The 57,374-nt window shown below is 70.7% G+C and carries 46 protein-coding genes and 1 pseudogene (1 of these 47 running past the window's edge); 8 read left to right on the top strand and 39 right to left on the bottom strand.

The genetic code is table 11. From position 1 onward, the window contains the following. Positions 1–1,292, top strand: the 3' portion of a protein-coding gene (locus Q4C85_RS04160; protein ID WP_303139982.1) for a TrkH family potassium uptake protein. The gene continues 49 nt to the left of window position 1, outside the view; only the last 1,292 of its 1,341 coding nucleotides appear in the window; the start codon falls outside the window, past its left edge; the stop codon is at positions 1,290–1,292. Between the two features lie 156 nt (positions 1,293–1,448). After that, on the top strand, positions 1,449–2,117 hold the full coding sequence (locus Q4C85_RS04155) for a TrkA family potassium uptake protein (protein ID WP_303139899.1): 669 nt from the start codon (positions 1,449–1,451) through the stop codon (positions 2,115–2,117). A 72-nt stretch (positions 2,118–2,189) separates the two neighbouring features. On the opposite strand, the gene Q4C85_RS04150 is transcribed toward Q4C85_RS04155, so the two are convergent. The 10 genes from Q4C85_RS04150 to Q4C85_RS04105 form a co-directional block, all read right to left on the bottom strand. After that, complete coding sequence (locus Q4C85_RS04150; RefSeq protein WP_303139896.1) at positions 2,190–5,225, bottom strand: glycoside hydrolase family 2 TIM barrel-domain containing protein; 3,036 nt, start codon at positions 5,223–5,225, stop codon at positions 2,190–2,192. Further along, positions 5,222–6,034, bottom strand: a complete 813-nt coding sequence (locus Q4C85_RS04145; RefSeq protein WP_303139893.1) for a carbohydrate ABC transporter permease — start codon at positions 6,032–6,034, stop codon at positions 5,222–5,224. The genes Q4C85_RS04150 and Q4C85_RS04145 overlap by 4 nt, the downstream gene beginning before the upstream one ends. Further along, on the bottom strand, positions 6,027–6,911 hold the full coding sequence (locus Q4C85_RS04140; RefSeq protein WP_303139890.1) for a sugar ABC transporter permease: 885 nt from the start codon (positions 6,909–6,911) through the stop codon (positions 6,027–6,029). The genes Q4C85_RS04145 and Q4C85_RS04140 overlap by 8 nt, the downstream gene beginning before the upstream one ends. 206 nt (positions 6,912–7,117) lie before the next feature. After that, positions 7,118–8,425, bottom strand: coding sequence for an ABC transporter substrate-binding protein (locus Q4C85_RS04135; RefSeq protein WP_303139887.1), 1,308 nt, complete (start codon positions 8,423–8,425; stop codon positions 7,118–7,120). Positions 8,426–9,211: 786 nt separating this feature from the next. Further along, entirely contained in the window at positions 9,212–10,189 is a 978-nt protein-coding gene (locus tag Q4C85_RS04130) for a LacI family DNA-binding transcriptional regulator (RefSeq protein WP_303139884.1), read from the bottom strand. Between the two features lie 48 nt (positions 10,190–10,237). Next, the gene (locus tag Q4C85_RS04125) at positions 10,238–11,200 is read right to left on the bottom strand and encodes an aldose 1-epimerase family protein (RefSeq protein ID WP_303139881.1); all 963 of its coding nucleotides are present in this window, start codon (positions 11,198–11,200) and stop codon (positions 10,238–10,240) included. Positions 11,201–11,365: 165 nt separating this feature from the next. Next, positions 11,366–12,289: a carbohydrate ABC transporter permease gene (locus tag Q4C85_RS04120; protein ID WP_303139878.1), complete on the bottom strand. Its 924-nt coding sequence runs from the start codon at positions 12,287–12,289 to the stop codon at positions 11,366–11,368. Beyond that, positions 12,279–13,202: a sugar ABC transporter permease gene (locus Q4C85_RS04115; RefSeq protein WP_303139875.1), complete on the bottom strand. Its 924-nt coding sequence runs from the start codon at positions 13,200–13,202 to the stop codon at positions 12,279–12,281. Before Q4C85_RS04115 ends, Q4C85_RS04120 begins: the two co-directional genes overlap by 11 nt. Before the next feature lie 19 nt (positions 13,203–13,221). Next, positions 13,222–14,562, bottom strand: a complete 1,341-nt coding sequence (locus Q4C85_RS04110; protein ID WP_303139872.1) for an extracellular solute-binding protein — start codon at positions 14,560–14,562, stop codon at positions 13,222–13,224. 184 nt (positions 14,563–14,746) lie between these two features. After that, positions 14,747–16,255 carry an alpha-N-arabinofuranosidase gene (locus Q4C85_RS04105; RefSeq protein WP_303139869.1) on the bottom strand — a complete coding sequence of 503 codons (1,509 nt, stop codon included), beginning with the start codon at positions 16,253–16,255 and terminating at the stop codon, positions 14,747–14,749. A 307-nt stretch (positions 16,256–16,562) separates the two neighbouring features. On the opposite strand from Q4C85_RS04105, the gene Q4C85_RS04100 reads away from it, so the two are divergent. Together Q4C85_RS04100 and Q4C85_RS04095 are read left to right on the top strand one after the other, a co-directional pair. Continuing rightward, complete coding sequence (locus tag Q4C85_RS04100) at positions 16,563–17,576, top strand: LacI family DNA-binding transcriptional regulator (RefSeq protein ID WP_303139866.1); 1,014 nt, start codon at positions 16,563–16,565, stop codon at positions 17,574–17,576. Next, on the top strand, positions 17,573–18,553 hold the full coding sequence (locus tag Q4C85_RS04095; RefSeq protein WP_303139864.1) for a LacI family DNA-binding transcriptional regulator: 981 nt from the start codon (positions 17,573–17,575) through the stop codon (positions 18,551–18,553). The genes Q4C85_RS04100 and Q4C85_RS04095 overlap by 4 nt, the downstream gene beginning before the upstream one ends. 270 nt (positions 18,554–18,823) lie before the next feature. Here Q4C85_RS04095 and araA read toward each other — a convergent pair whose 3' ends face one another. The 5 genes from araA to xylA all read right to left on the bottom strand — a co-directional run bounded on the left by araA (position 18,824) and on the right by xylA (position 25,767). Then, entirely contained in the window at positions 18,824–20,377 is a 1,554-nt protein-coding gene (gene araA, locus Q4C85_RS04090; RefSeq protein ID WP_303139861.1) for an L-arabinose isomerase, read from the bottom strand. Positions 20,378–20,449: 72 nt separating this feature from the next. Then, on the bottom strand, positions 20,450–21,205 hold the full coding sequence (locus Q4C85_RS04085) for an L-ribulose-5-phosphate 4-epimerase (protein ID WP_303139859.1): 756 nt from the start codon (positions 21,203–21,205) through the stop codon (positions 20,450–20,452). Between the two features lie 75 nt (positions 21,206–21,280). Further along, complete coding sequence (locus tag Q4C85_RS04080) at positions 21,281–22,849, bottom strand: xylulokinase (protein ID WP_303139857.1); 1,569 nt, start codon at positions 22,847–22,849, stop codon at positions 21,281–21,283. A gap of 187 nt (positions 22,850–23,036) precedes the next feature. Further along, complete coding sequence (locus Q4C85_RS04075; RefSeq protein WP_303139854.1) at positions 23,037–24,500, bottom strand: xylulokinase; 1,464 nt, start codon at positions 24,498–24,500, stop codon at positions 23,037–23,039. Between the two features lie 85 nt (positions 24,501–24,585). Next, complete coding sequence (gene xylA / locus Q4C85_RS04070; protein ID WP_303139851.1) at positions 24,586–25,767, bottom strand: xylose isomerase; 1,182 nt, start codon at positions 25,765–25,767, stop codon at positions 24,586–24,588. A 69-nt stretch (positions 25,768–25,836) separates the two neighbouring features. Between xylA and Q4C85_RS04065 the strand changes: the two genes are divergently transcribed. After that, positions 25,837–27,084 carry an ROK family transcriptional regulator gene (locus Q4C85_RS04065; protein ID WP_303139847.1) on the top strand — a complete coding sequence of 416 codons (1,248 nt, stop codon included), beginning with the start codon at positions 25,837–25,839 and terminating at the stop codon, positions 27,082–27,084. Between the two features lie 120 nt (positions 27,085–27,204). Here the strand turns inward: Q4C85_RS04065 and yicI are convergent, their stop codons facing one another. The 9 genes from yicI to Q4C85_RS04020 form a co-directional block, all read right to left on the bottom strand. Continuing rightward, the gene (yicI, locus tag Q4C85_RS04060) at positions 27,205–29,478 is read right to left on the bottom strand and encodes an alpha-xylosidase (RefSeq protein ID WP_303139845.1); all 2,274 of its coding nucleotides are present in this window, start codon (positions 29,476–29,478) and stop codon (positions 27,205–27,207) included. A gap of 43 nt (positions 29,479–29,521) precedes the next feature. After that, a complete protein-coding gene (locus tag Q4C85_RS04055; protein WP_303139843.1) occupies positions 29,522–30,382 on the bottom strand; it encodes a carbohydrate ABC transporter permease in 861 nt (286 codons plus the stop codon). Between the two features lies 1 nt (position 30,383). Then, positions 30,384–31,343 (bottom strand): sugar ABC transporter permease, encoded by a 960-nt coding sequence (locus Q4C85_RS04050; RefSeq protein WP_303139840.1) that lies wholly within the window; start codon positions 31,341–31,343, stop codon positions 30,384–30,386. Between the two features lie 96 nt (positions 31,344–31,439). Then, the gene (locus Q4C85_RS04045) at positions 31,440–32,732 is read right to left on the bottom strand and encodes an ABC transporter substrate-binding protein (protein ID WP_303139837.1); all 1,293 of its coding nucleotides are present in this window, start codon (positions 32,730–32,732) and stop codon (positions 31,440–31,442) included. 79 nt (positions 32,733–32,811) lie between these two features. Next, on the bottom strand, positions 32,812–33,843 hold the full coding sequence (locus Q4C85_RS04040) for a LacI family DNA-binding transcriptional regulator (RefSeq protein WP_303139835.1): 1,032 nt from the start codon (positions 33,841–33,843) through the stop codon (positions 32,812–32,814). Positions 33,844–34,392: 549 nt separating this feature from the next. Beyond that, the gene (locus tag Q4C85_RS04035) at positions 34,393–36,393 is read right to left on the bottom strand and encodes a TIM-barrel domain-containing protein (protein ID WP_303139833.1); all 2,001 of its coding nucleotides are present in this window, start codon (positions 36,391–36,393) and stop codon (positions 34,393–34,395) included. Positions 36,394–36,536: 143 nt separating this feature from the next. Continuing rightward, positions 36,537–37,361 carry a carbohydrate ABC transporter permease gene (locus tag Q4C85_RS04030; protein WP_303139830.1) on the bottom strand — a complete coding sequence of 275 codons (825 nt, stop codon included), beginning with the start codon at positions 37,359–37,361 and terminating at the stop codon, positions 36,537–36,539. 3 nt (positions 37,362–37,364) lie between these two features. Beyond that, the gene (locus Q4C85_RS04025) at positions 37,365–38,279 is read right to left on the bottom strand and encodes a sugar ABC transporter permease (protein WP_303139828.1); all 915 of its coding nucleotides are present in this window, start codon (positions 38,277–38,279) and stop codon (positions 37,365–37,367) included. Between the two features lie 70 nt (positions 38,280–38,349). Continuing rightward, the gene (locus tag Q4C85_RS04020) at positions 38,350–39,600 is read right to left on the bottom strand and encodes a sugar ABC transporter substrate-binding protein (protein ID WP_303139826.1); all 1,251 of its coding nucleotides are present in this window, start codon (positions 39,598–39,600) and stop codon (positions 38,350–38,352) included. Between the two features lie 207 nt (positions 39,601–39,807). Here Q4C85_RS04020 and Q4C85_RS04015 point away from each other — a divergent pair, with 207 nt between their 5' ends. Then, positions 39,808–40,824, top strand: a complete 1,017-nt coding sequence (locus Q4C85_RS04015) for a LacI family DNA-binding transcriptional regulator (RefSeq protein ID WP_303139823.1) — start codon at positions 39,808–39,810, stop codon at positions 40,822–40,824. Between the two features lie 61 nt (positions 40,825–40,885). On the opposite strand, the gene Q4C85_RS04010 is transcribed toward Q4C85_RS04015, so the two are convergent. The 11 genes and pseudogenes from Q4C85_RS04010 to Q4C85_RS03970 all read right to left on the bottom strand — a co-directional run bounded on the left by Q4C85_RS04010 (position 40,886) and on the right by Q4C85_RS03970 (position 49,773). Continuing rightward, positions 40,886–41,416, bottom strand: coding sequence for a dihydroxyacetone kinase subunit L (locus Q4C85_RS04010; protein ID WP_303139980.1), 531 nt, complete (start codon positions 41,414–41,416; stop codon positions 40,886–40,888). Further along, a complete protein-coding gene (locus Q4C85_RS11745; RefSeq protein ID WP_368501407.1) occupies positions 41,349–41,624 on the bottom strand; it encodes a class II aldolase/adducin family protein in 276 nt (91 codons plus the stop codon). Before Q4C85_RS11745 ends, Q4C85_RS04010 begins: the two co-directional genes overlap by 68 nt. Before the next feature lie 59 nt (positions 41,625–41,683). Continuing rightward, the gene (locus Q4C85_RS04005; RefSeq protein ID WP_303139821.1) at positions 41,684–41,989 is read right to left on the bottom strand and encodes a hypothetical protein; all 306 of its coding nucleotides are present in this window, start codon (positions 41,987–41,989) and stop codon (positions 41,684–41,686) included. Further along, positions 41,920–42,843, bottom strand: coding sequence for a PTS transporter subunit IIC (locus tag Q4C85_RS04000; protein ID WP_368501405.1), 924 nt, complete (start codon positions 42,841–42,843; stop codon positions 41,920–41,922). The genes Q4C85_RS04005 and Q4C85_RS04000 overlap by 70 nt, the downstream gene beginning before the upstream one ends. Before the next feature lie 85 nt (positions 42,844–42,928). After that, positions 42,929–43,084 (bottom strand): annotated as a pseudogene (locus Q4C85_RS11740) (hypothetical protein); the annotation flags it as partial. 295 nt (positions 43,085–43,379) lie between these two features. After that, entirely contained in the window at positions 43,380–44,030 is a 651-nt protein-coding gene (locus Q4C85_RS03995) for a DAK2 domain-containing protein (protein ID WP_303139820.1), read from the bottom strand. A gap of 5 nt (positions 44,031–44,035) precedes the next feature. Further along, on the bottom strand, positions 44,036–45,037 hold the full coding sequence (locus tag Q4C85_RS03990; RefSeq protein WP_303139817.1) for a dihydroxyacetone kinase subunit DhaK: 1,002 nt from the start codon (positions 45,035–45,037) through the stop codon (positions 44,036–44,038). Then, complete coding sequence (locus Q4C85_RS03985; protein WP_303139815.1) at positions 45,034–46,122, bottom strand: ABC transporter permease; 1,089 nt, start codon at positions 46,120–46,122, stop codon at positions 45,034–45,036. Before Q4C85_RS03985 ends, Q4C85_RS03990 begins: the two co-directional genes overlap by 4 nt. Then, entirely contained in the window at positions 46,119–47,168 is a 1,050-nt protein-coding gene (locus tag Q4C85_RS03980; RefSeq protein WP_303139813.1) for an ABC transporter permease, read from the bottom strand. The genes Q4C85_RS03985 and Q4C85_RS03980 overlap by 4 nt, the downstream gene beginning before the upstream one ends. Continuing rightward, positions 47,165–48,676, bottom strand: coding sequence for a sugar ABC transporter ATP-binding protein (locus Q4C85_RS03975; protein WP_303139811.1), 1,512 nt, complete (start codon positions 48,674–48,676; stop codon positions 47,165–47,167). The genes Q4C85_RS03980 and Q4C85_RS03975 overlap by 4 nt, the downstream gene beginning before the upstream one ends. Positions 48,677–48,738: 62 nt before the next feature. Further along, complete coding sequence (locus Q4C85_RS03970; RefSeq protein ID WP_303139809.1) at positions 48,739–49,773, bottom strand: substrate-binding domain-containing protein; 1,035 nt, start codon at positions 49,771–49,773, stop codon at positions 48,739–48,741. 412 nt (positions 49,774–50,185) lie between these two features. Here Q4C85_RS03970 and Q4C85_RS03965 point away from each other — a divergent pair, with 412 nt between their 5' ends. Together Q4C85_RS03965 and tkt are read left to right on the top strand one after the other, a co-directional pair. Further along, on the top strand, positions 50,186–50,929 hold the full coding sequence (locus Q4C85_RS03965; RefSeq protein ID WP_303139807.1) for a DeoR/GlpR family DNA-binding transcription regulator: 744 nt from the start codon (positions 50,186–50,188) through the stop codon (positions 50,927–50,929). A gap of 117 nt (positions 50,930–51,046) precedes the next feature. Beyond that, positions 51,047–53,146, top strand: coding sequence for a transketolase (gene tkt / locus Q4C85_RS03960; RefSeq protein ID WP_303139804.1), 2,100 nt, complete (start codon positions 51,047–51,049; stop codon positions 53,144–53,146). Positions 53,147–53,235: 89 nt separating this feature from the next. Here tkt and Q4C85_RS03955 read toward each other — a convergent pair whose 3' ends face one another. From Q4C85_RS03955 to Q4C85_RS03940, 4 genes are all read right to left on the bottom strand, one after another. Beyond that, positions 53,236–53,988, bottom strand: a complete 753-nt coding sequence (locus Q4C85_RS03955) for an ABC transporter ATP-binding protein (protein WP_303139801.1) — start codon at positions 53,986–53,988, stop codon at positions 53,236–53,238. Next, positions 53,985–55,004: an iron chelate uptake ABC transporter family permease subunit gene (locus Q4C85_RS03950; RefSeq protein WP_303139799.1), complete on the bottom strand. Its 1,020-nt coding sequence runs from the start codon at positions 55,002–55,004 to the stop codon at positions 53,985–53,987. Before Q4C85_RS03950 ends, Q4C85_RS03955 begins: the two co-directional genes overlap by 4 nt. Then, positions 55,001–56,005: an ABC transporter permease gene (locus Q4C85_RS03945; protein WP_303139796.1), complete on the bottom strand. Its 1,005-nt coding sequence runs from the start codon at positions 56,003–56,005 to the stop codon at positions 55,001–55,003. Before Q4C85_RS03945 ends, Q4C85_RS03950 begins: the two co-directional genes overlap by 4 nt. Before the next feature lie 70 nt (positions 56,006–56,075). After that, on the bottom strand, positions 56,076–57,107 hold the full coding sequence (locus Q4C85_RS03940) for a siderophore ABC transporter substrate-binding protein (RefSeq protein ID WP_303139795.1): 1,032 nt from the start codon (positions 57,105–57,107) through the stop codon (positions 56,076–56,078). Positions 57,108–57,374 lie beyond the last annotated feature (267 nt).

Genomic DNA, 57,374 nt, shown 5'->3' with positions numbered 1-57,374 from the left:
CGGTCGTCGTCTTCGCCGGCATCATCGTCGTCGTCTCGGGGCTCCTGTCCCTGCCGGTGTCCACGGCCCACGGGCGGGGCCCGGCGCTTGTCGACGCGGTGTTCACCGCCACGTCGGCGGTGTGCGTCACCGGCCTGACCACCGTCGACACGGCCACGTACTGGTCGCCCTTCGGCCAGCTGGTCATCATCCTGGGCGCCGCGGTCGGCGGCCTGGGCATCATGACGCTGGCCTCGCTGCTGTCCTTCGCCGTCTCCCGGCACCTGGGGCTGACCCAGCGGATGCTGGCCGCCACGGAGAACCAGTCCCGCCTGGGCGACGTCGCCTCCCTGCTGCGGGCGGTCGTCATCACGGCAGTGGGTGCCGAGGCGATCCTCATGGCGGCTTTGCTGCCCCGTTTCCTGGCCCTGGGCCTAGAGGTGGGCGAAGCGAGCTGGTACGCCTTCTTCATGGCGCTGTCGATCTTTAACAACGCCGGTTTCGTCATCATGCCCGAGGGCCTGGCGCCCTACGCCTCGGACTGGTGGATCGGCCTGCCGATCGTGCTGGGCACCTTCGTGGGAGCCGTCGGGTTCCCCGTCATCCACGACGTCATGCGGCACGGGCGCAAGGCGCGCCTGTGGTCCCTGCACACCAAGCTGACGCTGACGACCTACACGGCGATGACCGTCGCCTCCTCCCTGGCCATCGCCGCCTTCGAGTGGACCAACCCGAGCACCTACGGCCCGCTGCCGCTGGGGGGCAAGCTGCTGACGGCCCTCATCAACGGCGTCAACGCCCGCTCCTCGGGCCTGTCGACGATCACCCCCGAGCACATGCACGAGGCGACCTGGTTCCTCCAGGACGCGCTCATGTTCATCGGCGGAGGCTCGGCCTCGACCGCGGGAGGCATCAAGGTGAGCACCTTCGCCGTCCTCGTCCTGGCGATCGCGGCCGAGGCCCGGGGCGACCAGGACATTGAGGCCTTCGGGCGGCGCATCACCCTGTCGACGGTGCGCCTGAGCGTGGCGGTGGCCTTCATCGGCGCCACCATCGTCGGGGTCTCGACCCTCCTGCTCCTCCAGATCACACACCTGAGCCTGGACCGGGTGCTGTTCGAGGTGGTCAGCGCCTTCGCCACCGTGGGCCTGTCGACCGGCATCACCCCACTGCTGCCCGACAGCGCCAAGTACCTCATCGTCGTGCTCATGTTCGTCGGGCGCGTGGGCACCATGACGGCAGCCACCGCCCTGGCGATGCGGGAGCGGCGCCGGGTCATCCGCATGCCCGCCGAGCGTCCGCTCATCGGCTGACCCGGACCCTCCGGGCCGGGCCATCATTCCGACGGGCCCGCCGGGCGCGACGCTGCGTGCTAGGCGCGCGCACGACTACCCTCGACCTCGAGAGCACTGCCGGCCGGCGCGTCCATGCGCATGAGTGCCAGTGCCCGGAGAGCCCGAGGAGACCCCATGCCATCGCCCGCCGACCGCACCGACTCGACGCTCGTCATCGGGCTGGGCCGCTTCGGCTCGGCCGTCGCCGCCACCCTGGACCGTCTGGGCCGGGAGGTCCTGGCCGTTGAGTCCAGCCCGGCCCTCGTGCGCCAGTGGACCGGCCGGATCCCGCTGGTCGAGGCCGACGCCACCGACCCCGAGGCCCTCGAGCAGCTAGGGGCCACCGAGTTCGGCACCGCCGTCGTGGGGGTGGCCACCTCCCTCGAGGCCAGCGTGCTCATCACCGGCAACCTCGTCGACCTCGAGACGCCGCAGATCTGGGCCAAGGCCGTCTCTCGCGCCCACGGCAGGATCCTCCAGCGCATCGGCGCCCACCACGTCGTCTACCCCGAGTTCGACGCCGGCCAGCGGGCCGCCCACCTCGTGTCGGGGCGGATGCTCGACTACATCGAGATGGAGAAGGGCGGGTTCACGATCGTCAAGATGCGCTCCCCCGCCGAGCTGCACGGGTTCACCATCGGGGAGTCCAAGGTCCGCTCGCGCTACGGCGTGACCATCTTCGGCCTCATGAGTCCCGGGGAGCCCTTCGAGTACGCCACCTCCGAGACGCTCGTGTCGGCCAGCGACGTGCTCGTCGTCGGCGGGGACGCCGCCCTCCTCGAGCGCTTCGCCCTGCGCGGTTGACGCCGGGCCGACGTCACGGGTCCGGGCCCCGCGGCACACGCACCGCAGGGCCCGGACCCCGGAGGCGAGGACTCAGATGAGGCCGCGCATGGTGTAACGGAACTCCAGCCTGCCGGAGGGCAGCCGGTGCTCGGGGTGGGTACGTGCCCCCCACGAGTCATCCCCGCCCACGCCCCGGCGCATGAGTGCCGGACGCAGCACGGTCCGCCCCGAGGGCGGCAGCTCGAAGGCGTGACGCGCCTCCTCGACCTCGAAGGGCGACCAGGGCAGGGCCGACAGCTCCATGGGCCGGCCCGCCTCGCACTCCAGGCGCAGCCCCCGGCCGCGGGCGTCGGTGACCTGCGCCCACCGCACCCCCGTGCGCGAGCCCGATTCCTGGGGGGTGAGGTAACCCGGGAGCTGGTCGGCCACCCGCCCGTCGTACACGTCCAGCCTGGCCCCGGCGCGACGGTCGACGTAGCACTCCTCGGGCCCCTCGCCGTACCAGGTCAGCCGGTCGAGCTCGGCGGGGACCTCGAGGATCGAGCCGAACTCCGGCAGGTCCGGGGCGTCCTCGGGCCGGTCGAGCACCTGGGTGACCTCGATGGCGCCGTCGGCCGTCACCCGGTAGGACATCCGTGCCCGGGCCCCGGGCACGCCGGCCAGCTCGTAGTCGAAGGCGACCGTGACCGACTCGGCGTCCTGGGACACCCGCGGGTACTCCTGGCCGATGACCGCACGCTGGTAGCGGCTGGCCAGGGACCAGGCGCCCTCCTCGAATGGGCCGCCGTAGCCGCGCTCGTTGGCGGTGGGCGCGTGCCAGAAGCACGGCCGGACCGGCGCGCGGAGCAGCTCGCCCCCGCCGTCGGCCGTGCGGCCGTACCGGTAGGAGGACAGGGCTCCGGTGACGCGGGAGAAGAGCACCTCGAAGTGCCGGCCGCGCACCCCCACATTGTGCAGACCCATGACGAGCTCGGGCCGCGGCTCACCGGTCGGGGCCGCGAAGGCCGGGGCCGTGACCGGCGGGGCCTGAACGAGGACCACCCCCTGGTCACCGGCGACCTCGTGGCCGGCCGGCGCCCAGGACTCGTCCCGGCGCAGGCGGAAGGACACGGTCAGGGTGTACTCCCCCGGCGTGGTCGGCACGGACAGCGGCACCGGGTAGGTGGCCGTGGCCCCGGGGGCGACGTCGGTCTCGAGGCGGGCGGTGGCCAGCACCCGGCCCTCCCGGGCCAGGGTGAGGACGCAGTCGAGCTCGGCCGAGGAGGTGAACAGGAAGCGGTTGGTCACCTCCAGCTCCTTGGCCCCCACCCGGGTGAGCAGGGGACGGAAGAGGTGGCGGACCTCCTGGATCTTGGGCGAGGGGGTGTGGTCGGCGTAGAAGATGCCGTTGCCGCAGAAGTCGCCGTCGTGGGGCGACTCGCCGCAGTCACCGCCGTAGCCCCAGTACGGGGTGCCGTCAGGGGCCCGCAGCGCGATCGCCTGGTCGGCGAAGTCCCAGATGAAGCCGCCCTGGAACAGCGGCTCGCGCTCGGCCAGGTCCATGTAGCGGTCCACCGCCCCGAAGGAGTTGCCCATGGCGTGGGCGAACTCGCACAGGATGAAGGGCATCGTGCGGTCGGTGCGCAGGCGATCCTCGACCGCCGCCGCCGGGGTGTACATGCGGCTGACCACGTCCGAGCTCTCCGGGTGGCGGGGGTCCTCGCTGATGCCCTCGTAGTGGACCGGACGGGAGTCCAGGGAGCGGAACAGCTCGGCCATCGCCGCGATGTTGGCGCCGCCGAAGGACTCGTTGCCGCAGGACCACATGACGACGCAGGGGTGGTTCTTGTCCCGCTCATACAAGGAGCGGGCCCGGTCGAGCACCGCCTCGCGCCACTGGGGCCGGTCGCCGGGCAGTGCCCGGCTCAGGTCGCGGTCGGTGCGCACGATGTGGTCCCACACCCCGTGGGTCTCCAGGTTCGCCTCGTCGATGACGTACAAGCCGTAGGCGTCACACAACTCGTAGAAGAAGGAGTTGTTCGGGTAGTGGCTCGTGCGCACGGCGTTGATGTTGGCGCGCTTGAGGGCCACGAGGTCGGCCTCGGTGCGCTCGCGGGTCATCACCCGGCCGTCGGGCCCGAACTCGTGGCGGTTGACCCCCTTGAACACGAGGCGCTCGCCGTTGATCCGCAGCACGCCGTCCTCAATACCGAAACGGCGCAGGCCCACGCGCTGGGGGACCAGCTCGGTGCGCTCGCCTGCGGCGTCGAGGACCTCCAGGCTCAGGTTGTACAGGTGGGGGTCCTCCGCGCTCCACAGGTGGGGGTGGGCGACCGTGATGCTCAGGACGCCCTCGCCGTCCTCGACAAGGTCCCCCACGCCCTCCAGGCGGGCGCGCACGGTGCCCTGACCGGTCAGCCGGGTGCGCACCCTCACCGTCGCGCGGTCCAGGTCGGGGGCCACCTCGACGCCCACGCGCAGGTCCTCGAGGTGAACCGCCGGCACCCGGCGCAGGTAGACCGAGCGGAACAGGCCGGAGAAGCGGTAGAAGTCCTGGTCCTCCAGCCACGAGCCCGAGGACCACTTGTAGACCTGGAGCGCCAGGCGGTTGGGGCCCGCGCGCAGGTGCTCGGTCAGGTCGAACTCGCTGGGGGTGAAGGAGTCCAGGCAGTAGCCGACGTAGGCCCCGTTGACCCACACGACGACGGCGGACTCGGCACCCTCGAGCCGCAGCAGGACACGCTCGCCGTCGGCGGGATCCTGCTCCAGGTCGATGTCGCGCACGTAGGAGGCCACCGGGTTGTAGGCGGTGGGCACCTGACCGGGCTCGACCTGCTCCCGGCCGTCCCAGGGGTACTGGACGTTGGCGTATTGGGGCAGGTCGTAGCCCTGGAGCTGGATGTGGGCGGGCACGCGGATGTCGTCCCACTGGGAGACGTCGTGGCCGGGCTCCCAGAAGCCCTGCGGCGCCTGGGCCGGGTTCTTGGCGTAGAAGAACTTCCACACCCCGTCCAGGCTGACCTGGAAGGAGGACTCCCCCGCCTCTGCCTCCGCCTCGTCGGCGTACCACAGGTGGTCGGAGTGGGCCGGCAGGCGGTTGTCGGCGAAGAAGGTCGGGTCCGCCAGGCGGGACAGGTCGATCGTCATTTGATGGCCCCCATGATTCCGTTGGCGAAGGAGCGCTGGAGCGCGAGGAAGACGGCCATCGCCGGCAGCGAGGCCAGGAGCACCGCCAGCATGAGAACACCGTAGTTCGTCACATAACCACCGGCGAGGTTCGAGATGAGCATCGGCATCGTCTGGAACTTGAGGTCGACCAGGACGATCTTGGGCCACATGAAGTTGTTCCAGGCGGCCATGAAGGTGACGACCGCGGCCGCCGAGTAGGTCGACTTCATCGTCGGCATGTAGATGCGGAAGAAGATGGCGACCTCACTGAGCCCGTCAAGGCGGGCGGCCTCGAGGATCTCGTGGGGGAAGGAGCGCGAGGCCTGACGGAACAGCAGGATGAGGAAGGGGGTCGAGACCGTGGGCAGGATGACCGCCCAGATCGAGTTGACCAGGCCGAGCGTGCCGAACATGCGGAACAGCGGGATCATCGTGGCCGCGAAGGGGATCATCATGGCCAGCAGGAGGACCGCCATGACGAGGTCCTTGCCCTTGGAGTGGTAGATCTCGAAGCCGTAGCCGGCGATCGAGCACACGAGCAGGGCCAGCACCGTGGTCAGCAGGGCGATCGCCGCCGAGTAGCCCATGGCCGGCACGACGTCGGAGGCGGCCTCGAGGTCGCGCAGGTTCTGCAGGAGGTTCCCCCCGGGCAGGAGGCGTGAGGCCAGGACGTCCTTCGAGGTGTTCGTCGCCGAGACCACCATGAAGTACAGGGGGAAGAGCGACAGGGCCGAGGAGATCGACAGGAAGATGTAGCCGGGCAGCCGGCGCAGTGTGCGCTTACGCATCGCGCTTGTCACCAACCTTCATCTGAATGAGTGCCAGGACCGCGACCAGCATGAGGATCACGTAGGAGATGGCCGAGGCGTAGCCGAAGTTCGGGCTCTTGAGGAAGGAGAGCTCGTAGAGGTAGTGGGACATCGTCATCGAGGTGTAGGACGGTCCGCCCCGCGTCAGGTTCCAGGACTCGTCGAAGAGCTGAAGGGTGCCGTTGGTCGACATGATCGCGGTGAGCAGGATCATCGGCTTGAGCTGGGGGACGATGACGTACCAGAAGGTCTGCCAGGAACTGGCCCCGTCGATACGGGCCGCCTCGATGGTCGCGTGGTCGAGGTTCTGCAGTCCGGCCAGGTAGAACACCATGTTGTACCCGGTCCAGCGCCACAGCAGGCCCAGGATGATGACGAAGCGGGCGGTCCCCGTCTCGCTCAGCCAGTTGATCGGCGTATCGATGAGGTGGAGCCACATGAGCGCGTCGTTGACGAAGCCGTCGTTGGCGAACAGCGTGCGGAAGACCAGGGAGTAGGAGACCAGGGACACCGCGCAGGGCAGGAAGATCGAGGTGCGCCAGAACCCCTTGAACCGGAGCTTGGGATCGTTGAGCAGGACGGACAGGATGAGCGCCAGGACGAGCATGATCGGCACCTGGACGATGAGGTAGATGAACGTGTTCTTCATCGTGAGGATGAAGATCTCGTCATCGATGAGGCGCTGGTAGTTCATCCACAGCGGGTCGGCAAGCCTCAGTCGCGTCCCCCGTCCGGTTTTGAGGGACAGGAGGAAGGCCTGGAACATCGGGATGAAGCTCATCACCAGGATGAGTCCGGCGGCCGGCAGGAGGAAGGTCCAGCCGGTCAGGTTGCGCCGCCGCTCCGAGCGGGTCATCGGTTGCTTGGGGCGTTTGCCGGCCTTCGCCGTCCGAGTCGCCCCCGCGGTCACGCTGGCAGTCGTCATGGACGTGTCTTTCTGTCGTCGGGTCGTGCACCGCGCCCCGGACGCCGTCGTCGACGGATCGGGCACGGGGTCCCGGCGCGCCTGTGGGCGGCACGCCGGGACCCCAGGGCCTTGTCAGGGGCCGGACGGTGCGGCGGTCAGCTGGCCGCGAACTCGGTGGTCTTCTGGGCGTCAGCGAGGGCGGTGGCCGGGTCGGCACCGTCGATGATCTGGGTGAGCGCGGCAGCCACGGCGTCACGGCCCTCGTAGTAGTAGACGCCGGTGTTGACCGAGGGCACCTCCTCGGAGTAGCCCACGACGTCGGCGTAGACCGCCTGGCCGCCGTAGAACTCGACCGGCTCCTGGTAGACCTTGGACTCTCCGGCCGGGGTCCAGTTGGCGATGGCCCCCGAGGAGGGCAGGATCGTGTCGTAGAACTCCGTGGAGCCCGCGTAGGTGGACTTGAGGAAGTCGGTGGCCAGGTCGTAATTGGCCTCGGCGGTGACCACCCAGGAGGAGCCGCCGTTGGCGGTGTAGTTCGTGGCGCCCTCGATGCCGTCGAGGGAGGGCACGTTGGTGATGGCCCACTTGCCCGACTGCTCGGTGGCGGTCTGGATCGACCCGGAGATCCAGATGCCGTTGACGGTGGCGTTGACCTGGTCGTTGACCAGGGTGCCCACGTACTCGTCCCAGGAGTTGACCTCGATAAGGATCTTAGAGGTGACCATCTCCTTGTAGATCTCCGCGGCGCGAGTCAGGGCGGGGTTGTCGGCGATCGTCACATTGCCCTTGGCGTCGAAGAGGCTGGCGCCGGCGGACTGGATCATCATCATGATGAGGTCGGAGGCCCCGGCCTGTCCCGAGAGCATCGGGCGCCCGGTCTTGGCCAGGATGTCCTTGCCCAGCTCGATGAACCGGGTCCACGTGATGTCGGTGAAGTCAGCGACCGTGTAACCGGCCTGCTCGAGGATGTCGGTGCGCAGGGCCGTGACCGCGGTCCCGGAGTCGAAGGGGACCGCCCAGTTCGCTCCGTCGGCCGTCGAGTACTCGACCACCGAGTCCGGGAACTCGCTGAAGTCGATGCCCGAGTCGGTCAGGTCGGCGAAGACGTCGGGGTAGTTGATGATGTTCTTCTGGGCCGCCATGTTCTGGCACAGGAAGATGTCGGGCAGCTGGTCGAGGTCGCCCGACTGGGCCAGGGTGGTCACCTTCTGCTGGATGTCGTCCCAGACGATCTCGACGATGTCGAGCTTGAAGTCGGGGTGGTCCTTCTGGTAAATCTTCTCGGCCTCCTGCATCGCGTAGATGTTGAAGGCGGGGTCCCAGCACCACACCGTCAGGGTGTTGGAGTCGCCCGAGCCCGAGCCGGAGCCGGAGTCCGAGCCGCCGCACGCGGCCAGGGTGGCCGCGCCTGCCGCCACGAGGCTGCCGACGAGGACGGAACGACGGGTGAGAAGTCGCGACATGAGAATCTCCTCCTTGAGAAATTGCGTCAGCGGTGGGAAGCGGCCGTCGCGACGCTGCGGCGGCATGGGAACCGGGTGGGGCGCCCGTCAAGGCTCTCCTCCGATCGGACACGCAATCTACCACAAACGAGCACCCCGGATGTGCGACTTTGATCGTTACAGGTAGGTTTCGCTCGGTTCCCCCCAGTCGGGCCGGGCTCTGGGCGGGCTGTCCGGCGGGTGCGGCGGCCGACTCGGAGAGGGGTTGGCGGCGGGGTTTTTGTCAGGACATTAGATGGCCTTGCCGCCCGCGCTCCCCCGGCATCGCCCGCACCAGGGCGCCTTTTCGCCGACTCCGGCGCCCGCGAGCGCGAGGAGGCGGCCGTCCCGCCGGCGGGCGACGCCGACTCCCCCGCCCCCTCCTGGCCGAACGGCGCCGGCACGCTGCTGTGCCCCGAACTCGGGCCGGTGAGATCTTCCCCACTCGCATGTCACTTGCCAGGGGCCGGCACGCCGGGCCGGAGCCGGCGCGCGTCGTCGCGGTGCACAGAGAGATCGGGAGATATGGCACCTCGAGAGACGCAAGGTACGAACCCGGCCGGGAGCGCCTGGTGAGAAAGGCTCATTGATTCCAAGGGCAGGAGGCGTGAGTCCGGGGCCGGACTCGTGACGTCGGCACCGGAGCCACGCGCCCAGCCCGTGCCTCCCAGCCCACCCCCGGGAATCAATCATCGAGGCATGAACGCGGCGCGACGATCCGACAGCCGGCGCCGACAGGTCGCCGATCGGGTGGCGGCGGGTCCGGCCTCACCGGGCGCTGGAGCCCCGCACCCGCAGGCTCGGGGCGATGGAGTGGGCGGCCCCGCTCTCGCCGTCGATCGCACGCAGGAGCACCTCGAGGCACAAGAACCCCAACTCGTCGAAGGGCTGGCGCACCGTCGACAGGGACGGGCAGAAGTACTCGGCCCCGGCGATGTCGTCGTACCCGACGACCGCGACCTCCCCGGGCACCGCCACGCCCCGTTCCCGCAGGCCGGCCAGGGCTCCCAGGGCGATGAGATCGTTGGCGCAGAACAGGGCCCCGGGCAGGCGCCCCTCGGCCAGAACCGCCACCGCCTCGTAGCCGTGGCGGGGGTCCCACGGTCCGACGAGGCAGGCTCCGGTCTGCGCGCCCGCGTCCTCCAGGGCCCCGGCCCAGCCGGTCCGGCGGGCCACGGCGTCGTACCAGTCCTCCGGCCCCGCCACATGCGCGATCTCCTGGCGGCCGGTGGCCAGCAGGTGCCCCACCGCCATGCGTGCGCCGAGCTCCTGGTCCACCGAGACGACATGGATGCGGGGGCCGGGCTCCAGGCCGTCGGCGACGACGACCAGCGGCACCCGGCGCGCGGCCCGCTGGGCGGGGGTGGCGACCCAGGCCTGGGGGGCGACGGCGACGATCCCCTCGACGCCGCGGTCGACGAGGAAGTCGAGGGCCTCCTCGACGGCCCCGCGCTCCTCGGCGACCACCGGCGTGACGAGGCAGGCGTACCCCTCGGCTCGGGCGGCATCCTCGATGGCCGCCGTCGTCGAGGCCGGGCCGTGGAAATGGGAGCCCGTCGTCACCACCCCGATCGTGCGGGTCGAGTCGGTGACGAGGGCCCGTGCGGCCATGTTGGGCCGGTAACCCAAGTCTTCGATGGCGGCGCGCACGCGCTCCCGGGTCTGGGGCCGCACGGAGTCCGGGGCGTTGAGCACCCGGGAGACCGTCTGGTGGGACACGCCGGCCGCCCGGGCCACGTCCATCATGCCCGGACGCCGCGCGGGTGTCCGCTCCCGGCTCACCATGCCGCCCCCTCAGCCCTCCTCGCGCAGCGTGCAACGCAGGGTGTGGGAGGCTCCCTGCTCCAGCTCGACGAGGCCCTCCCCGGAGTTGAAGGCGTTGGGCGGGCAGGTCATGGGCTCGATGGCGACCCCGGCGCGCCCCAGGTGCTCCCCGCTGTAGGCCTGGACCCAGGGGGCGCTCGAGGTCATGACCACGCTGCGACCCGTGGGGCCGCCGGTCAGGCGCGCCTGCCAGGCTCCGGCGGGCAGGCCGGTGTAGGCGTTGTCCGTGCTCGTGGCACCCACGCGCCGCCCGGAGCGCCAGTCCCACTCGGTGCCCTCGACCGGCCGCAGGCCCGCGGGGGCCATGCGCTCATCGGTGTCGAGGACGCGCGAGGCGGGCAGTTCGAGCACGCACTCGTCCAGGGGCACCGACCTGGTCAGGTAGGGGTGGATGGACACGCCGTAGGGGGCGGGCGCGGCCGCGCCGTCGACCTGGGCGGCGCCGACGGCGTTGGCCCGGGCCGCCCGGGCCGCCCCCAGGTTGGTGGAGGTCACCTCGATGCTTAGGCCCTCCTCGGCGTCCAGGCAGAACCGCACCCGCACCGCCAGGCTCCACGGGTAGGCGTAGGAGCCGGGCAGGGTCAGCTCGAGGACGGCCTCGTCCCCAGGCTCCGCCCCAGGGCCGTCTCGGTCGACCGGGGCGGGCCTGAAGTCGGCCCAGCCCACCAGGCCGTGGAGCGCCGAGCCGGTCTCGGGCTCATTGCAGGGCACGAGGTAGTCGACCCCCCGGTGGGTGTAGCGGGCCCCGGCGATGCGGTTGGGCCAGGGCACGAGGGTCTTGCCCTGCCAGCCCAGGGGCAGCTCGCGGGCCGCGTCGAAGGGGACGACGAGGTCGCGTCCCTCGTGCCGCAGGTGGACCAGGGTGGCCCCCGAGGTCGCCACACGCGCCTCGTAGTTCCCGGCCCGCAGGTCGATGAGCTCTCCGTTGATCATCCGGTCGGTCCTTCACGCCATCCACATCATGGGTGCGGGCTCCTGGCCCGTCTCTCGGTGTTTCGATGTTAACGGTACGGCACCGCGCCGCGGGGTCGCGACCACGGGGCCGGAGGCGGTGGGCCCGAGGCGCTCGCGCGGGGGCCCACCGCCGGCGGCACGGGGCTACTGGCCGCCCAGTCCGGTGGTGGCCACGGCCTTGATGATCTGGCGCTGGAAGAGCATGAACAGGATCGTCAGCGGCAGCGCGGCGATCATGGCCGATGCCATGGTCTGGGCGTAGATGATGCCGTAGGCGTTCTTCACCGTCGACAGACCCACGGGTAGGGTCATGAGGTCGGGGTTGTTGGTGACGATGAAGGGCCACATGAAGTTGTTCCAGGCGCCGATGAACACGAAGATGGCCACCGCCGTGACGATCGGTCGGGATACCGGCAGCACGACGTTCCAGAAGAGCCTCCAGTTGGAGGCCCCGTCGACACGGGCGGCGTCCTCGATCTCCTGGGGGATCTGGTCGAAGTACTGCTTGAAGATGTAGACCATCATCGGGGCCACGGTCTGGGGCAGGATGATGCCGGCGAAGGTGTCGATGGCGTTGAAGACCACCATCTCCTTGAACAGGGGCACGATGAGGATCTGGCCGGGGACCATGATGAGGGCCAGGGTGACGAGGAACAGCACCCGGCGCCCGGCGAAGATCGTCCGGGAGAAGGCGTAGCCGGCCATGGCGCAGATGGCCACCGTCAGGACGGTGACGGCGGTGGCTACGAGCAGGGTGTTCCACATCCAGGTGAAGACCTCGCCGCGGGCGAAGACCGTGCGGTAGTTCTCCAGGGTGAAGCCGCCGTCGGGGAACCACTGCAGGGGCAGCGACTGGGCCTGGACCTCGGTCTTGAGCGAGGTGTCGATCGCCCAGGCCAGGGGCAGCAGCCAGGACAGGGCGAACAGGGCCAGGATGATGAAGGCGGCGACGCGCGCCAACCGTGACCCGCCCAGGAGCAGCCCGCGGGTCCGACGGGCCTCGGCGGCCCGCTCGGCGCGGGACCGGGCGCGGCTGCGACGGATGGAGGCGAGGGGCTCAGCGCTCATGGGTGGTCTCCTTCCTCGTGCGCGTCATGAGCTGGAGGACGACGGTGATGACGATGATGACGGCGAAGAAGATGTAGGACATCGCCGAGGCGTAGCCCATCCGGTAGTTGGTGAAGCCCGTGTCGTAGATGTACTGGAGGATGGGGCGGGTCGAGCCCTCGGGGCCCGAGCCGCCGTTGAAGGCGATGAACATCTGGTCGAAGACCTTGAGCGAGGCGATGACCTGCAGGGTGACGACGAGGACCGTCGTGCCGCGCAGCTGGGGCAGGGTGATCGAGAACAGCTTGCGCCAGAAGCCCGCACCGTCGACCTCGGCGGCCTCGTAGAGCAGGTCGGGGATCGCCTGGAGGCTGGAGAGGTAGAGCAGGAAGTTGAAGCCGACCGTCCACCACACGGTGAGAATGACGATGGACCACATGGCCACGCCGGTGTCGGTGAGCCAGCCGACCTTGTCCAGGCCGAGCCGGCCCAGCCAGTAGTTGACGAAGCCGACGTCGGAGTTGAACAGCCAGGTCCACACCTGGACGACCACGGCCACCGGCAGCAGGTAGGGGGCGAAGAAGGCCAGGCGCCAGAACCACTGGCCGGGGATGCCGATGTAGACGAGCAGGGCCATGACCAGGGCCAGGAGCACGAGCGGCACCGTGGACATGACGGTGAACAGGACGGTGTGCCACAGGGTGGCCCACATGGTGTCGTCACCGAGGGCCTCGACGTAGTTGTCCAGGCCGACCCAGCCGCCGTTGCCCATGAGGGACTGCTCGGTCAGCGACAGCCACAGGCCGTAGACGATGGGCAGGACGAGGAAGAGGGTGGCGACGACGATGAAGGGGATGAGGAAGGGCATGCCCGATCCCAGACGGCGCACGGAGCGCGAGGAGGTGTGCCGTGGAGCAGCGAGGGTGCGTGCCATGGTCGTGGTTCCTTTCTGCTCAGGACGGCGGGGTCTGGGCGAGCATGGTGTCGAGCCGGTCGATGAGACCGTCGACGGCCTGCTCGGGGGTGAGGGATCCCGACAGCCAGCAGGACTGCATGACCTCGGCGACGCGGGACTGGAAGTCCGAGCCCGAGCCGGTGAACCACGCCGCGGGCTCGAAGACCGCCTCGTCCATGACGGCGGCGTAGTGGGACTGGGGCTCCAGGGCACGGTAGGCGGAGGACTCGGTGATGGCCAGGTTGGCGGGGGTGTGCCCGCCATCGGCCCACTGCAGGGAGTTCTTGAGCATCCCGGCCACCACCTGGTAGGCGGCGTCGCGCCGGGCCTCGTCCACCTCGGACTGGCGCGGCAGGACGAAGACGTGGCAGTCCCCGAAGGTGGCGGGGGTGCCGAAGACGGTGGGCATGGGCATGGCGTCGAAGGGGATGCCCGCCTTGAGGAAGGACTGGAGCTCCCAGTTGCCCATGAAGGTCATGGCGGTGCGCCCGGTGGAGAAGGAGGCGATGGCCCCGCCGTAGTCCATGTCCGGCTCGGCCACGGTGCCGTCGAGCATCTCCTGGATGAAGGCGGTCACCCGCACGGCCTGCTCGCGGTCGATGACCGCCTTGCGTCCGGGGGTCAGCGTGCAGGTGGCCCCGGTCTGGGCGTACAGGCCCCAGAACATCCGGCACACCTGGGCTCCGTCGCCGGTGTACCCGTAGGAGATCCCCTGCCCGCCGGTGACCTCGGCCAGGGAGCGTCCCGCGGCCAGGAAACCCTCGGGCGAGTCCAGGCCGGTCAGGCGGCCTTCGGCGTCGAGCAGCCCGGCCTGCGCGCACAGCTCGGTGTTGTAGAACAGCAGGAAGGCGTGGAAGTCCAGCGGCACGGCGTAGAGCCGGCCGTCGACGAAGCCCTTGTCCCACAGCAGGGGGGAGAACATGTCGGGCGTCACCCCGTGCTCGGCCAGGCGGTCCAGGTCCCAGGTGTCGAGCAGGCCCCCGGGTGCGTAGCCGATGACCCGGGTGGCGTGCATGACGGCCAGGTCGGGCGATCGCCCGCCGACCGAGGACATGGCGAGCTTGGTGTAGTACGGGCCGCCCCAGGTCAGGACGACCGGGTCGATGGCGACATCGGGGTTCTGGCTGTCGACGTCGTCCATCATCGCCTGGAAGACGCCGCCGTCTCCCCCGGTGAACAGGTGCCACAGCTGCACCCGGGTCTGGTCGTCGGCCGACGCCGAGGACGCACAGCCTCCCAGGAGGCCCGCCCCGGCGAGCGAGGCGCCTCCCAACAGGGCTCCGGCCAGGAGGCTGCGGCGGCTGGGCAGCCCTCCTGCCGCGGGTGGGACGGGGTTCATCATTGACCTCCTTGTCGAAGCTCCACGGGTGTGGGGGTCCAGGCCCCCGCCCGGCGGCGGGGGCCTGCGGCGACGCCGTGGCACGTCGTCATGTGGTGGGGCCGTGCCCCGTGGTGGCGTCGGAGCCTGGGGCTCTGGCGCCAGGGCGGCCGCCCGGGCGGCGGTGCCCGGGCGGCCCGGTGTGTTAAGCGAGCTCGACAGCGAGCCAGGAGGCGGGCGGCAGGGTCGTCGTGACGACGCCGTCGACGAGCTCGACGGGGTGGGCGGCGGGGACGACGGCCTGGGGGTCCTCGGCGGTGTTGATGGCGTCGAGGTCCTTCGGGGCGATGATCCGGGCGGCGGTAACCCGGGTGGCCCCCAGGCCGCCGAGGGCGGCGGACAGCTCGAGGGGCTCGGTCAGGGAGCGGTTGAGGGCGAGCAGCGACCCGGTGGCCGACTCCTCGTCCCAGGTGACGACGGCGTCCAGGGCGTCGACCTCGCCGAAGCGCTCGGTGGGCGTGCGCGGGCTGGCCACAACGGCCTCGTAGGCCCGGCCGCGGGCGATGCGTGAGGTGATGGCGAAGGGGTGGAAGATCGTCTGGCGCCAGGCCCTGCCTCCCGGCTCGGTCATGATGGGGCCGATGACGTTGACCAGCTGGGCCTGGGCGGCCGCCTTGACGCGGTCGGCGTGGCGCAGGAGGCTGATGAGCAGGCCGCCCACGACGAGGGCGTCGGCGCCGGTGTAGCGGTCCTCGATGCGGGGGGCGGCCTCGGGCCAGTCATCGGGGGCGAATCCGCCCTCCTGGGCGGTCCATTCCGACAGGCGCCACACGTTCCACTCGTCGACGCTGAGCATGATGCGCTTGTCGCTGCGGCGCTTGGCGCCCACGGCGTCGGCGGTGGCGATGACCCCCTCGATGAAGCGGTCGAGGTCGACGCCCGCGGCCAGGAAGCTGGCCCGGTCCTGGGTGCCGGGGTCGACGTAACGGTGGAGGCTGATGTAGTCGACCTCCTCATAGGCCAGCTCCAGGACGGTGCGCTCCCAGTCCCCGAAGGTGGGCATCTCCCAGGCCGCCGAGCCGCAGGCCACCAGCTCCAGTCCGGAGTCGACCATGCGCATGGCGCGCGCGGTCGACAGGGCGAGGTAGGCGTAGTCCTGGGCGTTCTTGTGGCCGACCTGCCAGGGGCCGTCCATCTCGTTGCCCAGGCACCACATGCGCACGCCGTAGGGCTCGGGGTGGCCGTTGGCCCGGCGCCGGTCGGAGATCTCCGTGGAGGCTGTGCCGTTGACGTAGTCGAGCAGCTCGACCGCCTCAGTCTCGCCGCGGGTCCCCAGGTTGATGGCCATCATCGGCTCGACCTGGGCCTGGCGGCACCACTCCATGAACTCGTCGGTGCCGAAGGTGTTGGGCTCGGTGGTGTGCCAGGCCAGCTCGAGGCGGCGAGGGCGCTGGGCGACCGGCCCCACCCCGTCCTCCCAGCGGTAGTTGGACACGAAGTTGCCGCCGGGGTAGCGCACGGTGGTCACGCCGAGCTCGCGCACGAGCGCCAGGACGTCCTGGCGCAGGCCGTGCTCGTCGGCGGCGGGGTGGCCGGGTTCGAAGATGCCGGTGTACACGCACCGTCCCATGTGCTCGACGAAGGAGCCGTACATGCGGCGGTGGATCTGGCCGATCGGACGGTCGGGGTCGACGGAGATGCGGGCCTGCGCCATTGGAGTGCCTCTCGCTGCGAAACGGGTGGGGGGCGGGCACCTGCGACCGCCCGGAGCCATCGTCCACCGTTTACTTCATCGTTGTCAATAGACCGGACACAACCGGCTCGCCAGCTGCCCGGAGGCTGCGGGCGGGCACCGGCCGACACGTTCCGACCCCCACCACCAACCACCGTGCCCCGGAGTGCCGATCTCTCGATGAGCAAGGGGTGGGCTGGGTGATACGGGCTGGGCGGGCGGAGTTCGGGGCTCCGGTCGCCCGGCCCGTGTCCCCCACCCCGTGGACCAACTCATCTACACTCCGGCCATGGCACCCACGATGCTCGACGTCGCCGCCCTGGCGGGGGTATCGGCCAAGACGGTGTCCCGGGTGGTCAACGACGAGCCCGGCGTCGCACCCGCCACCCGCGAGCGCGTCCTGGCGGCCATCGCCCGCACCCGGTTCTCACCGGACCCCGCCGCCCGGTCCCTGCGGACCGGGCGTTCTGGCGTCATTGGCCTGGCCGTGCCCGAGCTGAGCCAGCCCTTCTTCGCCGAGATCGCCGACCGGATCGCCACCCGGGCCGGCGAGCACGGCCTGAGCGTCGTGCTCGGGGTGACCGGGGAGCTCGGCGAGGGCGAGGAGGCCTTCGTGGCCGGGCACCCCGAGCTCGACGGGACGATCGTGTACTGGCAGGGCATGAGCCGGCACACGCTGGCCGAGCTCGCCCGCCGCCGCCCCCTGGTCGTGCTCGGGGAGAAGGAGCACGACGAGGTCGACCGGGTCACAATGGACAACGCCGGGGGGATCGACCTCGTCGTCGCCCACCTCGAGGCCTTGGGGCGAGAGCACATCGCCGTGCTGGGGGCGCCGGACCCCGAGGTGTGGACCCACGGGGCGGGCCGGACGCGGATGGCGGCCTTCCGAGAGGCGATGGTCCGCCACGGCCTGGAGATCGACGAGCGGCTCCTCATCGTGTCCACCGAGTGGCGCCGCCGCGACGGGGCGCTGGCGGCCAGGCGGTTGCTCGAGGTCGGCGCCCCCTTCGACGCCGTCGTATCCTTCAATGACGCCCTGGCCCTCGGGGCGCTTCACGAGCTCGCGGCGGCCGGGGTTCGGGTGCCCGAGGATGCCGCGGTCACCGGCTTCGACAACCTGGAGAGCTCGCGCTATGCCAACCCGTCCCTGACAACCGTCTCCCCACGCCTGAGCGCCTACGCCACGGACGCGGTGCGGCTGCTGCGCGAGCGCATCGAGAGCCCCGACGGTCCGCCGCGCACGGTGGTCGAGGACGTCATGCTTCTTCCCCGGGACTCCAGCGTCGGGGGCGGTGCACCGTGAGCGGACGGGTGACGATGAACCATGTCGCGGCGCGCGCCGGGGTGTCGGCCAAAACGGTGTCCAACGTCCTGCGCGGGGCCGAGGGCGCCTCGCAGGACACCCGGGACCGCGTGCTCAACGCCGTCGATGCCCTGGGCTACCGGGTCCACTCCTCGGCCTCGGCGCTGCGATCGGGGCGGCGGGACGCAATCACCCTGGCGGCTCCGACCCTCCTGCAGCCCCTCGTCGCCGACCTGGCCGAGGCGCTCATGCGGGCGGCGGGGCCGGTGCCGGTCATCCTCGAGCTGACCCGCGGTCGGCCCGAGCAGGAGTCGGCCGTCCTCAACGGGGAGTGGCTGCGTCGCGCAGGGGCGGCGGTCCTCGTCCCCCGCGGCCTCGACCCCGCGGAGATGGATGTTGACCCCGGGCTGCCGCTTGTTCTGCTTGCCGACGACGGGCCGGCCGGGGTCTCGCGCGTGACCTGCCCCCCGGAGGCTCAGGCCGCGCTCGTGGCCGAGCACCTGCGCGAGCAGGGCTGCACACGCCCCGCGGTCATCGGGACCCGAGAGCCCGCCGACCGGTGGACCGGCCAGTGCGCCCGCGGGCTGGGGGTCGGCGAGGAGCTCGTTGTGCGGGTCGACCAGCCCGACGGCGAGCGCGGGGGCGTCGAGGCGGTCAGCAGGCTGCTGCGCAGCGGACAGCACTTCGACGCCGTCGTGTGCCACAACGACGCCCTGGCCACCGGGGCCATGGGCACCCTGCTGCGCCGGGGGGTGGATGTGCCTCGGGACGTCGTCGTCGTGGGCCGGGGCGACACCGAGACCGCGAGCTTCGCAGTGCCGACACTGACCAGCGTGTCCACGGGGTCCCAGGACAGTGCCGCGGCGATCATGGAGCTCCTGGCGCGCCCCCTGGCCGGGGGGGCTGGCGGGCCCATGCGCACGGTGACCGTGGCACCGGCGCTGGTGGCGCGCGAGTCCTCGGCACGCCGGGCCTGAGAGCCTGTGCCGGCCCGGAGTCGCCGAGCCTGGTGCCTGGGAGAGCTCGTCAATACCCTTTTGACCGCCGGCGGTCAGTCGGCGAGCATTGCCCGGGCGGTGAGGACTTCAGTGAGCAGGATGTCGACTCAGCCGCCCAGAAGCGCGGCCCTGACGGCAGCGGCGGCCGCCAGGGCCGCCCCGTGGAACCACTCATCGAGCAGACAGCCGCCGACCGGGATCCGGCTGCGGCAGCGCACGGGTCCCGCCCGGGGCAACAGCGGCTCCCCGTCAGGCCCCCTGGGTGAGCCGGTGGTAGACCTGGCTGAGGCGCAGGTCCCGGGCGAAGCCATGGGTCGTCGTGCCCTGGTCGATGACGGCGAGCTCGATTCCGGCGATCTCGGCCAGGTCCTGCCAGCACTCCAGGGTGGTGGCCGTCGACATGACGGTGTGGTGGGCGGCGCCGGCCAGCATCCAGCACTCGGCCGAGGTGGCGAAGTCCGGCTCGGGCTCCCACACGGCGCGGGCGACGGGCAGCTGGGGCAGCGGCGCGTCAGGACCGACGACCCGCACAACGTTGGCGGTCAGGCGGAAACGCTCGCGCATGTCTGACATCGCCACCACGATCCCCGGCCCGGTGTCGGCGTCGAAGACGAGGCGGACCGGGTCCTCGCGGTTGCCGATGCCCAGCGGGTGGATCTCCAGACGCGGGCGGGCGGTGGTCAGGGACGGGCAGATCTCGAGCATGTGGGCGCCCAGGATCTTCTCCTTGCCCGGCGTCATCTCGTAGCAGTAGTCCTCCATGAGGGAGGCCCCGCCCGCCAGGCCGTGCCCCATCACCTTGGCGGCACGCACGAGGGCGGCGGTCTTCCAGTCGCCCTCGGCGCCGAAACCGTAACCTGCGGCCATCAGGCGCTGGACGGCCAGTCCGGGCAGCTGGCGCAGGCCCCCGAGGTCCTCGAAGTTGGTCGTGAAGGCCGTGGCGGCGTGCTCGGTCAGGAAACGGCGCATGCCCGCCTCGATGCGGGCCCCATAGCGCAGGGACTCGTGGCGGCCGCCCCCCGGGCGCAGCTCGGGGACGACGTCGTAGGCGGCAAGGTAGTCCTCGATGAGGGCGTCGACCTCCTCATTGGTGACGGTCTCGACGACCTCGACGAGGTCATTGACGCCCCAGGTGTTGACCGACACGCCCAGGCGCAGCTCGGCCTCGGTCTTGTCCCCCTCGGTGACGGCGACGCCCCGCATGTTGTCCCCGAAGCGCACGAGGCGGGTGTGGTGCAGCGCGTCCCAGCCGGCGGCCGCCCGCACCCAGGTGGCGACCCGCTCCTGGGTCCGGGGGTGGGAGGCGTGTCCGACGACGACCTTGCGCGGCTGGCCCAGGCGGCTCAGGAGGTAGCCGAACTCGCGGTCGCCGTGGGCGGCCTGGTTGAGGTTCATGTAGTCCATGTCGAGCGTGGCCCAGGGCAGCTCGGCGGCGTACTGGGTGTGGAGCTGGAGCAGCGGCTTGTCCAGGGCGTCAATGCCGGCGATCCACATCTTGGCCGGGGAGAAGGTGTGCATCCAGGCCACGACCCCGATGCAGGCGTCGTCGGCGTTGGCGGCGAGCATTGTGGCGCGGATGGAGTCGCGGTCCTTGAGCACCGGCTTCCACACGATCCGCACCGGGATGACCGGGGCCTGGTCGAGCCAGGCGGCGACCTGGCGCGACTGGTCGGCGACCTGGGCGAGGGTCTCCTCGCCGTAGAGGTCCTGGCTGCCGGTGAGGAACCAGATCTCCTTGCCGGTGAAGGGGCTCGACAGGGCGGGAGTCGGGGCGGTCGGGTCGGTGGCGGACGGTGACGACATGGGTGCTCCTGGGGTTGGGCGTGTCCGGCCCGGCATGGGCGCGGGCGTGGTTGGCTGGGCTCGGGGCCGGCCTCAGAACCGGTCGGAGGGCTGGCCGTAGACGTTCTGGTAGCGGTCGTGGAGGCGGGCGACGACGTCGCCTGGCAGGGGGACGATCTCGCCGAGCTGGCGGGCGACGTGCATGGTGCGGGCGACCTCCTCGCACATGGCGGCCGCCTTGACCGCGGCGCGGGCGTCGGCACCGATGGTGAAGGGACCGTGGTTGGCCATGAGGACGGCCGGTGACGGCGAGCCGGACAGGGTCTCGACGATTCCCCGGCCGATCGAGTCATCACCGATGAGCGCCAGGGGGCCGACCGGGATCTCTCCGCCGAACTCGTCGGCCATCATCGTCAGGGCGCAGGGGATCGGCTCGCGGCGGGCGGCCCAGGCGGTGGCGTAGGTCGAGTGGGTGTGGACCACTCCGCCGACCCGGTCCATGTGCCGGTAGACGTAGGCGTGAGCGGCGGTGTCGGAGGACGGGGCGAGGGCGGCCGGGGTGCCGTCGTCGATCTTGTCCCCCTCGAGGGTGCACACGACCATCGTCTGGGCGCTCAGCTCGTCGTATGTCACCCCCGAGGGCTTGATGACGAACAGGTCGGTCGCCTCCCGCCCCGCGCCGCGGTCGACGACGACCCGTTCCGAGACGTTCCCCGCCGTCCACACCACCAGGCCCCAGCGGGGCAGCTCGGCGTGCAGGGCGGCGACCCGCTCCCGGGTGCGGGCCACCGCCTCGCGGAGGTTGGCGTCGAGCTCGGACAGGACGATCGGGGTACGGGGAGCGGACATGCGGTCTCCTTGCTCATCTCGGAGTCTTTCGAGATTCATCGGGGGCACCGGCGCGGTCGGGTGCGCGGGCACGACTCACAGGAGGCCGATGGCGGCCCGCTCCAGCTCGAGGCCGCGCACGAAGCCCTCCAGGTAACGGTCGTACTCGGCGACCTCGGCCTGCGTGGGGACGACAGTGACTACCTCGAGGTCGGCGAAGACGCCGTCGAGGTAGTCCTCCAAGGACCGTCCCGCGCCCCAGGCCGTCAAGGAGGCCAGCAGCGCCATCCCCCAGGCCCCGCCCTCGGAGGCCGCAGCACCGACCGACACGGGCGTGTCGAACGCGGCCGCCAGGACCCGCTGGGGAGGGCCGGGGGTGCGGAAGATGCCGCCGTGGGCGACCATCGAGTCGATCGGCACCGACTCGGTGCGGCGCAGCACGTGGAGGCCGTGGCTCATCGCGGCGAAGGCGGCGAACAGGTGGGCGCGGAAAAGGCCACCGAGAGTCAGGTCGGCCTCGGGCCGCCGGACAACCAGGGGACGCCCCTCGGCCAGCTCGAGGAGGTGCTCACCGGACAGGAAGTTGTAGGCGAGCAGGCCCTCGGTGTAGGCGTGCTCGCCCGCCGCGCCGAGCAGGACGGCGAACAGCTCGTCCCTGGGTACCGGGTGCCCGATCGCCTCGGCGAACTGCGCGAACAGGCCGACCCAGGCGTTGAGGTCCGAGGTGCAGTTGTTGGAGTGGACCATGACCACCGGGGCGCCGGCGGGCGTGGCCACCAGGTCGACCTCCTCGTGCAGGCTGCGCAGCGGCTCGTCGAGGACCACCATGGCGAAGGCGCTCGTTCCCGCGCTGACGTTGCCCGTGCGCGGGGCGACCGCACCGGTGGCCACCATCCCGGTGCCGGCGTCGCCCTCTGGCGGGCACAGCGGGATGCCCGGACGCAGCGTGCCGGTGGGGTCGAGCAGGAGGGCGCCCTCCTCGCTCAGCGTGCCGGCGACCTGTCCGGCGATGGCGACCTCCGGGAGGATGTCGGCCAGAGACCAGGGCGCCTGGACCGCGGCGTCGAAGGCCTGGAGCATCTGGGGGTCGAAGCCATCGCCGCCCGGTCCGATGGGGAACATGCCAGAGGCCTCCCCGACGCCCACGACGTGCCGTCCGGTCAGCCGGAGGTGGACGTAGCCCGCCAGGGTGGTGAGTCGCTCGATGCGATCGACGTGCTCCTCACCGTGGGTCAGGGCGTGGTGGAGGTGGGCCACCGACCAGCGCTGGGAGATGTTGAGCCCCAGCAGGCGGGTCAGCGCCGCCGCGGACTCCTGGGTGAAGGTGTTGCGCCAGGTGCGGAAGGGGGTGAGGAGCTCACCGTCGGCGCCCAGCGGAAGGTAGCCGTGCATCATGCCCGAGATGCCCAGCGCCCCCACGGTGCTCAGGGTCGCACCGGTGCGACGCTCCAGGTCGGCGGCGAGGGCGGCGTAGGCCTGGCGCAGGCCGTCCTCGACGGACTCCATGGAGTAGGTCCATACGCCGTCGACGAGCTCATTGGCCCACTCATGGCCTCCCGAGGCGATGACCGTGTGGGAGTCGTCGACCAGGACGGCCTTGATGCGCGTGGAGCCGAGCTCGATGCCCAGGGCGGTGCGGGTCGGGTCGAAGGCTGCAGGGGTCATGGTGATCTGCTCCATTGCTGATCTGCGACGATGCCGCGCTCCTGCCTGCCCCGTGCGCGGGGCGCGACGAAGGTGGCGCACCCTGATTGTGAACGTTCACATGACGGGAGTCAAGTGTCCGCGCCATGGCGACGCGCAGCTCAGGCACGGGGTGCCGGCCGGGGCGGGAGGCCGCGGGCCGCAGCTGTCAGCCCGCCTGCGCCCCGGCCACCAGCGCGGCGGCGGCGTCGTAGGCGGCGCGCACCTGCGGCTGGGGCTCGGCGCGCAGACGCTCGACGCCGGCCGGCTCCCAGGCCGGGGGCTCCTCCCCTCCGGCCAGGACCCAGGCGGCCTGCCTCGCGGCGCCGTCGGCGACGTACTCCCCCGGGGCGGGCGCGTCGACGGGCACGCCGAGCACGGCCGGCGCGAGGGCCCGCACGGCCGCCGAGCGGGCCCCGCCCCCCGCGAGGGAGACCTCGGCGATCTCGACGTCCTGCGCGCGCACGGCGTCGAGACAGGCACCCATGAGGCACAGCAGCCCCTCGACCGCCGCGCGCGCATAGTTGGCCGGGGTCAGCGAGCCCAGGGTCATCCCGGTGAGCACCCCGGTGGCCCCGGGCAGGTTCGGGGTGCGCTCGCCCTCGAGGTAGGGCACGTGGACCAGGCCGCCGGCGCCGGGCTCGGCGGACAGCGCCAGGGCGTCGAGCCCGGCATGGTCGACCCCCAGGACCCGTGCGGCCGCGTCGAGCACCCGCGCCCCGTTGAGGGTGCAGGCCAGCGGCAGGTAGGCGCCGGTGGCGTCGGCGAAGCCGGCCACAAGACCCGAGGCGTCGTGGCTGGGGGCCGCCGAGACCGCGGCCACGACACCACTGGTGCCCAGCGACACGCTCGTCCGCCCGGGACGCAGCCCCAGCCCGAGCGCGGCTCCGGCGTTGTCGCCGCAGCCCGGGCCCAGCACGAGGTGGCACAGGTCCCTGCCGTCGACCCGCGCTCCCCCGCGGGCGGCGACCTCACCGGGCCCGGCCACCCGGGGCAGGACGATCCCCTCGACCTCGTCCACCTCACGGCGCAGGGCCAGGGCCAGCAGGTCACGGCGGTAGTCGCCCGTCACGGCGTCGAAGTACCCGGTGCCCGAGGCGTCGGAGCGGTCGGTGACCAGCGTGTCCAGGCCGCGGGCGCCCGACAGCCGCCACGTCAGCCAGTCGTGGGGCAGGCAGATCGCGGCGATGCGGCTGGCGGCCTCGGGCTCGTGGTCGGCCAGCCAGCGCAGCTTGGTGATGGTCAGGGAGGCCACGGGCACGCTGCCCACGGCCCGCGCCCAGGCCCGGCGGCCCGCGGCCTCGTCGCCCCCGCCCAGCTCGACGATGAGCCGGCGGGCGGCTGCGGCGCTGCGGGTGTCGTTCCACAGCAGGGCGGGGCGGATGACCTCCCCCTGGGCGTCGAGCACCACCATGCCGTGCTGCTGCCCGGCCACGCTCAGGGCGGCGACGTCGTCGAGCCCGCCGACGGCGTCGATCGCCTCCCTGAGGGCCGTCCACCAGTGCCCGGGGTCGACCTCGGTGCCCTCGGGGTGCGCGGCGCGGGCCTGTCGGACCAGGGCGCCGGTGAGGGCGTCACGGATGACGATCTTGCAGGACTGCGTCGAGGAGTCGACGCCGGCGACGAGGGGCACGGGGATTCCTTCCGTGAGGTGTCCGGGACTCGGCCGGGCAGCAGGTGGTCGCGGGCCTCCGCCGGGGCCGGCGGCCCGCCCGCCGTCAGCCGATGAGGTGCTGGACGGCCTTGTGGTGCAGGTCGACGTAGTGGTAGTCGCGCTCGGCCGCCGCCTGGGCGTCGAAGTCCTCGTAGGCCGAGCGGTCGGCCAGGAGATCGGCCAGGGTCTCGCCGGGAGCCAGGGTGGGCTCGGCCAGCTCGTAAACGCCCGAGCGGCGCATGGCCTCCTGGACGGCCGGGTCGGCGCGGAAGGCGCGGGCTTTGTCGGCCAGGCGGAGGAACATGTACATGTTGGCGGCCGCCGACTCCCACACCCCGTCGATGCCGTCGGTGCGCGAAGGCTTGTAGTCGAAGTGGACGGCACCGTCGTAGCGCGGGCCGCCTCCGGGGAAGCCGTTGACAAGCAGGTCGACGGTGAAGAAAGCCGACAACAGGTCGCCGTGGCCGAAGACGAGGTCCTGGTCGTACTTGATGCCCTTCTGTCCATTGAGGTCGATGTGGAAGAGCTTGCCGGCGTGAAGGGCCTGGGCCAGCCCGTGGGTGTAGTTGAGGCCCGCCATCTGCTCGTGGCCGACCTCGGGGTTGAGTCCCACGACGTCGCCGTTGTCAAGCTCGGCGATAAGGGCCAGGGCGTGACCGACGGTGGGCAGGAAGATGTCGCCCCGGGGCTCGTTGGGCTTGGGCTCCAGGCCGATGCGCAGGTCGTAGCCCTTGTCCTTGATGTAGCCGGCGACCGTGTCCAGCCCCTCCTTGTAACGCTCCAAAGCCGCGTGCAGGTCCTTGGAGGAGTCGTACTCGGCGCCCTCGCGCCCGCCCCACATGACGAAGGTCGTCGCACCCAGCTCGGCCGCCAGGTCGACGTTGCGCAGGATCTTGCGCAGCCCGAAGCGGCGGATGGCCCGGTCGTTGTTCGTCAGGCCCCCGTCCTTGAACACCGGATGGGTGAAGGTGTTGGTCGTCACCATCTCGATGGTCAGCCCGGCGCCACTGCACGCCTGGGACAGCCGCTCGACGATCCGGTCGCGCTCGGCGTCGGTGGCCTCGAAGGGGAAGACGTCGTTGTCGTGGAAAGTCACGCCCCAGGCACCCAGCTCAGCGAGCTTCTCGGCGTACTCCCAGGGCTCGAGAGCCCGGCGGGTGGTCGCACCGAAGGGGTCGGCCGCCAGCCACCCGACAGTCCACAGCCCGAACGAGAACTTGTCTTCCTTGGTGGGCGTGCGAACCATGGTCTCCTCCTTGAGGCATATTTGTTCTTCGGTGCAACTATAGCGTGGGGGGTGCGATAGAGTCAAGGAGTGTCCCGACCACGCAGGCTCCCTGCGCCGCCCACCGCCCGCGGCGCAGCCCGTCCGCGCCCCGACGCCGCCTCTGCCAGGCAGTCGAGCCTGCGCGCCTCCAACCTCGCCCTCCTGGCCACCCACGTCTTCGCCTCGGCCGAGCCCGTCTCCCGGGCCGACGTCGCCGCAGCCACGGGGATGACACGCTCAACCGCCTCACGGCTGGCCGACGAGCTCGTCGCCTCCGGCCTCCTGGCCGAGCTGGCACCCGTGGCGGGTGTGGGCCCCGGGCGGCCGGCAGTCCCCCTGACCCCGGCGCGGGGCACCTTCGCGGCCCTAGGCATGGAGGTCAACGTCTCGCGGATGACCGTGCGCGCGGTCGACCTGGCCGGCGCGGTCCTCAGCCAGGCCGAGGTGCTCGACGACTTCGAGGCCTCCGACCCGACGGTCGTGCTGGCACGGCTGGCCGGGCTTATCGGCGAGGTCCTCGCAGCCCAGGAGGTCCGCCGGGCCCGCCTGGTCGGAGCCGCGCTCGCCCTGCCCGGGCTCGTCTCGCACGACACCCTCCTTCGCGCACCGAATCTGGGCTGGCACGAGATCGATCCGCGGCCTCACCTGGCCGGAGTCCTCCAGCCCGCCGCCCTGGGCCTGCGCCTGGGCAACGAGGCCGACTTCGGGGCGCTGACTGTCGGGCGCCACCGGCCTGCCGCGGCCCACGCCTGGCCCTCCTACATCTACCTGTCGGGGGAGATCGGCCTGGGGGCCGGCATCGTGCGCGACAGGCGGGTCATGCGCGGGACCCACGGCTTCGCCGGGGAGATCGGGCACGTCCAGGTCGACCCGGCGGGCCCGCGGTGCAGCTGCGGCAACCGCGGCTGCCTGGAGCGCTACGCCGGGCGGCGCCACGTCCTGGCGGCGGCGGGCCTGCCCGAGACCGCCAGCCCCTCGCGGCTCATCGCGGCCTGGGGGGCCGGCGAGCCGCGCGCCCGTGAGGCCGTCTCCGGCGCCGCCCGGGCCCTGGGGGCCGGGCTGGCGGCCGCCATCAACATCCTCGACATCCCGATCGTCGTCCTGGGCGGTCACCTCGCCCCGCTGGCGGAGGTGCTCGGCCCCGAGCTGGCCGCCGAGATCGACCGCCGCGTCCTGGCCGCGCCGTGGGCCCCGCCGCGGATCCTCACCGCCCCGTCCGACCAGGGCGACGGCGCCACCGGGGCGGCATGGTCGCTCCTGGAGGAGGTCGTCGCCGACCCGGCCTCACACATCTGAGGCCGGGACTCCGGCCACGGCGCATGTGCCCACCCGCGGGCCCTGCTGCACCCCTTCCCCCCGGGCCCGACCCGCCCGCGACCGGAAAGGGTCGGGGCGGGGGCAACCGGGGCGGCAGCCTCAGGACAGGGCGAGCTCGACGGCGCCGTCGCCCTTAGCCTCCACGCGCCTGCCGCCGGCCTCCAGCGCCCAGGCACCGCGGGCGCCCCTGGCCCGGGCACGCAGGACGCCCCCCTGGCACCGGAGGTGGAAGACCGCCTCCTCCACGCCGTCGTGGGCAGGGACGACGACCTCGCGGTCCATGCCCTCGGCGGGCTCGAAGCAGCGCAGGACCAGGCCCACCACCCAGTCGTCCTCGGGCCGTCGGCAGCCGGAGGCCACCGGCAGCACGCCGCCGGGACGCACGTACAGCGGCAGGCTGTCGGCGGCGTGGGTCTGGCGGACCCAGCGCGGGCCGGTGACGGTCGACCCGTCCCACCAGGAGGTCCACACCCCCTCGGGCAGGTAGACCTCCACCCGGCCCGCGGCGTCCATGACGGGGGCCACGAGCAGCTCCCCACCGAGCATGTACTGGGTGTCGACGTCGTAGGCGCCCCGGTCCTCGGGGAACTCCAGGAACATCGAGCGCATGAGCGGTGCCCCCGTGTCGTGGGCCTCAAGAGCCAGCCCGTAGAGATAGGGCATGAGGGACAGCCGCAGGTCGATGAAGCGCCGCGCCACCTCCACCGACTCCTCGTCGAAGGCCCAGGGCACGCGCACCGAGCCCGATCCGTGCAGCCGGGCGTGGGAGGACAACAGCCCGAAGGCGAGCCACCGCTTGAACACCTCGGGGTCGGGGGTGCCTTCGAAGCCGCCGATGTCGTGGCTCCAGTGGGCGAAGCCCGAGCTGGCCAGGGACAGCCCGCCGCGCAGGGTCTCCCCCATCGAGGCGAAGGTCGACTCGTTGTCCCCGCCCCAGTGCACCGGCAGCTGCTGGCCCCCGGCGGTGGCCGAGCGCGCGAAGAGCACGGCCTGGCCCTCACCGCGCACCTCGCGCAGCAGGTCGAAGACCGTCCGGTTGTACAGGTGGGCGTAATAGTTATGCATCTTCTCGGCGTCGGAGCCGTCGTGCCACACGACGTCCCGGACGGGGACCCGCTCACCGAAGTCGGTCTTGAAGCAGTCCACCCCCATCTCCAGCAGGCCGGCCAGCCGGGCGCGGTACCAGGCGACGGCCTCGGGGTTGGTGAAGTCGACCAGGGCCATGCCCGCCTGCCACATGTCGGTCTGCCACACCCCGCCGTCGGTCCGGCGTACGAGGTAGCCGTGCTCGGCGCCTTCGGCGAACAGGGCCGAGCGCTGGGCGATGTAGGGGTTGATCCACACGCAGACCTGGAGCCCGCGCTCATGGAGGCGGGCGAGCATCGCCGCCGGGTCGGGGAAGGTCGCCGGGTCCCACTCGAAGTCGCACCAGTGGAAGCCACGCATCCAGAAGCAGTCGAAGTGGAAGACGCTCAGGGCCAGGTCGCGCTCCTCCATGCCCTCGATGAAGGAGGTGACGGTCCCCTCGTCGTAGTCGGTGGTGAAGGAGGTCGTCAGCCACAGGCCGAAGGACCACGTGGGCACCATCGGCGCCCGCCCCGTCAAGGCCGTGTAGCGGCGCAGCACCTCCTTGGGTGTGGGACCGGCGATGACGTAGTAGGACAGTCGCTCGCCCTCGACGGAGAACTGGCACCGGGTGTTGACCTCGCTGCCCACCTCGAAGGAGACCCCGCCCGGATGGTCGACGAACACCCCGTAGCCGGCGCTGGACAGGTAGAAGGGGACGTTCTTGTAGGCCTGGTCGGAGGAGGTGCCGCCGTCCTCGTTCCAGATGTCGATGCTCTGGCCGTTCTTGGTCAGCGCCCCGAAACGCTCCCCCAGGCCGTAGACGCGCTCACCGGGACGCAGGGCGAGCTGGTCGCGCATGTAGCAGGTGCCGTCGGGCCCCACCACATGCGCCACCGCCCGGCCCGGGCTCGCGGTCAGGTCGCAGTCGGCCCACGAGAAGGCTGCGGTCCAGTCGGGGCCCTCGCGCAGGGTCACGCTCAGCTGTCCCGCCCACAGGGTGACGACACCGTCGCCGGCCTCGACCCTGCCGCTGAAGCCGGGGTCGTGGGCCACCTCGAAGCGCGGCCCGCGCTCGGGGGCCCCGGCGTGGTGGAGCAGGTCGACCCGGATGACCCCGTCGGCCACCGCGGTGTAGGCCGCCTCGATGAGGCCGACGTTGAGGGTGTCGCCACGGCCGGCGACCGGCCGCACCGGGGCGTGGGCGCGCACGACGCCGTCTGCCCCCACGGCCAGGTCGAGCAGCCCCCGGGCGCGCTGGAGGGTGTAGCCGTCACGGTCGAGCCAGTATCCGTTGGAGAATCTCATGAGCCTTCCTTGAGGTCGTCGCGCACGCGGGCGCGGGCTGTCGCTACTTGACTGCCCCGGCGGTCACTCCCCGGGTCAGGGTGCGTTGGAAGAACAGGAAGAACAAGAAGGTCGGCACGAGGGAGACCAGGGCCCCGGCGTTGAGCGTGGGCACGTCGAGCATGCGGTCCCCCTGGAGGCTGGACAGGGCGATGGGCACGGTCTGGTTGTCATTGCTTGTCAGCATGACCAGGGGGATGAAGAACTCGTTCCACGTCCAGATGAAGAAGAAGATCATGAGCACGCTCATCGTGGGGCGGACGATCGGGAAGACGACCCGCCACAGGATCTGCCAGCGGCCGGCGCCGTCGAGCTCGGCGGCCTCGAGCAGCGCCCTGGGGAAGGTCCCCAGGACCGAGGCCAGCAGGTAGGTGCCGAAGGCGGACTGGATGACGGTGAAGATGATGACGACCGACCACGGGTTGTCGGTCAGGCCCACCTCCTGGGCCATCGTGAACAGGGGGTAGATGAGTCCCTCCTGGGGGAGCATGTTGGCGATCATGAACACCGCGATGATCCAGGCCCGGCCCCGGACGCGACCCACGCCCAGGGCGTAGGCGTTGAACAGCGACAGGAAGGTGGCCGCCACCGCCACGAGCGCCGAGGTCCACACCGAGTTCCACAGCTTGACGGGGAAGTTGACGCGTCCCCAGAAGTAGGCCAGGCCGTCAGTGTAGAGCTCGGTGGGCAGGGACAGGGGGCTGCCGGAGGAGTAGTCGGCCGGGGACTTGAAGGCGTTCATGACCATGAGCGCGAAGGGCGCGATCATGAGCAGGGCCCCCAGCCCGACGGCGGCCAGGACGACCCAACGGATGGCGCCGCGGTGGAAGCGGTCGCTGGTACGGGGAGCAGGTGCGGTGGTCATGTCAGCGGCCCTCCTCGTCGCGACGCGCACTGCGGTTCTGGAGGAACTGAATGACGCCCGCGACGACAATGATGACGAGTGTGAGCACGGTGGCGATGGCGGCGCCGTAGCCGACCTTCGAGGTGTCGAAGAAGTTGAGGTAGGAGTAGTAGGAGGGCACGAGGGTCGAGCTCTCCGGGCCGCCGCGGGTCAGCACGTAGATCGGGGCGAAGACCTTGAGGGCGGCGATCGTACAGGTCAGGACGATGACATAGGTCTCGGGCCGGATCTGGGGGACGGTGATGGCGCGGAAACGCGTGAACCATCCGGCGCCGTCGAGCTCGGCGGCCTCGTAGAGCTCGGGGTCGACGCGCTGGAGGGCGGACATGAAGATGACGGTCGGGTAGCCGATCTGGATCCAGATGAGCACGAGCATGACCGAGGGCAGCGCGGTGGAGGTCGATCCCAGCCAGTTGGGGGGATCGTTGACCCCGAGGCCACGCAGGATGACGTTGAGCGCCCCGGTCTGGGAGTTGAGTATCCAGTTCCACACGATCCCGGCCACCGAGACCGGCAGGATCTGGGGCAGGTAGTACATGGCGCGCAGGGTCGAGGCGGTGCGTGCCGAGAAGTGCTTGCCGACGTAGTCGAAGAGCGCTGCGGCCAGCACCAGCCCGATGAGGGTGGGGATGATGACCATCGCCACGATCATCGACAGGGAGTTGGCGAAGGAGGCCCAGAAGTCCTCATCGCCCATGAGGTCGACGTAGTTCTGCAGGCCGATGAAGCGCTTGGGGGCCATACCTCCCTTCCACTTGTGCAGGGAGTACCAGATGTTGAGGGCCAGAGGCACGATGATGATGACGGTGAAGGAGATCGCGCCGGGCAGGAGGTAGGGCAGGTAGCCGGTGCGCCGGTCGCACGGCTTGCGGCGAGTGAGTCGGCGCGCGTCCCGGTCGGACCGGGCGGTGGTCGTGGTCATGGCATGCCTTCTTCAGTGGGGTCGACGGCGCCGGTGCCGGCGGTCGGGGCGGCGGGTGGCGACGGCGGGGGCGGCGTTGCCCCCGCCGTCCTCCGGTCACTCGCCGGTCAGCTCGGTCCGTCCCTCCTCGTAGGCGGCGCCGAGCTCGGTCATCGCCGCCTCACCGGTGGCCGAGCCGTTGATGAGGGACTGCATGGTTGAGACGAGCTGGTCGTAGAACCCGGCCACCGGCCAGTCGGGGTAGAAGGCCAGGCCGTCCTCGTCGTTGACGGTGGCGAAGTTCTCCGTCATGACGCGGGTGCGCTCGTCGGTGATGGTCGCCGGGTCTCCGCTCACCGGCAGGCCGCCCTTGTCGCCCAGGATCGCCTGAATCTCATCCGACAGGGTGATGTCGATGAACTCGTAGGCCAGCTCCTTGTTCTTGGCGTTGGTCGGCACCACCCACAGGTTGCCCGAGGAGCCCGGGTGCAGGGAGGTGCCGGGGAAGAGGAACTGGTCCCAGGTCGCCGTCATGTCCGACACGAGGCGCCCGAACCACCACGAGCCAGAGATCATGATCGGGTAGGTGCCCGCGATGAAGGCGGTGCCCATGTCCTCGGCGGTCAGGCCCGCGATGTCGGATGCGATGTAGCCCTTGGAGATCCACTCGACGAGCTTGTCGGTGCCCTGCTTGATGGGCCCGGCGGTCCAGTCGACCTCGCCGTCGAAGAGCTGGTAGGCGTCGACGAAGGAGCGGTCGGCGTGGGCCAGGACGAGCTGGTACCACAGCTGGCCCATGGGGTACTCCGCACCGGCCTCGGCCAGCGGGACCTGTCCGGCGGCCACGAAGGCGTCACACACCGCCTCGAGCTCGGCCAGGGTGGTGGGCACGGCCAGGCCGTGCGCGTCGAACATGTCCTTGTTGTAGTACACGAAGACGTACTCGCCGTAGTTGGGGACGCCGTACCACTCGCCCGTCCCCATGAGGCCATCCTCGCTGTACCGGGCCGTGGTCTGCAGGGAGGCGGAGAGCACCTTGTCCCACCCCCGCTCCGTGGCCTGCTCGGTGAGCGGCTCGATGAGGCCCTGGGAGGCGAGCTGTCCCGAGGTCGAGTTGCCCTTGTTGTACTCCATGATGTCCGGCACGTCGTCGCCGGTCAGAACGATCTTGGCGTTCTTCTGGAGCTGCTCGAAGGTCTGAGACTCCAGCTTGACGGTGATCTCGGGGTGCTTGTCCTTGAAGATCTCGACCGCACGGGCCCAGGCCTGGCCCATGGCGGAGTCATCGGACTCGTAGTCCCAGATGACGAAGGTGTCTGAGCCCGAGTCCGATCCCGAGCAGCCGGTCAAGCCCAGCAGGCCCGAGGCGGCGGTGACGGCCAGGAGTGCGTTGAAGTCCCTGCGCTTCATGATGGGTTACCTCTCCGTTGAGAATGGTGGTGGGTGCGTGGGGGCAGTGCGTGGGGTGCGCGGGTGCGGCTGTGCCGGGTCAGGCGGCCGGCGACGGGGCGAGGCCCAGGCTCTGGCCGTCGACGACGGAGCAGGCGATCAGCTCATGGAAGTCGGCGGGGTCGGCGCGCTTGCCCAGGACGGCGATGAGGGCGGCGGCTGCGGCCCGGCCGATCTCCTCCCCTGGGGCGTGCGTCGTGGTCAGGGCCGGCACAGTCATGGCCCCCAGGGTGGGTGAGGACACGGCGCCGACCACCGAGACGTCGTCGGGCACCGCCAGCCCCCGGTCTCGCAGCCCGGCGAGCAGCCCCAGGGCGGCCAGGTCGTTCATGACGACGACTCCGGTGGGGGCCTGGGGCGGGGTCCACAGCTCGTGTGCCAGGCTGCGGCCGGCCTCCGGACTGGCCTCGCAGGCGCGCACGATCGGGGTCAGGCCCCGGTCGGCCACGGCCCGCAGGTAGCCCTCGTGGCCGCGCACGGCCGGGCCGTAGCTGGCCGCCTCCTGGAGCGCTGGACGTCCGACGAAGGCGATGCGGCGGTGCCCGAGGCGGTGGAGCTCGTCGACGGCGTCGTCCACGGTGCGCTCGACGTCGATGTCGATGTACGCCTGACCCGTGGGGTCGGCGGTGCGTCCGATCATGACGAAGGGCAGGCCCGCGGCCGACAGGGCCTCGACCCGAGGGTCGACGACCCCGACCTCGACCAGGAGGACGCCGTCGACCGTCCCCTGACGGACCAGGGCGACGAGCTCCTCGCCCGCACGCTCGTCCTCCAATGGCCACACGGCTAGGCGGTAGCCCTCGTCGGCGGCCCCCTTCTGGGCGCCCCGGATGATCTCGAAGACCGTCTCACCCATGGCGGTGTCGAAGCTGGGGAAGGTCATCGCCAGCGTGCGCGAGCTGCGCGAGGCCAGGCCCCGAGCCATCGCGTTGGGCTGGTAGTCGAGCTCCTCCATGGCACGACGGATGCGCTCGGCCGTCTCACGCGCCACCGGCCGGTTGCCCGACAGGGCGTAGGAGACCGTGGAGACCGCGACATGGGCGTGGCGAGCGACATCGTGCATGGTCGCCATGACGCACCTCCTCGTGCCGAACCTGGATCGAAACGCTTCGTCGAAGCGTTTCGACAAGTATGTGCGACGGGTGCCCCCGGGTCAACGAATCAGCGCGAAGATCGAACTGTTCGACCCCACCCCTCCCGCGTCCCCGCCTGCCCGCCCGCCTCTCCCGGGAGATCGGGCCTTCGAGGTTGCGCTGTTGGGTCGGGTTGTCGTGTGGTTGGGTGTTCCAGGGGTGGGTGGTCCGGGCTCAGTCGATGAGCTGGTGGGTGTTGGTGATGGTGCTGGCCAGGGTGGTGAGGGCTTGGATGGAGGTGGGTGCGGCGCTCGGCGTGGATGGCGAGCCTGTGGAGGCCTCGGGTGTGCCAGTCGGGCACGCGCCGACGGCGGCAACCCGGCCGGTGTGTCGACCACCGGTGGGACCAGCACCTCGAGCTCGCCGCATCTGGCACGACCGGCGAGCAGTCATGCCAGATGTGGCGAGCTCAGGGGCACCTCCCCGATCTCGAGGTGCCATATCTACCGATCTCGAGGTGCCATATGTCCCGATCTCGGGGGCTGGGGTCACAGGCCGACGTCGGCCCCCTCGCGCACGAAGACGGGGATGTACTCGTAAGGGGCGTCGGCCTCGATGTGCAGGCCCCCCTCCCACGTGCGCCCGGAGTGGATCTCCCGCCACCGCGCGCCGGCGGGCAGGTAAACCTCCCTGCTCGTCACCCCCGGGGACAGGACCGGGGCCACGAGCAGGTCGGGGCCCAGGAGGAACTGGTCGTCAACGTCCCAGGCGCGCCGGTCCTCCGGGAACTGGAGGAACAGGGCTCGCATCGGCGGCATCCCGGTGTCCGCGGCCTCGGCCATCACCCGCCCGATGTAGGGGCGCAGCCGCTCGCGCAGCTCCATGTGGGCGCGCGAGACCTCCAGACAGCGCTCCCCGTAGCTCCACACCTCGTTGGGTCCGCCGCTGGCCGGCGACCCCAGCTCGCCCCGAGGCTCGCGGTGACCGTGGAGCCGGAAGAGCGGGCAGAAGGCGCCGTAGGCGAACCAGCGGGCGTAGAGCTCGCGGTAGGCGTCGTCGGAGGGGTCCCCGCCGTGGAAACCACCGATGTCGGTGGTCCACCACGGGATGCCGGCAATGGCGATGCTCAGGCCGGCACGAACCTGGACGGCCAGGGACTCCCAGGTCGGTGGGATGTCCCCGCTCCACACCGCCGCCCCGTACTGCGCCTGCCCCGCCCACGCCGAGCGGCACAGTAGGACGGTGCCGGGCTCGCCGGTCTCACGGTTGCCCTCGAAGAACAGACGCGCATTGTCCCGCGGGTAGGTGTTGACCACTGCCGCCCCGGGACCCGAGTGGAAGGACAGGTTCTTGGGGTGGCAGGGGTTGAGCTCGGGCTCGCAGGCGTCGAGCCACCACACGCGCACACCCAGGTCGAAGTAGTTCTTCTTGACCGTGTCCCACACGAAGCGGCGCGTGCGCGGGTTGCTGGGGTCGTAGAAGGCCACCGGCAGGGAGCGCGGCATCTTCTTGTCGTGGATGTCCTGGTGGAGCTCGACGCCCTGGTCGGTCCCGACGAGCAGGCCCCGGGAGACCATCTCGTCATAGTTCTCCGACAGCGGCGAGACGGTCGGCCACACCGAGACCATGAGCCGCACGCCCATCTCCTTCAGCTCGGCGACCATGGCGGCGGGGTCGGGGTACTCCTCGGGGTCGAAGCGGTAGTCGCCCATGGCGGTCCAGTGGAAGAAGTCCGAGACGATGACCGACAGCGGCAGGTCCCGACGGCGATACTCCCGGGCGACATCGAGGATCTCCTCCTGCCCCAGGTAGCGCAGCTTGCACTGCCAGAAGCCCGAGGCCCAGTCGGGCAGGACGGGTGCGTGCCCCACGGCGTCGGCGTAGCGGCCGAGGATGCCTGCGGGCGTGTCACCGGCCGTCACCCAGTAGTCGAGGGCCGGGGCGGCCTCGGCCACCCAGCGGGTGGCGTTGTCGGCCAGCTCGACGCGCCCCACGGCCGGGTTGTTCCACAGGAAGCCGTAGCCACGGTTGGACAGGTAGAAGGGGATCGAGACCTCCGAGTTGCGCTGGATGAGGTCGACGACGAGGCCCTTGTGGTCGAGCCGGCCGTGCTGGTGCTGCCCCAGCCCGTAGATGCGCTCACCCTCGTAGGCCTCGAACTGCTGGTGGATCTCGTAAAGGCCGGAGCGCTGGCCGTAGAAGACGTGGGAGCCCGGCCACCAGAAGTGCTCGCGCTTCTCGGCGAGCAGCTCGGCGCCGTCGGCGGTGCGCACGAAGCGCAGCATGACGGCGGGCTTGCCGTCGCCGGCGTCCAGCCTGGCCTCCACCGTCAGCGCTCCGACGACGTAGCGCACGACGCCGTCCTCACCGCGCTCGGCCGCGGGCGGGGCGGGCGCCTGGGGGCGCTCCTGGAGGGCGCCGGCGTCCTGCTCGGGGATGCGGTGGACGGCCGCGCGCACGCGCACAGAGTCGGCGCCCCAGTGCTCGACGCGCAGGACCTCGTGGGCGTGCCGCAGCTCGAACCCGCCCTCGATGACTTCGAATTCCATGGAGATCCTCCTCGGATCGTCAGTGTCGGTCGGTGTGCCGGTCGGTGTGTCGGCGTGCCGGTGCGCCGTGGCGAGGGCGGCCGGGACGGGCCGCCCGGCAGGAGCGGCCCGTCCCGCGCCGCTCCTGCCGCGCACCTGGGCGGTCATGCCTTGACCGCGCCTCCGGTCGCCCCGGCGGCCACGTACTTCTGGGCCGCGATGAGCAAGATCCCCGCAGGCAGCGAGGCCATCGTCGCCGTCGCCATGACCGAGCCCCAGTCGGCGACGAAGCCGCCGATGAACAGGTAGATGCCCAGGGTGACCGGCCGGGCCTCCCCGTTGGAGGCCAGGGTCAGGGCGAACAGGAAGTCGCTCCAGGCGAACAGGAAGCTGAACAGGGCGGCGGTGATCATCGCGTTCTTGCTCAGCGGCAGGACGATCGACACGAAGGTGCGCAGCCGTCCTGCGCCGTCGACCCGGGCCGCCTCGAGCACCGAGACGGGGATCGCCCGCATGAAGGCCTGGACGATGAGGATCGAGAAGGGGATGCCCAGGGCCGAGTCCGCCAGGACCAGCCCGATCGTCGTGTTGAGGATCCCCAGCTCGTTGTAGGCGCTGTACAGGGCGTTGGCGATGACAATCCCGGGGATCATCTGCGACAGCAGGAGGGCGAACATGACCGCCCCCGCCGCGCGCACCCGGTAGAGGCTGAGCGCGTAGGCGGCAGGCGCCGCCACCGTCAGGCTGACGACGACCGCGCCCAGGGACACGACCAGGCTGGTGAGCAGGTTCGCCCCCTGGGTGGCGAAGGCCGCCCGGTAGCCGTCGAGGCTGGGACGCACCGGGAACCAGTCGAGGTCGGCGGTCGAGACGCCGGGCTGGAGGGAGGCGTTGACCATCCAGTAGACCGGGAAGAGCATGAAGGCCAGGAACAGGCAGCCCAGGACCGTGTAGCGCCAGGGCCTGCGCGTGGTGGTGACCGTCGGCACGGCTCAGTCCTCCCTTCCCGCGCGGGACACCCGCAGGTAGACCAGGGCGAAGACCAGCGCGATGACGACCAGGATGTTGCCCAGGGCGGCCCCCTGCCCGAACTCGAAGTTGGAGAAGGACAGCTTGTAGGACTGGGTGGCCAGGGTCTCCGTGGCGTTGGAGGGCCCGCCCTCGGTCAGCCCCAGGATGATGTCGAGGACCTTGAGGGTGTAGACGACGCCGAGGATGAGCACGACCGAGACCACCGGCCGCAGGAGGGGCCAGGTGACGTGCTTGAAGGCCTTCCAGCCCACGGCGCCGTCGAGGGCGGCCGCCTCGTAGAGCTCGTCGGGGATGTCCTGCAGGCCGGAGTACAGGATGGTCATGTTGAAGGGGATGCCCAACCAGATGTTGACCATGATGACGGCGGCCAGGGCGACCTCGGTGCTTGTCAGCCACGGGACGGCGTCGATCCCCACGACCCCCAGGAGCTGGTTGATGACGCCCGAGTCCTTGTCCATCATCCACTTCCAGATGGCGCTGGACACGATCATGGGCAGCAGCCAGGGCAGGAGGATGAGGGAGCGCAGCACGCCGCCCAGGGGGAAGTGCCGATTGAAGAACACGGCCAGGGCGAGCCCGATGGTGAACTGGCCGGCGATGGATCCGACCGTGAACAAGACGGTGTTGAGCAGCGCGGTGGAGAACACCGAGGAGGTGATGACCGCCGTGTAGTTGGCCACCCCCACGAAGGGGGCCTCGCCGGTGAAGAAGGTCTTGGTCGTGTACTCCTGCACGCTCATCGTCACGTTCTTGACGATCGGGTAGCCGAAGTACAGGGCCAGAAAGAACAGCGCCGGGGCCAGGAAGGCCCACCTGAAGGCCTCCTCCCGCCTGCGGGTCCACTGGCGCGCCGGGCTGGGGCGCGGTGGTTTCATCGTCGTCTCCTTGGGAACATGCGGTCCGGGGCGTGCGGCCGGGGCCTCATCGGCCCCGGCCGCATCAGCCTCAGGACACGAAGTCAGCCTTGGCGGTCTGGAGCGCCTCGAGCGGGGCGGCCTTGCCGGTCAGGGCGGACTGCATGGCGTTGTAGAGCGCCTCGGCGGTCTTGGGCCAGGCCTCACCGAGCTTGGCGGTGCGGGCCCGCCCGTTGTTGACGGCGGTGACCAGGGGCTCCATGTCGGGCAGCTCGGCGAGGTAGTCGGCGTCGACCGCTTCGCGGGTGGGGATGGTGAAGCGGGTCGTGTTGAGATCGAGGATCGAGTCCTCCCCCAGGAGCACCGACAGCAGCTCGGCGGCCTTCTTCTGGCGGGCCTCGTCCCCGGTCTGGGGCACCGTCCACAGCTCGCCGCCCAGCGGGGACACGGCGGTCGCGCCCGCCGTCGGCACCGGGATCTCGGCCACTGCCCAGTTGATGCCGGACTCGTTGAAGGTGGTCGTCATCCACGGTCCGTTGACGACCATGGCCGCCTTGCCGGAGGTGAACTGCTCCCCCAGGTCGCCCTGCCCCCAGTTGAGCACGGACTGGGAGGCCGACCCCTCGTTGACCAGGTCGACCCACAGCTGGAGGGCGCTGGCGGCCTCTGGGGTGGCGATGTCGGTCTCGTCGGCGCCGGCGGACCAGAAGAAAGGCAGGAACTGCCAGGACCCCTCGTAGGAGGCCTTGGCGCAGAAGGCGACGCCGTAGACGTCGTCCTTGGTCAGGGCCTTGGCGGTGGCCTTGAGCTCGTCCCAGGTGGTGGGGACCGTCACGCCGGCGGCGTCGAGAAGGTCCTTGTTGTAGTAGAGGCCCAGGGTGTTGGCGCACGGACCCATGCCGTAGAGCTCGTCCTCGTAGGTGCCCGCCCCGACGAAGCCGTCGATGAAGCCCTCCGTGGTGATGCCGAAGGTGCTCAGCGGAGCCAGTGCGCCGGTGGCCGCGATCTGCTGGAGGTCGGGGTTGTCGATCATGAGCAGGTCGGGAAGGGTCTTGGACGAGCTCATCTGCAGGACCTTCTGGATGAGGCTCGTGCCGGCCACCGACTCGCGCGTGATGGTGACACCGACCTTCTTGGCCGCGGCGTCCAGCGCCTCCTGGAAGACCGTCTTGTCCGGCTCGTCGGCGTAGTAGTCCAGGACGGTCAGGGAGGTGACCTCGCCCGAGGAGCCGCCCGAGGAGCCGCAGGCCGCCAGCGGCAGGGACAGTGCGGTCAGGGCCGTGGCCTGGAGGACCCGACGGCGGGCGAGCATGGAGTGGGTGGTGGGGATCGTGGGAGTCATCTGCGTTCTCCAAGTTCTGTCCAGCTCCTCCGGGTGCGCCACACCTCGCGGATACGTATGCGCGCGGCGTGGCGACCTCCCCGGGGGAGGTCGAGTATGTTGTGGACGCCACCCCGTCGTGACGCCCGACATCCGAAATGTATCGCGGTGAACCTAAAGGCGCAAGGGTGGTCGGCAGGCCGACCGAGTGGAGGACCCATGGCACCGATGAGCACCAGCCGCGATGTCGCGCGTCTGGCGGGCGTCTCCCAGTCGACGGTCTCCTACGTCATGAGCGGCAAGCGCCCCGTGGCCCCCGAGACCGAGCAGCGGGTGCGCGAGGCGATGACCGAGCTCGGCTACCGGCCCCACGCCAGCGCCCGTGCCCTCAAAAGCCACCGCTCGGGGATCCTGGGCCTCGTCGCGCCCTTCGACGAGGACACCGACACCGCCGGTCAGTACCGCTACGTCGTGGCCCTGGCCGAGGCGGCGCGCGCCTGGGGCCACGAGCTGCTCGTCATCAGCGGCCAGGAGGGAATCGAGGGCATGGAGCGTCTTCTGGGCTCCGCCCTGTGCGAGGGGATCCTGGCCATGGATGTCCTGCACGATGACGAGCGCGTCGAGCTGGCCAGGGGGTCGGGCATGCCCTGCGTGTTCATCGGCCTGTCCGACCACTGCGACGGCGTCGTCGCCACCGACACCGACTTCGAGGAGGCCGGGGTCAGCGGCCTCGGGCTGCTGGCCGGGCGGGGGCACGAGCGGATTGTCCTGCTCAACCCCGCCTCGGCCCGCGTCGCTGCGATGGGCTTCACCCACCGCTTCACCTCGGCCGTCCTTGCGGCCGCCGACCAGCTGGGCGCTGGGGTCGAGGTGGTCGAGGTGGCCCACAGCTACCCGGCGATGGCCCGCACCCTCGACGGGCTGACCGCGCGCGGTCCGGCCCCCGAGGCGTTCCTCGTCGCGCCGGGGGTCTCGCCGGACGACCTCATCAACGTGCTGCACCACCGGGGCGTCGTTGTCGGCCGCGACGTCTCGGTCGTCGCCGCCCGCGGATCAGGCCGGGCACGGCACAGCCCGGTCGAGTGCACGGGCTTCGACGCCGACGTCGTCGCCGTCGCCGCGACGGCTGTGCGGCTGCTCGTCGAGCAGCTCGACCCTCAGGCGTCCCGCCCCGACGGCCCCGTCCTCGTCCCGGCGGTCTTCCGTCCCGGGGAGAGTCTCGTTCCGGCGTCCTTTGCGAGCTGAGTGACCGGATGCGGCGATCTCGCGGTGTCATATGTCCCGATCTCGCGGTCCGCCCCGCCTGTCACTCGGTGCGGCGGGCGATCCCCTCGAAGATGAGCCGTCCGACGACCGAGCCGCCTTCGAGGACGCCGATGGAGCGCGCGGCGGAGTAGGCCGCCCGGCCGTGGACCGCCTCCATCTCGCGCGTCGACTCCGAACCCTGCGCCGCGGCGGCGGCCGCCCGCGCGAGCAGCTCCCAGCGGGCCTCCCGGTCGTCCCGTGCGGCCGGGGCTCCGTCGACCAGGACCTCGACCCCGGGCACGAGGGCGTCGAGGATGGTCTTGTCCCCCGGCTTGGACTCCGCCCGGGCCATGATGGCCTCGCCCCCGGCGCACAGCGCCGCGGCGACCGCCACGAGGTCGGCCTCCTGTGTGCCGCGCAGGCTGCGCGCCATCCCCATGAGCCCGAAGCTGAGGATGGTCTCCAGGGACGACGGTGCCGCCTCGTTGAAGGCCTTCGCACCGGCACGCAGCAGCTGACCGAGGTCAGTCTCCTCGGAGCCCGCCAGGCAGTCGGCCAGGGCCCTGAAACCGTCGTCCATCGAGATGCCCAGGTCGCCGTCGCCGTTGACCTGGTCGAGCTCGATGGACGACGACGTCGCGGGGGGTCGCGAGGTCGCGGTCGAGTCCCGTGGGGGACACGACGATCAGCCCCGAGTCGGTGTCGCGGATGGAGAAGTTCCCCGACTTGTGCTTGCACAGGCCCGTGTCCTGGGCACGCTTGGCGATCTCGCACAGGTCTTTCTTCAGTGGTTCGAGCATGGGCTGGAGCCTCCCGGTGTCGTGGTGGTGGTTGAGCGTGCGGCTGCTGGTCGGGCCGCTCAGTCGGTGGCCGCCGCCTGGGCGCGCGCCTCGTCCCGCTCCTTGATGAGCGCCCGCGAGTACAGGACGAAGCAGGCCCTCCAGACCACGAAGATGAGCAGCGGCACGACGTTGCCGTCGATGATCTGGAGCAGGTGGGACAGGGCGTAGGTGAAGATCGGCGCGTCGATCGAGGACTTGGAGATGAGCTGGCCCTCGGCCAGGTCGACCGCCTTGGTGGAGTTGGCCAGGTCGGTCATGAAGGGGGCGAACGCGGTGCCCGCCCACAGGAAGACCGGCGCGAAGATCGTGCACTGGATGAGCATCCGGATGATGTTGCCCTGGGAGGCGAAGTAGGCGGCCACGGCCACGCAGATGTTGATGATGCCCGCGAAGGGCAGGATCCCGTTGCCGGGCAGGACGAAGGCGAAGGCCAGGGTGACCGGGATCCTCCAGATGACGGCGAGCCAGATCTCGTTGGCGCCGCCGAGGAAGGGCCAGTCCAGTCCGACATAGAGCTGACGGTCGTTGAAGCGCTTGCGCCGGCGACGTCGAAGCGGGCCAGGACGCCGAAGAGGACCCCGAGGATGAACCCGAGAATGTGGTTCTCGGCGAAGATCCCCACCTTGGCGCGCAGGTCGGCCGCGTTGAAGGAGCGGTCCAGGCCCGGGATCTTGCGCAGCAGCCAGCCGATCGGGTACATCGGGGCCGCCAGGAAGACCATGCGGTGGGTGATGGTCACCCCGGGGATGCCCGTCATCGTCTCGACGCGGTGCTGGTGGAAGTCGGCGGTCTTGAGCTCGAAGACCACCTGGACGGCGGCGACGGCGAAGGCCGCCCACACCGAGGAGGTGATCGAGTAGACCGCGACGGCCGTGAAGATCTTGCCCCAGACGTTCCACAGGTCGGCGTTGAAAGTCTCCGTGCGCTTGAAGACGATGAGGAGGATGTTGATCCCGATGACCAGCGGGAACATGAGGAAGGCGTAGGGCCAGGACCAGGAGATGGTCGACATCGTGGTCCAGCCGCCGTCGGTGATCGGCAGGTCGACGCCGACGGTCTCCGACATGGCCTGCGCGGCCGGGGTGATTGCCCCGGTCATGTAGCTGATGAGCATCGTCATCCCGGAGAAGGCCACGCCCAGGGTGATCCCGGCCGAGACCGCGTCCCTGACCTTCATGCGGACGATGAGCCCGGCGATGATGATGATCGGCGTCGGAGTGCGGGATGGCGACCGCCTCGGGGGCGGTCGGTAGGGCGGTGGGGTAGGTGCTCTCGCGCCGGCCCAGGGCCTGTCGGAAGGTCTCCCGGACGTAGCCCCCGGCCAGGAGCACCTCGACCATGCGGTCGAAGAACTCGCTCTGGTCCTGGACGTGCCAGTCCAGGCAGATGAGATCGCGTCTGATCAGGTCTCGACGCACGGGTGCCTCCTCGCGCCTCCGACGAGGGAAGGACGCCACTGTGCGCCCCTGGTGGCCCTCGTCGGAGTGTCCCCCGAGGCTAGCCTCGCAAGCCCCATGCCAACAGAGCCCTGACGAGCATATGTCCAACGATAATCCCCATAGGACGGCCTGCGAGCACTGTTATTCGCTGCTATGACATGCGCCCCACCGTTGGCCACTCCCCATGATGAGCATCTGTTCGCGCCCGGGGACGACGACAAGGGGCGCCCACCGCATGGTGGGCGCCCCTCATGGCGGGCAGCGGGCCAAGGGCTCAGTCCCCAACGACCGCCGCTCGAGGCCCGGTGGTCCCAGAGGCGGCATCGCGCCAGGCCTCCAAGGCGCGCAGGAAGGCGGTGGCGCCCGGGTCCTGCAGGCCGATGCTGCGGTCCTGCAGCCACGAGGCGCGCCCGCGCCGGGACTGCAGGTCGCGGGTCGAGACCACGGCCTCGGCGGCCGCGGCGATGGCGGCCTCGAGCGGGTCCTGCCCGGGCGGGCACTGGGCCAGGGCCTGGGCGGCGGGCACCATCGCGTCGAGGATGGTCTTGTCCCCCACGTGGCTCTTCCCGCGGTGCGAGATGTTGTCGGCGGCGGCCTGGAGGAAGGCTGCGGCCGCCGCGACGTCGATGTCCTCGCGCCCCGCCCAGGCCTTCGACCCCGCCAGGAGCCCTCCGGCTACGAGGGCAGCCATCGTCGAGGGGTTGGCGTTGGCGAAGACCTTGGCGCAGGCCTTGACCATCTCGCTGGGCTCGTGGATCGACTCGGCGTCGGTGAGCACGTCGATGACGGCCTGGGCGCCGGCGGAGATCGTGATCCCCAGGTCCCCGTCGCCCAGGACCTGATCGAGGTCGCGCAGCTCGTCGGCCGAGCCGATGAGCAGGACCATGGTGGCGCGGACCTGGTCAATGAGCTCTGGTGTCCTCATCGTTCTCAGGCCTCCTGGAAGAACGGCGAGCGGGCGGGGGCGTCGAGGAGCTCGAGCAGCTCGTCGTCGAGCTTGAGCAGGGAGATCGAGGCCCCGGCCATCTCCAGGCTCGTGGCGTACTCGCCGATGTACTTCCGCTCCACCGCGACCCCCTGGTCGCTCAGGCGCTGGTGCACCCGGCGGTACAGGACGTAGAGCTCCTCGAGTGGCGTGGCCCCCAGGCCGTTGACGAGCACGGCCACCCGGTCGCCCTCGGCCAGCTCGAGGTCGGCGGTCACGGCGTCCAGGATCGAGTCGGCGATCTCATCGGCGCTGCGCAGCTCGCCGCGGTGGATGCCGGGCTCGCCGTGGATGCCGATGCCGATCTCCATCTGCCCGTCGGGCAGGTCGAAGCTCTGGGCCCCGGTGGTCGGCAGGATCGTCGGGGACAGGCCCACCCCCATCGTCGCGGTCCGATCGATGGTCCTCTCGGCGACCTCGGCGACGCCGGCCAGGTCATCGCCCCGCTCCGCGGCGGCACCGGCCGTCTTGTAGGCGAAGAAGATGCCCGCCACGCCGCGGCGGTCGGCCTTGCGCTCCTTGGGCTGGGAGGCGACGTCGTCGCGCCCCAGGACGGTGCGCACCTCGATGTCCTCCAGCTCGGCCATCTCGGCGGCCAGGTCGAAGTTGAACACGTCGCCGCCGTAGTTGCCGTAGAGGAAGAGCACCCCCTTGCCGCCGTCGACCGCCTGGGTGGCCTCGAGGACCTGCTGGACCGAGGGCGAGCTGAAGACGTTGCCGATGGCCACGCCCGAGCACAGGCCCTGGCCGACATAGCCCTTGAACAGCGGCAGGTGGCCCGAGCCGCCGCCGGTGACGATGCCGACCCGGCCGGCGACGGGGGCATCGGCGCGCACGAGGACGCGGGGGTCCTCGCCCGGGGTCTTGACGAGGTCGGGGTGGGCCAGGACGATGCCCTCGACCATCTCGTCGACGAAGTTCTCGGGGTCGTTGATGATCTTCTTCATTGCGGATTCTCCTGAGGGTGGGCGGACGGCACCTGCGCCGTCCTGCGGTGGCGGGTAAGCAGCGTCTTCCAGTCGACCTGGTCGATGACCATGACGGTGATGAGGATGACGCCCTGGGCGATGGAGTACTGGAAGGTGGACAGCCTCATCGCGGTGAAGCCTGACTGGACGATCTGCAGGACCATCGAGGCCAGAAAGACGCCGGTGACGGTGGCGTAGCCGCCGGCGGGGTTGGTGCCGCCGAGCACGGCGATGACGATGACCAGCAGCGTGTAGCTGGCGCCGTAGTCGGCCGAGGCCGTGGGGTTGCGGGCCAGGAAGACGACGCCGGCCACGGCGCCCAGCAGGCCGGTCAGCACGTAGCTGCGCATGAGCAGCCGGCGCGACCGGATCCCCGAGAAGCGGGCGGCCTCGGGGTTGGCGCCCTGGAGCTCCAGGCTCAGGCCGAGCGGGGTGCGGGTCAGGATGAAGCCGACCCCGAGGGTGACGACGACGAGCACGATGAACAGCATGGGCACCCCGGCGATCGCCGTCTGCCCGAAGGCGGTCAGCGAGGCGGGCGAGCCGTAGAGGGTCTTGCCCCCGGTCCACACGACCGCCAGGCCGTTGAAGATCTGCATCGTGCCCAGGGTGGCCAGGATCGGGGTGATGCCGAGGTGGGCGATGAGCAGCCCGTTGACGGCGCCGGCGGCCAGGCCCACGCACAGTCCGAGCAGGACCAGGCCCGGCCCGGCCTGCTCGGCCCGGGCGGGGTCCTGGGCGGCGAGCATCGAGTAGGTCGAGGAGATCGTGATGGCGGTCAGGTTGGCGATCGACACGAGCGACAGGTCGATGCCGCCGGTGAGCATGGCGATCATCATGGCCACCGCCAGCAGGCCGATCTCGGGGACGGCCAACGCCATGTTCTGCAGGTTGAGTCCGGTGAGGAAGACCCCGGGCCGCAGCAGCGCGAACACGGTGAAGGCGGCCAGCACGACCAGAAGCATCCTGCCCACCGACCGGTTGGCCCCGATCCGGGCCAGGAGCGTGCGCACCTGGATGTCGAGGCGGTCGTTGGCCTCGCGCAGTGACTGGGTAGGGCTCATGCGCTCGTCCCTCCTTCGTCGAGCACCGCCGAGGCCCTGGCGTTGCGGCGGGCCGAGACGGCCTGGAGGCCGACCCCGGCCACGAGGAGCACGCCGACCGCCGTGCGCTGCCAGGCGCTGGGGACCCCGACGAGGATGAGGCTGTTGTTGATGATCTGGATGAGCAGGACGCCGATGACGGTGCCCCGCACCGAGCCGCGCCCCCCGAAGATCGAGGCGCCGCCGAGGACGACCGCCGCGATGATGTCGAGCTCGTCGCCGACGAGCTCCTGCGGACTGGCCGAGCGGCCCATGATCATGTAGATCGTCCCGGCCAGCGCCGCGATGACGCCGACGAGGACGTAGACGAGCATCTGGGTGCGCTCGACCTTGATCCCCGCGCGCCGGGCGGCCTCGACGTCGCCCCCGATGGCGTAGATCGAGCGCCCGAACATCGTGCGGTTCATGAGCCAGGCCACCGCGGCGATGAGGACGAGCACCGGGATGACCATGACGTGGAGATGGGCCGACCCGGTGGAGGTGGTCACGCTGACGATGTTGGTCGTCGAGGCCCCAGCCATGCCCTCGGGCAACGTGGCGACGTACCGCGAGCCGATGTAGGCCAGGAGCACCCCCATGAACACCCCTTGGGTCCCCAGGGTGACGATGAGCGTGTTGAGGCGGAACCTCGAGATGACCAGTCCGTTGACGGCGCCCAGGAGGGCGCCGATGACCACCGCCGCCGCGAAGGAGCCCGCGAGCCCCAGGTCGGTGCCGGCCTTGAGCTGGTAGGTGATGACCGCGTAGGAGGCGAAGCTCGCGATGGCGGCGAAGGAGACGTCGATGCCGCCCGAGACGATGACCATCATGACGCCCAGGGCGAAGAGCATCGGGACGATCGAGGATCGCACGACGGCGAAGAGAGTCGACAGGGTGAAGAAGGCCGGGCTGACCAGGGACATGCCCACGACAAGGACCAGGAGGATCGCCGCGAGCACCCCCTCGTTGTTGCGTCCCCGCAGGTGGGCCAGGAGCCGCAGCGCGCGGGCCGTCGTCAGGGCGCTCATGCGACCACCATCTCCCTGATCTCCTCGGTCTCGACAGCGTCGCCGACGAGCTCGCCTGCCAGGCGCCCGCCGTGGGTGACCAGGACCCGGTGGCAGCACGAGGCCAGCTCGGGGGCGTCGTCGGAGATGATGAGGACCCCCATCCCCGAGGCGGCCTGCTCGCGCAGGATGTCGAGGATTTCCGACTTCGAGCCGACATCGACCCCGACGGTCGGGCCGTTGAGGATGAGGACCTTGGGTCCGCGGGCGAGCCACTTGGCCAGGACGACCCGCTGAGCGTTGCCCCCCGACAGCGAGCGCACCGGGGCGTTGACGTCGGGGGCCTTGATGCGCAGGGCCGCGAAGTAGGTCGCGATGGTCTGCTTGATCCGGCCCCGCAGGAGCGTGCGCGCCCGCGAGGTGTGCTGGTCGATGGAGGCGGCGATGACGTTGTCGGCGATGGGCTTGTCGAGGAAGAGCCCCTCGGTGAGGCGGTCCTCGGGCACATAGCCGATGCCCGCCGCGATGGCGTCGGAGATCGAGCGGATGCGCACCTGGGCGCCGTCGACCCGGATCGTGCCGGACTCGTGGGCCCGCAGCCCGAAGAGGACCTCGGCGACCTCGGTCCGCCCCGAGCCCAGCAGGCCGGTGAGCCCCACGATCTCGCCCCGGCGGACGTGGAAGGTGATGTCCTCCAGGGCGCCGGCGGCGCACACGCCCTCGACGTCGAGGACGGTCGGCGCCCCCGGGTCGAGGTCGGAGACCCGCCGGGTCTGGTCCAGGGAGCGCCCCGTCATGTACTCGGTGATGAGCGCGCCGTCGAGCTCCTCGGTGGCGGAGTCGATGACGTTGCGCCCCGAGCGCATGATCGTCACGCGCTGGGCGATGGCCAAGACCTCGTCGAGCTTGTGGGACACGAAGATGAGCGCGACCCCGTCGCCCCGCAGCTTGTCGACGACGGTGAACAGGCGCTCGACCTCGCGGTGGGTCAGTGCCGTGGTCGGCTCATCCATGATGAGCAGCCGGGCGTCATTGGCCAGGGCGCGGCAGATGGCAGTCAGCTGCTTGTCGGCCACGGACAGGTCCTGGACGTCGGCGTCCAGCGGGAGGGACACGCCCAGGCGCTCGACGACCTCGGCGGCGCGGGCCCGGCTGGCGGCCGGGTTGTAGGTGGTGCGCCGACGGGCCACCGAGGAGGTCAGGGCGATGTTCTCGGCGACGGTCAGGTTGGGGAAGAGGGAGAAGTCCTGGTAGATGACCTGGATCCCCTCCTTCATGGCGGTCAGCGGGTCGAGGGCCTCCAGCGGCCTGCCGTTGACGCGGATCGTGCCGGCGTCGGGCCGGTGAACCCCGGAGATGACCTTGATGAGGGTCGACTTGCCGCAGCCGTTCTCCCCCGCCAGGCACAGCACCTCTCCGGCGCGCACACTCATCGACACCCCGTCCAGGGCGAGCACCCCGCCAAACCGTTTGACGATCCCCTCAACCGCGAGGAAGGGCTCGGGCCCTTGTGATTCCTGCGTTCTCATTGGTTCGTTCCTCGATCCCGGTGCCGGGGGCGCACGCTGACGCCCCCAGCACCGGCTCCGCCTCAGAAGTCGTACTTCTTGGCCTCGGCGAGGTCGGCCGCGATGGCGGCGTCGCCGACCCAGACGTTGTCGTAGCCCTCCAGCTTGGTCAGCGAGGTGTAGCCCTCGATGCCCAGGTCCGTCCCCTCGGTGATCTCGCCGCCGTCGTGGAGGATCTTGGCGATCTCGAGCTGGGCCTTGCCGGCCAGCGCCGGGTCCCAGAAGAAGATCTTGTCGATGGAGCCGGCCTCGAGGTACTTCATCGAGGCCGAGGGGATGCAGGTGCCCATAACGACGACCTGGTCGGTCAGACCCGCCTCCTCGATGGCGCGGGCGATCCCGGGGACGTCGTTGCCCGCCGAGCCCTGGAAGGCCTTGATGTCGGGGTACTTGCCCAGGACCTCCTTGGCCTTCTCGTAGGCGGCGGTCTCGTTGTCGGTGGACTCGATGGGCGTCTCGACGCGCTCCATGTCGGGGAAGTTGGCCAGCTGGTAGTTGTAGGCGGCCTCGACCCACTCCATATGCGTCTTGGCGGTCAGTCCGCCGACGAACTGGACGTACTTGCCCGTGCCCCCGGTGGCCTCGCCGATGTTCTTCATGATGTCCTCGCCGTAGGACTTGTTGTCGAAGGCCTCGATGTCGATGTCGACGTTCTGGATGCCGGTGGCCTCGTGGGACACGACCGTGATCCCCTGGGAGCGGGCCTGGGACAGGACCTGGGACAGGGCCTCCGGCGAGTTGGGGACCACCGTGATCGCGGCGGGCTTCTGGGCGATGAGGTTCTGGATGATCTGGATCTGCTTCTCGGCGGAGTTGTCGTCCCCGCCCTCGGTGCGGGTGTCGTAGCCGTTGGCCTCGCCCCACTCGACGACGCCCACGTCCATCCTGTCGAACCAGGCGATGCCTTTGACCTTGACGACCGTGACCATCGTCTTGGAGTCGCCGGCGCCCGCACTGGACGAGCCCCCCGACTCGCCGACCGTGCCGCAGGCGCTCAGCAGCACCGCCGACACAGAGCCGGCCGACAGGGCCAGCAGCATGTTCCTCCGAGCAATCATGTCTCAACTCACTCCTTTGTGACCGTGTGGGGAAGAACGCCCCGATGACCACCGGCCCGCCGTGCCTCCTCGCGCGGCGGGCCGGTGTGAGCGGCGCCATGCCGAGGACTATAACCACAGATGCGTGCGCGAAAACACGCATGTTTGCGCGCGATTTCGCGCAGTGCGTCCCACTGTTCACGCATCCATGCGCTCTACTGCTTGATTTTCACGAGATCACCTGCCAACAACGCCTGGAACTATGGCGTCCACCACAGCGTGCGCGAGATCGCGCACGCGCGCCGCTCGTGGCCTATGCTGAACGCGACCGATGGCCGCCGGCACCGGTGACCACGGGCCCACGGACCCGGTGCAGACCACGCGCGAGCCAGGTGCGGACCAGGCGCGAACCCGGAGCGAAGGCACGAGGACCATGACGCAACGGCATGATCACATCGTCTCGCTGGTGCGGGACTCAGGATTCGAGACAGTCACCTCACTGGCCACGAGACTGCACGTCAATGTCTCGACCATCCGGCGGGACCTCGAGGAGCTCGCGGCGGCCGGCGTGCTGCGCCGCACCCACGGCGGAGCGATCCCGCCCCGGGACAACCTGGCCGAGCTGACCGACACATCGAACATGCGTGAGAAGCGGGCGATCGGGCCGGCGATGGCCGAGAGGATCCTCGAGGGGCAGACCGTCTTCCTCGACTCGGGCTCGACCTGCCTGGAGACGGCGCGGGCCCTCGACCGCCAGCAGGTGACTGTGGTCACCCATGATCTGCTCGTGGGCCTGGAGATCCTCCGCAAACCGGCCCTCAACCTCGTGTTCATCGGCGGCGAGCTGTTGCCCAACCGCAGCCACATGTGGGGCCCCACCGCCGTCGAGCAGCTCAACCAGATCCGGGTCAACGTCGCGGTCTTCGGGGCGAGCTCGGTGCTCGAGGACGGCATTTACGGCAACAGCGCCTACGCCCTGGAGATTGTCCGCAAGATCCGCTCGATCGCCTCGGAGGCCTTCTTCGTGGCCGACTCCACGAAGTTCGGACGCCCGGCCATGTACAAGATCCTCGGCATCGAGGACTTCACCGCCGGGATCACCGACTCCCTCCTGACCCCCATCAAGGCAGCCTCCTACCCGATCCCGCTCATCCGCGCCGAGGTCGCCTCCGGCTAGCGCGGACCGAAGGGGCGCCGGACAGCGGCCTGCGGTACCGTCGCCGCGACACGCCCGCCGGCCCGGCCCCGCGCAACGCCGCCCACCCGCACACCAGTCCACCCGAAGGAGCCCGCCATGTCCTCCGAGCAGCTCTCCGACCAGCTCGCACTGTCCGACACCGACCTCAAGGCGATCAGGGTTGCCAAGGCCCTGGCCGCCGACGCCGTCGAGACCGCCGGCTCCGGCCACCCGGGCACGGCGATCTCCCTGGCTCCGGCCGCCTACCTGCTATACCAGCACGAGATGACCGGCGACCCCGCCGACCCCCAGTGGCTGGGCCGCGACCGTTTCGTGCTCTCGGCCGGGCACGCCTCCCTCCTCCAGTACGTCCAGCTCGTCATGGCTGGCTACGGGCTGGAGGTCAGCGACCTCGAGGCGCTGCGGCAGGCGGGCTCCCTGACCCCCGGCCACCCCGAGTTCGGGCACACCCCCGGGGTGGAGACGACCACCGGCCCGCTGGGGGCTGGGTTCGCCAACGCCGTGGGCATGGCCATGGCGGCGCGCCACGAGCAGGCGCTGCTCGACCCCGAGGCCGCCGCCGGCGAGTCCGTCTTCGACCACTACGTCTACACGATCGCCGGCGACGGCTGCATGCAAGAGGGCGTGGCCTCCGAGGCCGCCTCCCTGGCCGGCACCCAGCGCCTGGGCAACCTCATCGCCATATACGACGACAACGACATCTCCATCGAGGGCGACACGGACATCGCCTTCGACGAGGACCCCTCGGCACGCTTCGAGGCCTACGGCTGGCAGGTCCTCGAGGTCGACTGGACGGCCGGGGGGCAGTACCACGAGGACCTGGGGGCCCTCCACGAGGCGCTCGTCCAGGCCCGGGCCGAGACCTCCCGGCCCACACTCATCCGCCTGCGCACCATCATCGCCTGGCCCGCCCCCACCAAGCAGGGCCAGGCCTCCAGCCACGGCGCCAAGCTGGGTGCCGAGGAGCTCGCCGGCCTCAAGCGAGCCCTCGGCCTGGACCCCGAGGCCCGCTTCGCCACCGACGGCGTCCTCGAGCACACCCGCACCCAGGCCGCCCGGCGCGCCGCGGCCGCCCGCAAGCAGTGGGAGGCCCGCTTCGAGGCGTGGCGGGCCGCCAACCCCGAGCGGGCCGCCCTGCTCGACCGCCTCCAGGCCGGCCGGCTGCCCGAGGGCCTGGACGAGGCCCTGCCCCGCTGGGAGGTCGGGGAGTCCCTGGCCACCCGCTCAGCCTCGGGCAAGGTGCTGTCCGCCCTGGCGCCCGTCGTCCCCGAGCTGTGGGGCGGATCGGCCGACCTGGCCGGCTCGAACAACACCACCATGGACGGCCAGGGCTCCTTCCTGCCCTCCGAGCTGGCCCGCTCGGAGGCCGACGGCCCGGCCGGGCGCACCCTCCACTTCGGGGTCCGCGAGCACGCCATGGGCTCGATCCTCAACGGCATCGTGCTCGACGGCCTGACCCGCGCCTACGGGGGCACCTTCCTCGTCTTCGCCGACTACATGCGGCCGGCCGTGCGCCTGGCGGCACTCATGGGGATCCCGACCACCTTCGTGTGGAGCCACGACTCCATCGGTGTCGGCGAGGACGGCCCCACCCACCAGCCGATCGAGCACCTGGCCGCCCTGCGCGCCATCCCCGGCCTCGACATCGTGCGGCCCGCCGACGCCAACGAGACGGCCGCCGCCTGGGCCGCGGTCCTGCGCCGGCGCCACCACCCCGCCGGCCTCATCCTGTCGCGCCAGAACCTGCCGGTCCTGGCCTCGGCCGAGGCCGCCGCCGAGGGCGTGGCCCGCGGCGCCTACGTCCTGCTCGAGGCCACCGGCCCCGACTCGGCGCCCACCGCCCCGGCGGTCACGATCGTGGCCACAGGCTCGGAGGTGGCCGTGGCGGTGGCGGCCCGCGAGATCCTCCAGGCCGAGGGCACCGCCACCCGCGTCGTCTCAGCGCCCTGCCTGGAGTGGTTCGCCGAGCAGGACGAGGACTACCGCGCCTCGGTCCTGCCCGCCGGCTCGGCCCGGGTCTCTGTCGAGGCCGGGATCGCCCTGGGGTGGCGCGAGATCGTCGGCGAGCGCGGCGAGATCATCTCGATCGAGGGCTTCGGGGCTTCAGCCCCGGGGACCTACCTGTTCGACCAGCACGGCTTCACCGCCGACAACGTCGCCGCCCGGGCCCGCTCAGCCCTGGCCGCCCAGGGCTGAGTCCGGGCCACCGGGGCCGGCCCGGGCGTCGACCACCCCGGCCGGGCCCGGCGTCGACAGCCCCGGGCTCGAGGCTCGGGCTCCGGGGCTTAGAAGCAGGCCAGCGGGCCGCGCGGGCCGTCGATGACCTCGATCGGGGTGCCGAAGACCTCGGTGAGCACCTCGTCGCGCATGATCTCATCGGGCGGGCCGCAGTGGAGGATTCTGCCGTCCTTGACCGTGCAGATGCGGTCGGCGTAGCGGGCGGCGACGTTGATGTCGTGGAGCACGATGAGGATCGTGCGCCCCAGGTCCTCGGCGGCCCGCTCGAGATGGTTCATCATCTCGACCGCCCGGGCGATGTCGAGGTTGTTGAGGGGCTCGTCGAGCAGGACGTAGTCGGTCTCCTGGCACAGCACCATCGCCACGTAGGCGCGCTGGCGCTGGCCCCCGGAGAGCTGGTCGAGGTAGCGGTGCTCCAGCTCTTCCAGCCCCAGGAAGTCGATGCAGCGCGAGACGACCTCCTCATCACCGGCCCTCAGGCGCCCCCTGCTGTAGGGGAATCGTCCGAGGCCCACGAGCTGGCGCACGGTCAGCCGGGTGACGACATGGTTGTCCTGCCTGAGGATCGAGACGACCCTGGCCAGATCGGCCGAGCGGGTGCGCGACACGTCGAGGCCCGCGACGCGGATGGCCCCCTCGTCGATGCCGAGCAGCCTGCCGATCATCATGAGCAGGGTTGACTTGCCGGCCCCGTTGGGCCCGACGAGGGCGGTGATCCCTCCCTCGGGGATGACCAGGTCGACCGGGCCGATGACCACCTCCGGGCTGTAGACCTTCGTCACGGCGCTGAGCTCGATCACAGGCGCCCCTTCCGCAGGATGATGAGGAGGAATGCCGAGCCCCCGACCAGCTCGATGATGACCGAGACGATGCCCTCGGCGTAGAACACGTGCTTCATGAGCAGGTAGGCGCCCGTCAGGGTCAGGAAGGCTAGGCTGACCGCCATCGGCAGGATGAAGCGGTGGTCGTGGGTCTCGCACAGCTGGTAGGCGATGGTGGCCACGAGGAAGCCGAGGAAGGTCATCGGCCCCACGAGCGCCGTCGAGCCCGCCATGAGCAGGGAGACGGCCACGAGCACGAGGACCGTGGCCCGTCGGTGCTCCATGCCCAGGCTGGTCGAGACCTGTCGGCCCAAGGCCAGGACGTTGAGGTAGCGCGACCCGGCGTACAGGGCCAGGGCGACGGCCACGACCAGCGGCACGGCGATCGGGTAGTAGTCCCGGTCGGCGTTGCTCACCGAGCCGAAGAGCCGGGCCGCGAGCACGTCGAACTCGCTGGGGGTCATGAGCCGTTGCATGAAGGTGGACACGCTGCCCAGTCCCGCCCCGACGACGATGCCGATCAGTAGCAGCGCGTGCATGCTCGCCCGCCGGCTCGTCAGCAGCCAGGCGTACAGGACCAGCGACAGGCAGACCATGATGACCAGCTGGAGCGCGAAGACCTCGAGCGTCCTGGCGGCAGCCAGGCCGGAGATGCCGAACAGGAAGACGGTCGTGGTGTGGATGGCGCGGTAGAGCGACTCGAAGCCCAGGAGCGAGGGGGTCACGATGCGGTTGCCCGCCACGGTCTGGAAGGCGACCGTGGCCATGGCTTGAGACACGGCCACCAGCGCCATGGCGACCACCGCGTCCAGACGCCGGGCGGCGATGAGCCAGAAGCCCCGGGAACCGGGCTCCATGGGATTGTCCCAGGCGAGCAGGCCGATGGCGCACCCCAGAGCGGCCAGGGTGACCGACAGGTAGATCAGCCACCACCGCCGTCGTGAGCGGACCGAGGCGAAGGCACCTGCCGAGCGGGGCTGAGCGACGGCGGTCATGCGGCCTCAGAGCTGCGCGCGATGAGCACGACGAAGACGGTGGCGCCCAGCAGACCGAGCACGACGGCCACCGGTACCTCGAAGGGCGAGATGATGACCCGCGCCACGAGGTCGCAGGCGGTGACCAGGCCCGCCCCGGCGACGCACACCCATGGCAGGTTGGAGCGCAGGTCGTCCCCCCGCCACCGGGAGACCAGGTTGGGGACGATGAGGCCGAGGAAGGGCAGCGAGCCCACGACGACCGTGACCACCCCGGTGGCCACCGCGATCATCCCCGTCCCGACCAGGACCGTCCTGCGGTAGTCCAGACCGATGCTCGTGGCCATGTCCTCCCCCAGGCCGGCAACGGTGAGCCGGTCGGCGTAGAGGGCCACTCCGATGACGACGAGCAGCACGAGCCACAGCACCTCGTACTGGCCCCGGTACACCGAGGTGAAGCTGCCCTGGAACCAGACCCCCAGGGACTGGAGCATGTCGGTCCTCAGGGCGTAGAAGGTCGAGGCGGCGCTGACCACCGCGCCGAGCATGATCCCCACGATCGGCACCAGGAGGGAGGAGCGCAGCGAGACCCTGCGCAGGAACAGGAAGAAGACCATCGTCCCCAGGAAGGCGAAGAGCACCGCGACCACCATCCGCTCGAGCACGGTCGACCGGGGCGCCAGGGACATGACGACGATAAGCCCGAGGCCCGCCCACTCGGTGGTGCCGGTCGTCGTGGGCTCGACGAAACGGTTCTGGGTGATGCGCTGCATGACCAGGCCCGACATCGCCATGGCCGTGCCGGACAGGAGCAGGGCGACCGTGCGCGGAACGCGCACGTTGAGGAACATCTGCGCGCCGTCACCGTGGGACAGGATCGAGTACTCCCCGGTCAGGAGGCTGGCGACAAGCAGTGCGGCGACCGCGAGGACCCCGATGAGAAGGGAGAGCCCCTGGGGCCGGCTCCGGGCCGGGACGGTGGACGGGCGGCGGGTCGTCGAGGCCGGCGTCGCAGGCGTCATGGCGGTGCGATCGCTCAACGGTCCACCCGTGGTGGGCGGTGAGCCCACTGGGGGCAGGAACGCCGGTGGGTCACTGGGCGTTGCCCTTCCCGGAGGTGAAGGCCTCGGTGATGAGGTCGAAGATCTCCGTGTAGGTGATGATCGACTCGTTGGTGTAGGTGTCCTGGGGGGCGTAGATGATCCGACCGTTCGACACGGCGCTCACGTTCTGGAGCGCTGCGTTGCCGGAGATGACCTCCTGGGCCGGGGTGTAGCCCTCCTCGTCAGCGCTGACCGCCCCGTCCCGGTCGAGCACGAGGATCCAGTCCGGGTTGGACTCGGCGATCGCCTCGACGGAGATGTCGTCGCCCTCGTGGGTGGACGAGGCTCCGGTCACCGTCAGAGAAGGCTCGAGCCCGAGCAGGTCGAAGACCGGGCCGAAGGTGCGCCCCACCGAGGGGGCGATGTAACCGATCTCACCCCCCGAGACATTGACGGCCATGACGGTCGACGTGCCGTCGTAGGCGGCCTTGGCCTCGGACACCGAGGTGTTGAGTCCTTCGACGAGGGTCTCGGCCTCCGCCTCCTTGCCGAAGACCGCGCCCAGGGCGGTGACCTGGCGGGCGAGCTCGGAGTCGAGGGGCTGCCCCTCTCGCGGCTCGAGGTCGATGATGGGGGTGTCGGGGTTGAGGCTCTTCATGTCCTCGTAGAACTGCGAGAAGCGCTGGCCGGCGATGATGAGGTCGGGCTCGGCCGCGACGAGGGCCTCGAGGTCGGGCTCATTGTGCGATCCCAGGTCGACGATGTCCTCGCCCTTGAAGGCGGTCACGGTCGAGGGCACCAGAGGCTTGGGCACGGCCACCACCGGCGCCCCCCAGTCGGCCAGGACCTCGAAGGTGCGGTTGTCCGTGGTGGCGACGCGCTCCACCGGGAGCGCCACCTCGACGCTGCCGTAGTTGTCCTCCACGGTCGCGCTTCCCGCTCCCGTGCCGGCCACCGTCGAGCCTGAGGGGGTGGCCGAGGACCCGGACCCGTTTGAATCCGACGAGCCGCAGGCGGCAAGCGCCGCACCGACAGGCGCGAGCATCGCGCTGACAAGGAAGGACTTGCGGGACACAGTCATGACGGACCTCTCTCGGATCAGGAACGGGCCCTCCCACGTGGTGCGGGCGAGCAGAGCCGGTTAGGTAGCCTAGGCTTACCTTACTCGAATACGAACCTACATCCTTTCGGAATGCGGGGCAAGGCCCGCCGGCACGGCTGGATGAGTGGGTCCAGGGGGGGGGAACACGGGCTGGGCGCCACGGGTACGGGGCTCGATCGTTGGCTCCGGGCCCCTCCCCCTCGCCGAGATCGGGAGATATGGCACCTCGAGATCGGGACATATGAC

The organism is Actinomyces sp. (assembly GCF_030524025.1).
Lineage (GTDB): Bacteria > Actinomycetota > Actinomycetes > Actinomycetales > Actinomycetaceae > Actinomyces.
Note: the sequence above shows the minus strand (reverse complement) of the source record. Positions and strands in the feature narration are given on the sequence as shown.

Coding starts and splice junctions, on each gene's coding strand:
- Q4C85_RS04085 (WP_303139859.1), bottom strand. CDS start 21,205: ATGTCCGCTCCCCGTACCCCGATCGTCCTGTCCGAGCTCGACGCCAAC.
- Q4C85_RS04105 (WP_303139869.1), bottom strand. CDS start 16,255: ATGGCGCAGGCCCGCATCTCCGTCGACCCCGACCGTCCGATCGGCCAG.
- Q4C85_RS03970 (WP_303139809.1), bottom strand. CDS start 49,773: ATGATTGCTCGGAGGAACATGCTGCTGGCCCTGTCGGCCGGCTCTGTG.
- Q4C85_RS03985 (WP_303139815.1), bottom strand. CDS start 46,122: ATGAGCCCTACCCAGTCACTGCGCGAGGCCAACGACCGCCTCGACATC.
- Q4C85_RS04040 (WP_303139835.1), bottom strand. CDS start 33,843: ATGGCGACCATGCACGATGTCGCTCGCCACGCCCATGTCGCGGTCTCC.
- Q4C85_RS04115 (WP_303139875.1), bottom strand. CDS start 13,202: ATGGCACGCACCCTCGCTGCTCCACGGCACACCTCCTCGCGCTCCGTG.
- Q4C85_RS04125 (WP_303139881.1), bottom strand. CDS start 11,200: ATGATCAACGGAGAGCTCATCGACCTGCGGGCCGGGAACTACGAGGCG.
- Q4C85_RS04140 (WP_303139890.1), bottom strand. CDS start 6,911: ATGACCCGCTCGGAGCGGCGGCGCAACCTGACCGGCTGGACCTTCCTC.
- Q4C85_RS04000 (WP_368501405.1), bottom strand. CDS start 42,843: ATGAAGGTCAGGGACGCGGTCTCGGCCGGGATCACCCTGGGCGTGGCC.
- Q4C85_RS04050 (WP_303139840.1), bottom strand. CDS start 31,343: ATGACCACGACCACCGCCCGGTCCGACCGGGACGCGCGCCGACTCACT.
- Q4C85_RS11745 (WP_368501407.1), bottom strand. CDS start 41,624: ATGCTCGAACCACTGAAGAAAGACCTGTGCGAGATCGCCAAGCGTGCC.
- Q4C85_RS04155 (WP_303139899.1), top strand. CDS start 1,449: ATGCCATCGCCCGCCGACCGCACCGACTCGACGCTCGTCATCGGGCTG.
- Q4C85_RS04110 (WP_303139872.1), bottom strand. CDS start 14,562: ATGAACCCCGTCCCACCCGCGGCAGGAGGGCTGCCCAGCCGCCGCAGC.
- Q4C85_RS04035 (WP_303139833.1), bottom strand. CDS start 36,393: ATGGAATTCGAAGTCATCGAGGGCGGGTTCGAGCTGCGGCACGCCCAC.
- yicI (WP_303139845.1), bottom strand. CDS start 29,478: ATGAGATTCTCCAACGGATACTGGCTCGACCGTGACGGCTACACCCTC.
- Q4C85_RS03965 (WP_303139807.1), top strand. CDS start 50,186: ATGACGCAACGGCATGATCACATCGTCTCGCTGGTGCGGGACTCAGGA.
- Q4C85_RS04145 (WP_303139893.1), bottom strand. CDS start 6,034: ATGCGTAAGCGCACACTGCGCCGGCTGCCCGGCTACATCTTCCTGTCG.
- araA (WP_303139861.1), bottom strand. CDS start 20,377: ATGTCGTCACCGTCCGCCACCGACCCGACCGCCCCGACTCCCGCCCTG.
- Q4C85_RS03950 (WP_303139799.1), bottom strand. CDS start 55,004: ATGACCGCCGTCGCTCAGCCCCGCTCGGCAGGTGCCTTCGCCTCGGTC.
- Q4C85_RS03990 (WP_303139817.1), bottom strand. CDS start 45,037: ATGAAGAAGATCATCAACGACCCCGAGAACTTCGTCGACGAGATGGTC.
- Q4C85_RS04020 (WP_303139826.1), bottom strand. CDS start 39,600: ATGACTCCCACGATCCCCACCACCCACTCCATGCTCGCCCGCCGTCGG.
- Q4C85_RS04025 (WP_303139828.1), bottom strand. CDS start 38,279: ATGAAACCACCGCGCCCCAGCCCGGCGCGCCAGTGGACCCGCAGGCGG.
- Q4C85_RS04015 (WP_303139823.1), top strand. CDS start 39,808: ATGAGCACCAGCCGCGATGTCGCGCGTCTGGCGGGCGTCTCCCAGTCG.
- Q4C85_RS03980 (WP_303139813.1), bottom strand. CDS start 47,168: ATGAGCGCCCTGACGACGGCCCGCGCGCTGCGGCTCCTGGCCCACCTG.
- Q4C85_RS03940 (WP_303139795.1), bottom strand. CDS start 57,107: ATGACTGTGTCCCGCAAGTCCTTCCTTGTCAGCGCGATGCTCGCGCCT.
- Q4C85_RS04130 (WP_303139884.1), bottom strand. CDS start 10,189: ATGATGGACGTGGCCCGGGCGGCCGGCGTGTCCCACCAGACGGTCTCC.
- tkt (WP_303139804.1), top strand. CDS start 51,047: ATGTCCTCCGAGCAGCTCTCCGACCAGCTCGCACTGTCCGACACCGAC.
- Q4C85_RS03995 (WP_303139820.1), bottom strand. CDS start 44,030: ATGAGGACACCAGAGCTCATTGACCAGGTCCGCGCCACCATGGTCCTG.
- Q4C85_RS04135 (WP_303139887.1), bottom strand. CDS start 8,425: ATGTCGCGACTTCTCACCCGTCGTTCCGTCCTCGTCGGCAGCCTCGTG.
- Q4C85_RS04045 (WP_303139837.1), bottom strand. CDS start 32,732: ATGAAGCGCAGGGACTTCAACGCACTCCTGGCCGTCACCGCCGCCTCG.
- Q4C85_RS04055 (WP_303139843.1), bottom strand. CDS start 30,382: ATGACCACCGCACCTGCTCCCCGTACCAGCGACCGCTTCCACCGCGGC.
- Q4C85_RS04100 (WP_303139866.1), top strand. CDS start 16,563: ATGGCACCCACGATGCTCGACGTCGCCGCCCTGGCGGGGGTATCGGCC.
- Q4C85_RS04150 (WP_303139896.1), bottom strand. CDS start 5,225: ATGACGATCGACCTGTCCCGCCTGGCGGACCCGACCTTCTTCGCCGAC.
- Q4C85_RS03975 (WP_303139811.1), bottom strand. CDS start 48,676: ATGAGAACGCAGGAATCACAAGGGCCCGAGCCCTTCCTCGCGGTTGAG.
- Q4C85_RS04080 (WP_303139857.1), bottom strand. CDS start 22,849: ATGACCCCTGCAGCCTTCGACCCGACCCGCACCGCCCTGGGCATCGAG.
- Q4C85_RS04120 (WP_303139878.1), bottom strand. CDS start 12,289: ATGAGCGCTGAGCCCCTCGCCTCCATCCGTCGCAGCCGCGCCCGGTCC.
- Q4C85_RS04005 (WP_303139821.1), bottom strand. CDS start 41,989: ATGCTCATCCAGTGCACGATCTTCGCGCCGGTCTTCCTGTGGGCGGGC.
- Q4C85_RS03945 (WP_303139796.1), bottom strand. CDS start 56,005: ATGACGCCTGCGACGCCGGCCTCGACGACCCGCCGCCCGTCCACCGTC.
- xylA (WP_303139851.1), bottom strand. CDS start 25,767: ATGGTTCGCACGCCCACCAAGGAAGACAAGTTCTCGTTCGGGCTGTGG.